This window comes from Pedobacter yulinensis, from assembly GCF_003029735.1.
GTDB lineage: Bacteria > Bacteroidota > Bacteroidia > Sphingobacteriales > Sphingobacteriaceae > Pedobacter > Pedobacter yulinensis.
This window is the reverse complement of record NZ_KZ686268.1, coordinates 1,317,140-1,374,810: the sequence shown is the minus strand read 5'-3', so window position 1 is coordinate 1,374,810 and position 57,671 is coordinate 1,317,140. Positions and strand designations below refer to the sequence as shown.

The window sequence follows — 57,671 nt, the reverse complement described above, 5'->3', positions numbered from 1 at the left end:
GATGGTCAGAAAGTCGGTTTCGGTGCCTTTACCCAACTGGTAGGCATCGATCGCTGCTTTCGCAAAATCGAGCGTGAGCGTATTGCCGAAAGGTGTCTGCCTGAAAGAACCCGGCGATGTCTTGTAAATATTTGCCATGTCGTGTGGGAAAGCGGAACGGCTCTCGCCTTTAAACTTCCCTTCCCAGGCTACATCGTCTGCTGTGCTTTGCTTGTAGGTCTGGATCGGATACAGGGTGTTCCACCCATTCGACAGTAGCTTCTCTATCGGTTTGGCATCATTAAAATTGTTTACCCAGGCCGGCAGTGCATTCATGTAATAATTGCTGGTAATGAATTTGCCCGACTCATCATCCAGCCAGAAGGCAGCCGTTGGGTTGTGTCCGGCGGGCAAAATCGATGCCCGGTCTTTCAATGACACACTCACAACTTTCGACCGGAAATTGGTGGCCAGCCGCAACTCGTCTGTAACGGTCGAGGCGAGCAGGTTACGCGGCGACATTTTCCCCGCATCAGTCTGCGCGCCGACAGGCTGCACAGTCGAGTCAGCTGTACAATAGACCGACTTGCCGGTAAACCGGTCAATCCAGTCATTGCCGGTAATGCCATGAATGGCCGGCACCGAGCCTGAATAAATGGTTGAGTGACCCACCGCCGTTGCCGAAGGCAGGTAATTGATAAAGGTGTTTTCGCAGGTAAAGCCTTCGCCCAGCATCCGCCTGAAGCCTTTAGCACTGTACCTGTCATAATACCGGTACAGGTAATCCCAGCGCATCTGGTCAACGACTATGCCTACGACCAGTTTTGGCCTCGGCACTTTACCAGAAGTTTTCGTTTGCGCCAGCGCATCGCCGCTGTTTAAAAATATCAGACCCGCGGCGAGCAGCCCCAGGCAGTAATGAATCGCGTATTTTTTCTTCATGAACTGAATTTCGGTTTACAATGTGGTTTGAAATAGTAAATATCAGAAGTCTGCACGATTTTCCCGGTAACTTTACTATTGCAATTCAGAGTTTCGAAAGCATCAGAAATAATCTGGAATAAATTATAAGCCGCACACACTGCAAGGCAGCGCACGCCGACCAAATTACTTTCATTTGCTTTCTATAAAACACCAACATGCTGCCCCTACCAGGTACCTCGGTACAGGTGGTCATTTTTCTTCTGCCGGATGGGTTTCAATGGAATATACAAGCCATTCGATTTTCCGAGCCAGGACCACAACTCGGCGTTTAGCTGCCGGGCAATTTCCTGGTGCCTGCCGCTTCTGATCAGGTTATTCAGTTCATCCGGATCCTCCTGCAGGTCATACAACTGGTCAATATCCCATACGCCCTGGCTGCGGATAAATTTATAACGATCAGTACGCACCGCGTATTGGGTGGGTGTTTGCGGAAAAGCGTTTTCCCAATAATATTCGTAGAAAAACCGGTCACGCCATTTCACGGTTTTGCCCTGAAGCAGCGGAACAAACGATTCGCCCTGCATTTGCCGGGGCTTCTCAATGCCGGCAAGAGCCAGCACAGTTGGCGCAATATCGATGTTCAGCACCATTTGTCTGATCCGGGTGCCGGGCCTGATCAGGGCCGGGCAGCGGGCAAGCAGGGGTACGCGCATTGATTCTTCGTAAGCATGCCGCTTATCGATCAGTCCATGCTCGCCAAAAGAAAAGCCGTTGTCGCCCATATACACAACCAGGGTTTCCTGGTCCAGCTGGTTCGCTTTCAGAAAATCGAGGACACGGCCTACACTGTTGTCTACACCCATCAGCGTTTCCAGGTAATCGACGTAAAATTGGTCAAAGTCGGTTTGCCCATGGTACATAAAATCAACACCATGCCAGCTGTATCGTTGCGCACGCACCCATTGTGGAATATCGGCATAATTGATCTTCCGGCCGCTGCTGTCTGCCTGGCGCCCTTTCACATACCGTTTGCTCCGGGCATTGGCTGTAGAAAACATGGATACGGGGTATTGCACCTCGAGGTTCCGGTATTTTTCCTTGTCGCGGCGCGCCGGACTGAACTCGGCATGCACTGCTTTATGCGACAGGTAGACAAAAAAAGGCTTTTTCCGGTCGCGTTTCTTCAGAAATTCCAGGGTCAGGTCTGTCAGCACGTCTGTAATGTAGGCGCTATCCCTGTAGGGAACCATCTTGCCGTCAATATTGAGTTCCGGATTGTAGTAAACACCCTGCCCTGCAAAACTTACCCAGCGGTTAAACCCCGGCCTAGGTTCCCCGCCGCCGCCGCCCATGTGCCATTTCCCGAAAAAGGCCGTTTCATAACCTGCCTGCTGCAGATACTGTGGAAAGTAAACCAGACCGGAGGGCGCAGGCGTTTCGTTGTCCACAACGGTATGCGTGTGCGCATACTGCCCTGTCAGGATCGACGCCCGGCTGGGCGAACACAAGGCAGTCGTAACAAAGGCTTGCTGAAGGTGTGCCCCTTCGCGGGCCATCCGGTCCAGGTTAGGCGTTTGTAAACCTGGAATCTTTCCGGTAGAACCCATCACGTCATGCCGGTGGTCATCGGAAAGAATAAAGATCACGTTCCGGGGCCTGGTGGCCGTACCTGCCCCTGCCGTTTTGCTTTTGAAAGCCTGCTGGCCAAAGCTTTGCAATGCCGGTAAAAGCAGGACCAGAATACTCAACGAAAATTTCTTCATAAACCAAGATTTCATGCCAAGTTAGTAATTTAATCAGCGGCTCTGACAAGGACAGTGTGAAGAGTTGCGCCCGCCAGGTGCTATCATTTTTTGGTAATCTGCCAGTCTTTGGGTGCTACAAACCCGTTTTTCGGCCCCTTAGACAAGATCTCTTTTTTTGAACGGATGGCCTCATAGGGCGCCACAGCGGCTTTCAGCCGTTTATAAACATCAGGGTGGGCAGCCCTCACATTTTCTGTCTCGGCATCGTCGGGCGGTATCCTGAACAGCACATCACCGTTAAGTTTCATATTGGGCCGGCCCTGGTCCAGGATCAGTTTCCAGTCGCCGCTCAGCAATGCCCCATGCCCAAGGTAAAACTCCCGGTCCAGCTTACCGGCCGAGCCATTGAGCACCGGCCAGAGGTTGAGGCCATCCAGCGTTTTTTTTGCAGCCTCTTGCTGACCTGCAATCGCTTTCAGCGTCGGGAAGATATCCACATAACCCATTACCTGGTCAATCCTGGTACCGCCTTTCAAACCGCCGCCTTTCCAGCGTACCAGGGCGGGCGCACGTACCCCGCCCTCCCACTCATCGAACTTATATCCGCGCAAAGAGCCGTGCGAACCTGAGTTCCCGCTGCCGGCAGCGCCGTTATCGCTATGAAAAAGCACGATGGTATGCTCATCGATGCCCTTGTCTTTCAAGGCCTTCATAATCTGACCTATCCCGTCATCCATGCAGCTGACCATTGCCGCATAGGTTTGCCTGATGGTGTTGCCGTGCCCCAGGCCATCGCCGGTTTCCTCGCCCGGGTCTGCAGGTTTCTTTTTGCCGTATTTCGGTTTCGCCGGATCGTACCCGTACTGTTTTAGCCAGGCCTCCGGTGCCTGGAAAGGGCCATGCGGTGCATTGTATGCCACATACATAAAAAATGGGGCATCACCCGCATACGCACCGATGCACTTGACCGCCTCGCGGGTAATAAGTTCGGTAGCGTAGCCTGTATCCGCCGAAGGCTTGAGGTCGTTGTGCCAGTCGCGCTCCCCTTCGCGCATCTGCGAAAAATAGTCGATCGCCCCGTTCAGGTGGCCATAAAAATGCGTGAATCCACGCTGCATGGGGTGGTATGACAGGGATGCATGGCCCAGGTGCCATTTGCCGATGATGGCGCGGTGTATATACCCTGAGCGGGCCAGCATCTGCGGCAGCAGTTCTTCTGTGGTATCAAGTCCGAAGTCGCTCCAGGGCGGTATAGTCGTTTCCCGGATACCCGAGCGGTTCGGGTAACGTCCGGTCAGTAATCCCACCCGGGTTGGCGAACAGATCGGTGCTGTATAATAACGTGTCAGTTCTACCCCCTCTCTGGCCAGCTGATCCAGGTTCGGCGTGCGGATCCCGCTGCCGTGAAAACCTACGTCGCCCCAGCCAAGGTCGTCAGCAAGTATGATAATGATGTTCGGCTTTTTCTGCTGTGCAGCCAGGAAGACCGGCAGTGCCAGGATCAGGCAGAGAAGTTTTATTCTTTTCATTTTGAAATACGTTCATGCAATGATAACACCACTGGATCGGGTTTCTTAGCAGTTCTGTCGTCACGGCTGAGAATATTGTCGTAAAGGCGCTTTTTGCCTTCCCGGGAGCACCCGGTGCCGTTATTCGCTTTAAAAGCCTAACTTTAGTGTTCAAAATACACTAATGAGAATTCTTTACACGACCTTCCTGATCTTATTTATTTCGGCCGCGGCGTTCGGACAACAAAAAATACGGTATGCCCTGGATAAAGACATTGCCTACGGAGATGCAAATGCCCAGCGCGAAAACGCCTACCTGAAAGAGCGCTGCCGACTGGATTTATACTACCCGGTCAATAAAAAGAACTTTGCAACGGTAGTTTGGTTTCATGGCGGCGGCCTGACCGGCGGCAACCCTGAACTGCCGGAAGCCCTTCTCAGAAAAGGAATCGCTGTGATCGGCGTCGGCTACAGGCTTTCTCCCCGGGCCACGGGAGAAGAAATTATCCGCGATGCAGCCGCAGCCGTAGCCTGGACCTTTCAGAACATTAAACGTTTTGGCGGCAGTGACAGCCTGATCTTTGTTTCGGGCCATTCGGCCGGTGCTTACCTGGGCATGATGCTTACGCTGGACCGAAGTTACCTGCGCCGCCATGACCTTGATGCGAACCGGATTGCCGGGCTGATCCCCTTAAGCGGACAAGCCATTACACATTTCACCATCCGGAAGGAACGAGGAATGAAAGATACCCAGGCCTTTGTTGACCAATTTTCACCCCTGTACCATGCCCGGGCCGATGCACCGCCCATGCTGTTAATTACCGGCAACCGGGAGCTTGAAATGCTGGGCCGGTATGAGGAAAACGCCTATCTGGAACGCATGATGAAACTAAACGGGCACAAGGAAACCCGTCTGATGGAGCTGGATGGCTATGGCCACAACATGACCTATCCGGCCTTTCCACTGCTGTTGGACGAGGTACGGCGGCTAACCACCCGCCTGGGCTATCCGGCACCCTGATCAAGCGGCAAGGCCAGGAAAAAGGTTGTACCCAGCCCGGGCTCGCTCTCAAACCAGATTCGGCCGCCATGTTTGTCTACAATGTTCTTCGAGATTGACAGGCCCAGCCCAAAGGGCTGCTCGCCCGAAGTACCGGCCCTTTTTGCTTCTGTAAACATATCAAACACCCTGTCCCTGAACTCGGCGGGGATACCAATCCCGTTGTCTTTCACGGCAACGATGGCTTCTTTGTGGTGCGTACTGACCGCCAGACGAATGATGCCCCCCGCATGACTGAACTTGATCGCATTGACAAGCAGGTTGTTTAACACGCGCCAGATCTTTTCCCGGTTTATCCGCACATTGATGGGCAGGGCGGGTGCATCGAACTCAAGGCGCTGTTCCTTTTCAGCAGCGCGGAAACGAATCAGTTCGAGTGTATTGTTCATCAATTCGACCATGTTAACTGGCGCGGTCTGCATGGGCTCACTGCTCTGCGAAAGGCCGGTACTGAGCAATTCGTTGATCATTTCTGTCGAGTTGCGGCTCGAACTCTCAATCAGGCCAACCATATGCCGGCTGTCTTTGTTCAGGCTATCATCCATAAGCAGGAGGTTGGCAAGCCCTGTAATCCCGGAGAGGGGGTTGCGCAGGTCGTGCGCCATAACCCTCATAATGCGGATGTAGTTCTGGTTGGCCCGTTCCAGCTCCGACAGGCTTTCCTGAAGCTCAGCATTGTGCCTGGCCGTGATGCGCTGGTTCTTCCGTATGGAACGCAGGTTTCCTGTAATCAGCAGGATCACCGCGCCCGAAAAACACACAACCACGATGATTCCGGCGAGGTAAAGTTTTTCCAGCTTATCCTGCTGTTTAAATTCTGCCAGCGCTTTCTGCTGCTGCACTGCCTGCAGTTCCCTGTTTACATCCAGCCTGAAAAGCGCTGCCGATGCATTGTCGATGGAATCTTTCAGCCGCAGGTGTGTCTGGAGGTGTTCGTAAGCCTTGACCGGCTGACCGGCAAGCAGGTAATATCTGGAGCGCAGCAAATGCCATTTCTGGGTTCCCCTCAGGCTGCCATCGGGAAACGTGACGAGGTGTTTGCTGCTCTTCGTAAAGGCGTCGTCGGCAGCTTGCAGATCCCTGTTGTGCATAGCCACTTCCGCCTGTTTCAACAGGGGTGGCGCAAGAATCCCGTCGTAAACGACCAGCGGCACGGCCAGGCACTGCCGCAGGTACGCGGCGGCCTGTTCAAAATTTCCCTTTGCAATGTACAGTCCCGCCAGGTTGTCGAATAACACGATGCGGGCAGCACGGGTAAAAGGTTCCCCAATTGCCGGATTTTTTACCGCACGCGCAATGCACTGGCTGTCGGCCTGGAAAAAATGCAAGGCGCTGTCCTGCCGCCCGGCGAGCATATAGGCGTATCCAGCATTGTTCAAAGCGCCCTGTAACTGATAAAACAGCTTTTTAGGCTCCATATCTCCGGCACACAGGTTGAGTTGCCGGGCACTTTCCGCCCAGCGTCTTGCGGCCATCAGGTAATTTTTTTGCCCGAAATAAATGCCGGCCAGCCGGGAAGAAACCAGGCCACTCTGGCAATTTTGGGTACCGGCAACTTTGCGCGCAGCAGCGAAATAATCAATAGCAAGGTGGTATTTCTGCGCTGCCAGGCTGGCGTCGCCCTTCAGCATTAAGGCCTGGCGATACTCCTGTGGAAATTTTTCCCTGGACTTATTACTGATAAACAGCGACATAGCACTATCAGCATAGGCCTCAAAAGCGGCTGGCGCCGGTTCTTTGACCAGGCAAACCTGCATGTAATACGAGGCCAGGCGCGGGTCGCTGGAATCGATCTCTTCGCGAAACCGCGAAAGCAGTTTCTCGGCAACATCACCCTTTCCCTGGGTATATAAACTGTCTGAAAGGCTCAATAAAGCCGAAAATTCATGATCTGAGGCCGATTTACGGTCACTGCAACCGGCCAGGAGCACAGCAACCACAGCAAAGCAAGCAGTCCTTAGGTTAAGGTTAAGCATAGGTAGATTGAATCAGGTAAAACTCAGGCACACTGGCTGCACCTACGCATTCTCCCCCCCACCTGTTTGAATTGTCTACATCACCCCGTTTGCACAGCCAAGCCTTTTTAGGCAATCGACATGCCAATAGCCCGGAATGGCCCGGAATACAACCAGCGCAGCTGGGAAGGATTGTAACATTTCACGATTCGCAGATAAAACCGTCCGCAGAAACGTGGCGAAATCTTAATTTGCGAACCAAAAGCCGACACCATGTTTTTCAGAAAAAGAATGCTTGCATTTCTGTGCTGTTTCTTGCAGCTGATCGCTGTTCCGGGCCGGGGGCAATCGCCCGCCGCAGCTGTAAATGTTTTCCTCGGAACCTCTGGCGACCATGGACAGCTCTCGCCGGCAGCCTCGGCTCCCTTTAGTTACCTGAGCATAGGCCCGCAGACCGACCCGCACATCCATGCCGGTTATGAGCACCTGGCCAGAAAGTTCACCGGTTTTACGCACAACCGTTTCGAGGGCGTTGGCTGTAAGGGAAGCGGGGGAATCCTCTTTGTAAAACCCTTTACCGGTAATGATGCCCGTGGTTTCGAACTTTTTAAGATCAGCGATACGGGAACCGCAGGTTACTATGCGGTCAACTTTCGCAATGGCATGCGCGCCGCCATGACCGTTGCGGCTTACGAAGGGATGGAAACCTATACCTATCCGAAGCAGACCACTGAAAAAAAATTGCTGATCGACTTTAGCCATGCGTTCAACGGCGCCTTTATAGCCGAGGAACACCGTGTAACCGGCAATAAGATCAGCGGCTGGATAAAAGCCCGGACAACCTGCGGCGCCGGGGCGTACAAGGTATTCTTTGTCATGGCCTTTCCCGATGCGACGACATTCAGACCCGGCGCCACGGCTCATGAACTGATTGCCACAGAAAAAGGCAATGGCACGCTGGCACTGCGCGTTGCTTTTTCCTCCAACAGCCAGGCAGAGGCCGGCAGCCGCCTGAGCAGGAGGCCGTTCGAAACCATCCGGTCTGCGGCAGCTGCGTCCTGGTCAGCGGAACTGGGACGCATTACCGTAACCGGCGAACCTGCCCGGCAAAAACTTTTTTATTCCATGCTTTACCGGGCGCTGCAGTCGCCTTACCTGGTGTCGGGAAAAGACGGCTCATACCAGGCTATTGACGGCACTGAGCAAAGCTCAGCCCAGGGGGCCTATCACGGCTGGAGCATCTGGGACAATTATAAAACCCAGCTGCCGCTGCTCTCCCTCGCTTTCTCGAACCGGTACCAGGCTATTGCGCAGTCTGTAGCCAACCTGTACAGGCATGGCAAAAAAGACTATGCAACGCAGACCGAACCTGCCAATTCCGTTCGCACGGAGCATGCCCTGGTCGTGTTGCTCGATGCTTTAAATAAAGGCTATAAACTTGAGCTTGACGGGCTGGCTGATTCCCTGCGGGCCGAGGTGGCGCGGATCGACACCAAAACGCCAGACAAACAGCTCGAAGCCGCTATCGATTACTGGGCATTGGCGGGTATATTCAGCCACCTGAAACAGGATGCTGAAGCTGCTAAATACCTGGAAATGGCGCGCAGCCAGTGGACGCAGACCTGGAACCAGGAATTTCGCGACCTGAGTAAAAAAGATGTAGACCGGCTGCCGGCGCGAAACATGTACCAGGGAACAGTCTGGCAATACCGCTGGCTTGTACCTTACGATCTCAAAGGGCTCATGGCCGCCGCCGGCGGCGAAAGCGCATTTATCAGTCAGCTCGACACCTTTTTCGGCGAGAATTATTACACGCATACCAACGAACCCGACATCCAGGTTCCCGTGTATTACAATGCCACACGGCAAACCTGGAAAAGCCAGAAACTCATGCGCACCATTGCCCTTGACACCATTATCGAGAACTATTTCAACAGCAATGAACGTGATATCGGTGCCTATATCGGCCGTGTGTTCAAAAACGAACCTCAGGCTTTACTTCGCACCATGGACGACGACGGCGGCGCCATGTCTTCCTGGTTTGTTCTTGCCGCGCTGGGTATCTACCCTGCAAATGTGGGGCAGCCGATCTATTATCTCAACGTACCCGCCTTTCCGGCAATAACATTAAGCCTCCAAGGCAAAAACAGCCTCAAGATTAAGGTCAGCAACTTTGCCGGGAACAACCACTACATTGCGCGGGTGCGGCTGAACGGCAAAGACATCGGGCGAACCTGGCTAAGCCACGCCGAAATCATGGCCGGCGGTACACTGGAAATTACCGCCCATGCGCAACCGCAGCAATATGGCACAGACCAGCTTTGGCTAAGCGACGCCGGCAAATAAACATTATTATTTTACCCCTTTGCTGCCGCGAAGCCTGACCATATCGGCAATGGCACGCTGCATAAACAGTTTCTCGCGCCCCCTGAGTACGGCTGCCGGCTGCTTGCCGTTGCAGGCATAAAGGATGTGCCCTTCCCGATCTGCCTTTGCCAGGAAGCTCGCTCCGTTCAGTTCGTAGTGAACGCTGGCCCCCGGCTGCATGCTCCTGATTGCAGATCCTGCTGCATTAAAGACAACATCGCCACGGTATTCAATGCGCAGTTTTTTTCCGGGAAATTCCTCGCGGATCACCATATGTTTATGACCGCTGCCGCATGCGGCAAGAAGCAGTGCGATCCCCGCTAAAAACTTTTTCATGATGAGATGCCAGGCAATGGGCCTGACCAATCAAATGTAAAAAAAGAAAAGCTAGTATGCAATACATAGTACTATGTTTAAATTCAACTTTTTTTTTAGTGTTTACGTTTTCATTACCTTCAAAAAAAATTCACCCATGAGAAAAGTCATTTTACAGGGTTCGTTTCACTCGACCAGTTTGCGGCAGACAAAATGGTGAGGCCGGCTTTATCCCTGCGGCCGGAGCGGTGCCGCTGTTAATGAACTCGAGCTCTGGCAGCTGGATTTCCTTAATCGGGTTGACACCATGCGCCCTGGGCCGGGAATGAAGCGGTCAACATTCTAAGCGGCACGGCGCAAGAGGCTTTGCAGAGACTAAAAGCGCAGCCAGGCAAGGATATGGTACTTGGGGAAGTATCGACCTTGCCCGAACATTGCTGCCTACAGGGCTGATTGATGAATTAAGCCTCTTTGTATGCCCAACCATGCTTGGCCGGGGCCGCCCGCTTTTCCCGGCAGGCCAGCCCTCGGGTCTCAGGCTGGAGTTTAGGAAAAGCTTCGGCACAGGCGTTGTCCTGCATCATTACAGCTTGTTGCCCGGGCCGGACAAGTAAAGGGCATTTAAACGAGCCGGGCGCATCGCTTTGCTGACGATCTTTAGCTTAACTTATTTACCAGGCCCTGACATAAATTTTCTGGCATGTTCTGAAAATCCCGATCAAGCTGTTACTTTTGCGTCGTCATGAAAGTTGTCATGTTCCTGTGTATCTCGTTGTGTTTCCTGCTCCTGCGGAGCGGCGAGTATACACATTATCGCAAGCACCATGACCACAGTGTCTATGCTCCCGCGCAAGACCAGAAACAGATTCTTAGGCAACTTGTTGCTTCCGGACCCGCTTCCGGATCGATCTTGCGGGGCAGCACTATTCCACCGGGCCATCACGAAGTGTTCAGTACCGAAGAAGACGAGGATTTTCTCTTTTCCCGTAAGTACGTGCTGCTGGCCAGCTTTTTCTTTACGCTGGCATGCGCCTTTCTTTTCAGCGATCCTGGCCGTTCGCTTCACCTATTTTTTTCACACCGCCGCTTCTTTGCTGCCGGCACCAGTATTTACCTGACCCAGCGTTCGCTGCGGATCTGATCTTTTTATTTCTGTAGTTTACTGCCGGCCTGAGTTCCTGCCCGTCGCGGTCGGGAGCTTCGTTCGCAGCGGTTTCCTGCAGGCGCCCCTTTCTTCGCGGTCGCCGCTGGCACTGCGCAACCACTTTGCTTACACTCATTATTTATTATGAAGAAAATCACCATGCTCTCAGGCCTGTGCCTGCTGCTGTATAGCGCGGCCTGCACAACCAAAAAAGAAGAAAAAGAATCGGCAAGCCGGTATGCCGTTACCAGCCCGCTGCAGCTTGATACCTCCCTGGTCCGTTCATACGTTTCCCAGATCCATTCCATTCGCAACATCGAGATCCGGGCCCAGGAAAAAGGATACCTGCAAAACATTTATGTAGATGAAGGACAATTCGTCAGGGCCGGGCAGATCCTGTTTCGCATCATGCCGAAGGTTTACGAAGCCGAGCACCGGAAAGCGCTGGCAGAGACGCGCGCTGCCGAGATCGAACTGGAAAACACGAAAATGTTGTCAGACAAAAATGTTGTCGCTAAGAACGAACTGGCCCTGGCCCGGGCCAGGCTGGAGCAGGCAAAAGCTTCAGCTTCGCTGGCAAAACTGCATCTTTCTTTTACCGAAATCCGCGCCCCTTTTAACGGTACCATTGACCGGATCCCGCTTAAACCGGGCAGCCTCATCGATGAGGGGGAACTGCTGACCAGCCTTTCTGACAACACGCAGATGTTTGCTTACTTCAACGTATCGGAGCCTGAATACCTCGACTACCAGACAAACGCCGGGGGCCGGGCAAACCGCAAAGTGCAGCTGCTGTTGGCCAACAACCAGCAACTGCCCTATCCGGGGATTGTAGAAACAATTGAAAGCGAGTTTGACAGCGAGACGGGTAACATTGCCTTTCGTGCACGTTTCCCCAACCCCGATCACCTGCTGCGCAATGGCGAAACCGGCAAGGTACAGATGACGGTTCCCGTACGGAACGCCTTGCTGATTCCGCAAAAAGCCACCTATGAAATCCAGGACAAAACTTATGTATTCCTGGTCGGAAAAGATCATAAGGTGCATGCGCGCAGCATTGCGATTGCGGGAGAAATACCCGACTTGTATATCGTGGGGAGTGGCCTTAAGCCCGGGGACCTCGTTCTGCTCGAGGGCGTGCAGAAAGTGCGCGACAATGACCGCATTGACTACCAGTTCCAGGCACCGGGCACTGTCATTTCACAACTGAGGCTCAAAACAGAATAACCCATTCCAAAAAGTATTATATGTTTAGCAAATTTATTCAGCGGCCAGTACTTTCTATCGTGATCTCGCTGATCATTGCCTTTCTCGGCGTGCTGGCCATGACCCACCTGCCGGTTACCCAGTTCCCATCGATCTCCCCGCCCAAGGTGAACATCACGGCAGCATACCCCGGCGCCAACGGCGAACTGATGATCAAATCTGTCATTATCCCGCTTGAAAGGGCCATTAATGGTGTTCCCGGCATGAAATATATGGCCTCAGACGCCGGAAACGATGGCGAGGCGACGATACAAGTCGTCTTCAACCTTGGTACAGACCCCAATCAGGCATCGCTCAATGTACAGAACCGTGTGGCCTCTGTAGTCAATAAACTGCCGCCCCTGGTGGTGCGCGAAGGCGTGAAGATTACACGTGAAGAATCAAACATGCTCATGTATGTGAACCTCTACTCGAAAGACCCGCACCTGGACCAGAAGTTTCTCTACAACTTTGCCGACATCAATGTGCTTTCAGAACTGAAACGCGTAGATGGTGTCGGCGTGGCAGACATCCTCGGCAACAGGGAATACGCCATGCGCATCTGGCTCAAACCTGACCGCATGCTGGCTTATAAGATCTCTGCCGAAGAGGTGCTGAAAGCACTGAACGAGCAAAGCCTGGAAGCCTCTCCAGGCAAAACGGGCGAAAGCTCGGGTAAACGTTCACAGGCCTTTGAGTATGTACTGAAGTACCCTGGCCGTTTCAATACCCAGGCCGGTTACGAAAATATCGTGGTGCGCTCAAGTTCAAAGGGCGAAATGCTGCGCCTAAAAGACGTGGCTGACGTTGAATTCGGCAGCGCCATGTACGACCTGTATTCAAACCTAAATGGCCGGCCTTCGGCAGCGATTGTACTGAAGCAATCTTACGGCAGCAATGCCAGCCAGGTAATCAAAGATGTCAAGACCAAACTGCAGGAAATAAAAAAGAGCTCGTTCCCGCAAGGTCTTGATTACGAGATCAGCTATGATGTATCCAGGTTTCTGGACGCTTCTATGGAGAAGGTCATTCACACCCTTGTTGAAGCCTTCATCCTGGTAGCGCTTGTCGTATTTTTATTCCTCGGCGACTGGCGCTCCACACTTATCCCGGCCATTGCCGTTCCCGTGTCGCTGATCGGCACCTTTGTGTTCATGCAGTTTTTCGGGATTACGCTGAACCTCATCACGCTTTTTGCCCTGGTGCTGGCCATCGGCGTTGTCGTAGACGACGCCATCGTGGTTATTGAGGCGGTGCATGCAAAAATGGAAACAAAACACCTCGCGCCGCGAAAGGCTACCAAACAGGCCATGAAAGAGATCAGCGGTGCAATTATTGCCATTACTTTTTTGATGGCGGCGGTTTTTATTCCTGTCGCATTTATGTCAGGGCCAGTAGGGATCTTTTACCGGCAATTCTCCATCACCATGGCCACAGCCATTATTTTGTCAGGGGTCGTGGCTTTGACACTTACGCCTGCCCTCTGCGCCATCATGCTCAAAAAACATGATGCAGCCCGCCCTCAGAACCGGATGGACCGCGTGCTGGCGGCTTTTAATCAGGGTTTCAACCGGCTAACGGGGCGGTACGAAAACCTGCTGCGAAAAATCATCAGCCGCAGGTCGGTTACTTTTATGGCCTTGCTGGCTTTCTGTACGGGCATCTGGTTTCTCAATGCCAGCCTTCCCTCGGGTTTCATTCCCAACGAAGACCAGGGGATGGTTTATGCCGTGATTCAAACACCTCCAGGCTCTTCCCTTGAGCGCACCAATCAGGTAGCCGAGCAGCTACAGAAAATCACCGAAGAGATTGACGGCGTGCAATCGGTTTCTTCCCTCGCGGGATACGAAATCCTGACTGAAGGCACCGGGGCCAACTCGGGCACCTGCCTGATCAACCTGAAAAGCTGGGAAGACCGTAAAGAATCGGCACAGGATATGATCAAAGAGCTGGAAGAAAGATCAAAAGACATTACCGGCGCCACGATCGAATTTTTTCAGCCACCTGCCGTGCCGGGTTACGGTGCCGCAGGCGGCTTCGAGCTGCGTCTGCTTGACAAAGCGGGATCCGGCGACTTCAAAAAAATGGAAACGGTAAGCCATGACTTTGTCAGGGAGCTGAGCCGCCGGCAGGAGCTGTCGTCTGTGTTTACATTTTACAGCGCAAGTTTCCCGCAATACATGATGCGCATCGATAACGACATTGCACAGCAGAAAGGCGTTACCATTGAAAATGCCATGAATACGCTCTCTACCCTGGTTGGCAGCAACTATGAAACAAGCTTTATCAAATTTGACCGCCAATACAAAGTGATGGTGCAGGCCCTGCCCCAGTACCGGGCGCTGCCTGAAGACATTTTTAAACTGTACGTAAAGAACGACCGTGACGAGATGGTGCCTTTTTCAGCATTTATGAAAATGGAAAAGGTGTACGGCTTGTCTGAAATTACCCGGCACAACATGTATAATGCTGCCGAGATCAGCGGATCGGCCGCTGCGGGGTATAGCAGCGGTGCCGCCATTGACGCCATCAGGGAAGTGGCAGAAAAAACGCTGCCAAGGGGTTTTGGCATTGACTGGGCTGGCATATCGAAAGATGAAGTGGCGCGGGGCAACGAGGCCGTGTACATTTTCCTCATTTGCCTGGGTTTTGTGTACCTGATCCTTTCTGCGCAGTATGAAAGCTTTGTTTTGCCACTGAGCGTGATCCTTTCCCTGCCGGCAGGTATATTTGGCGCCTTTCTCATTCTGAAGCTGCTTGGTCTTGAGAACAACATTTATGCACAGGTTGCCATGGTCATGCTGATCGGTTTGCTGGGCAAAAATGCCGTGCTGATCGTTGAGTTTGCGGTGCAGCGGCATAGCGAGGGCGCCACGGTGCTCCAGGCAGCCATGGAGGGTGCCGGTATCCGGTTCAGACCGATCCTGATGACTTCCTTCGCGTTTATAGCGGGCCTCATTCCGCTGGTGTTCGCATCCGGACCCGGTGCAATAGGCAACCGGACCATCGGTGCCGCCGCCGCTGGCGGCATGTTGTTCGGGACCGTTTTCGGCGTGCTTGTCGTACCGGGCCTGTATTACATTTTCGGCCGTATTGCTGAACGGCATCCCTTAATAAAAAATGAAGAAGACAGTCCCTTAACAGAAGATCTATAGTTATGTTAACATATAAAACACAGGCAAGCCTGCTCCTGGCGGCGCTCCTGCTTGCCGCGGCCGGGTGCAAAATACCCGTCATGACGCAGCGCAACGAAAACCGCAGCATACCTGACCGTTTTGCGCACCCTGCTGTACCTGACAGGACCAGTGCCGCCGCCCTGCCCTGGCAAACATTTTTTAACGACAGCAACCTGGTCGCGCTGATTGACACCGCGGTGAAGAACAACCAGGAATTAAACATAACGATGCAGGAGATTAGCCTGGCCCGCAACGATGTGCACCTGAGGCAGGCGCCGCTCCGGCCGGTTGTGGGTGCACGGATCGGAGCCGGCCTTGATAAACCGGGCCGTTACACCAGCCAGGGTGCCGGCGATGCATCGACAGAAATTGAGCCCGGAAAACCGGTGCCCGATCCGCTTGCCGATTTTGGTATCTCGCTGTACGCCAACTGGGAGATTGACATCTGGAAAAAACTCAGGAACGCAAAAAAAGCAGCTCTTGCCCGCTACCTGGCCACCGTAGAGGGCAAAAACTTCGTACTGACGAACCTGATTGCCGAGGTTGCCAGAACTTATTATGAACTGCTCGCATTAGATAACCAGCTGGCCGTGGTACAGCAAACCATCGCGCTGCAGCAGAACGCCCTGAAGATCGTACGAATTCAGAAAGAAGCAGCCCGCACAACAGAACTTGCCGTACAAAAGTTTCAGGCCGAGGTACAGCGTTCCCTGAGTTTGGAATTTGAGGTGCGGCAGAAAATTACTGAAGCCGAAAATACGCTCAATCTCCTGTTAGGCAGGTACCCTCAGGCCATAAAACGCAACAGCACCGGTTTTCTGCAAGAAACTCTTCCTGTAACCCATACGGGCCTGCCGGCGATGCTGCTTTCCAATCGCCCCGATATCAGGAAAGCCGAACTCGAACTTAGTGCAGCAAAACTCGACGTGAAGATAGCCCGGGCCGAATTTTACCCATCGCTGGGCATTACGGCCGCACTCGGCGTGCAGGCATTCAAACCGTCTTACCTGGTTAAGCTGCCGGAGTCTATGCTGTATTCCATGGCCGGCGATCTGGCCGCACCGCTCGTAAACCGCGCCGCCATTAAAGCCGAGTTTTACAATGCCAATGCCCGGCAGGTACAGGCCATGTACAACTACGAAAGAACCATCCTGGCAGCTTACCTGGAAGTGTCGACGCAACTCGCTAAAATTGCCAATTTGAAAGAAAGTTATGGTTTCAGATCAGAACAGGTTGCGGCGCTCGATCGCTCGACGGCCATTTCGAACGCCCTGTTCAGGTCAGCACGGGCCGACTACCTGGAGGTGCTCATGACCCAGCGCGATGCCCTCGAAGCAAAACTGGAGCTGATCGAGACAAAAAAGGACCAGCTGCTGGCTGTTACAAACGTATACCGCGACTTAGGCGGCGGTTGGAAGTAATACGGAGCCGGCCAGCATTGGCCGGCTTTTTTTAACTTATTCGAAGCTGGCTACAACCCGACACCCATGAGGATCCACGCAGATATGGTCAGCATGGTCAGGAAAAGGAGAACGATCAGTATTCTTGCCCCTGTCGACAGCGGAACAGCACCGGCAGACGGCCGGAAAAAGGACATAAAATAGGTTGAAAGAAACAGCCAGCCGGAAAACAGGGTGATTACGCCGAGCACCTTGCGCCAGATGCTGATTTCGAGAAACCAGGGATACACTATGCAGAAGATCAGGACCAGTCCGAAAACGGTAATGTACAGGTATCTGCCCCGCTCCCGTTCTTTCCTGACCTGGTAATTGTAGCGGATATTGAGGTTGTGAACAGTGGAATAGGGAATAATTAAAATGTCTCCCGGTATGGCTTTCACACCCTTTTGTGACTGGGAATACCGCGTGGCTCCGGTCAGGTAAAGTGCCTCCAGTTCATTTTGCCTGTTCAGCGTGTACTGCGTAAGCAGGCCGGAAAAAAGATTCGAATCATTTCCATCGCGCACAATGATGTCTACCTCGGTCGACAGCACCCGCCCTTTGCCCGAAGGCCTGAATTCGCGCGTGCGGAGAATCTCGCCCCTGAAATAATAATGCCATTGGTTCAGAAAACGGAAAGCGGGAAATTTAAGGTCAAGTCCCAGCAGCCGGATGGTTTTAAACAGGAAAAAGCCGAGGCAGGCAGCAAGGATCACGCAGTAAATCGCGTATACGAACATGTGCAGCAGTTCTGACGAGTCAAAGTCTGGCAGGTTATTTTTCTGAAGGTTGCTGTAAACCGTTTGTACATTGTTTTTGAGATCGTTATACCCCAGGTTCACAATACGGCTGTAAGACAGGATGCCAATGATCTGCACCAGGATTCCCCAAAAAAGACTTGTAATGATCCGGTCTGCAAACAAACCCGTATTGAACTGACCGGAGAATGCCCCCTGAAAAAAGAACCTTTTAAAAATGATACCGGGAACAATGAGCACCACCACATAGGCGATGCTGAAAATGGTCACCCCGGCTTCCATGAATATGACTTAAACGGTAAGCTCGAGACTTTCGTTGTTGCTTAACCTGACCACCTCAGTTCCATGTTGCCCCTGCTCTTCGAGTGCACGAAGTTTCTGGAGCGCATTCAGGTAGTTTCTGCGGTCTTGCGGATTGGCCATGATGTATTTCACCTGCTGGCTCATCACATCGGTGTCTGAGCCAAAAAATGTATCAAGGACATTTCTGATGCTGACGGAAAGTTCTGTAAGAATGGACATGGCAAAACGATGAATTACCTACTAATATACAGCAATTTTATCTTGTAAGAAAAATAAAATGCCCGGGTTATGTAAAAATTAACAAAAGTGAGCGCATTCTGTTTTTCGGTCATAGATCCCATCGTGTGTCTGTACACCCGTCTTGTCGCAATACAGACATCGACCCTGCTGCGCGCTCCCAAGCCACAGGCAAACCCCTGCACCAACGCCAGCGCTTAAAGCGCAAGGGTGTGAGCGGCTATTCAGAACCGTAACCGCATGTTTCAACAAAAAACAGCCCCCATAAGCTCACACTTATGGAGGCGATTCGTATTTGGTGTTCCCGCCTATTTCAGCGTCACTTCTGCCAGTACCGGGAAGTGGTCTGAGGGATACTTACCGAAATAGGTATCGGTTAGAATACCCCAACGGCTTGCTCCGAACTGTTTGGTCATAAAGATATGATCAATAACCGCCATGCTGCGCGGCGTTCTGAAGCCGTTCGACGAGGAGTTATTTGCATAAGGGTGTTTTACAGCGCTGTGCACATCTTTGAGCAGTCCTGAATTGGCAATGGTCAGGTACCACTCACTGTCGCGCCCGCCATTGAAATCGCCGGTGAGCAAGACAGGCGCATTGCCTGCAATGGCATTGATCCTGGTCAGGATCAGTTTCGCACTTTCCTTTCTGGCCACTTTGCCCTGGTGGTCAAAATGTACATTGAAGGTATAAAACCTTTTTTTGGTCTGCAGATCTTCAAGGTACACCCAGGAGCAAATGCGGTTGCAGCAGGTGGCGTCCCAACCGAGTCCTGGCTTATCTGGTGTTTCAGACAACCAGAAATCGCCGCTTTTAAGCAGTTTGAACCGGTCTTTCCTGAAATAGATGGCTGAATGTTCCCCACCTTCCTTCCCGTCATCACGGCCTTTGCCGTAACGGGTATACTCAGGCAGTGCCCGGCTGATATCGTCCAGCTGGTTTTTCAGGCCTTCCTGAACGCCAAGTACATCGAAACCATGAAAGCGGATCAGGCTTGACACGATGGGCGCGCGGTTAACCCAGAGGTTACCCGAATCTTTCGGGTTGTCGTACCGGATATTGAAGGTACCAATGGTCAGGCGTTGCGCATGGGCTTGCAGCAGCGTGCCGGCTAACAACACAATTGCTGCGGTGATCAGTTTAATTTTCATAAGCTTCTTATTGCCAGCCCGGGTTTTGCCCGAGCGCGGGGTTTCTAATCAGGTCATTCAGAGGTATCGGGTAAAAATACAGCTTATCGCTCCACCTGCGCTCGATCTCGTTCATCCAGACCAGCTCGCCCGAAGTTCCGTTTTTCAATTGCTGGGAATTGACGGCATTGCCGATGGTCGGCGAAACGTCTACATAGGTGACACCCGCAACAGCCGGACTGGGTTTCGTACCCCTGTAAAAGGCCACGTCCAGGATACCGTCTTCGTTGAGGTCCATCGGGGTATTTAAGGAAGGTACATAAAAGCCGTTCCATTCCTGCGTCATGAGTTCGCCCCGTTTCCAGCGCAGCAGGTCGGCAAGCCGGAATCCTTCCAGGCTCAGCTCTATACCCCGCTCCCGCCTGATCTCCAAAATGCGCGGATCATTGATTAACGGAAAGTAATTCGCCTTCAGGTAGGGGTCTGCAACGACCGGCATGGTGGTCAGGCCACCGGTAATGCCGGCACGGGCACGCAGCGCACCTACGGTCGTGGCCCAGTCTGCATCGGTCAGGGTGCCCAGTTCAGCTTTGGCCTCGGCATAATTCAGGAGTACCTCGGCGTATCTGAACAAGGACACCGCATTGATATTCAGGGCACCTGCATCGTAATACATGTCGTCGAGTGTCCATTTAATAGGCTGGTAACCTGTAAAGGTATAGGAGAATACGGGCGGCGCGGGTACTTGCTGCCCTGCGCTGATCCGTTTGTAGTCGCCTGAGCGGATCGTCTGTTTCAAACGCAGGTCCCGGTTTTTCACTTCATCTTTGAACAGCATGGTCCTGTAACTCGGATCGTTGGTGAAAGGCGTGCCATCAAGCTTCAGGTAGGTGTTGATAAACGTGCGGATGAAACTGGCTTTGGCACCATAGGTCCCGCTGGTCCACCACCAGTTTGCTTCGTTCAGTACACCCAGGTTCACGTCGGCTACAGCTGCCTGCAACACTTCAGCGGCAACGGGTGCGGTGCTGGTAAAGACCTGGCGGTAAGAAGCACCCGGCCCCCCGGTTGTATTCAGGCTGTAGCCGCCGCTTTTCATGATCTCACCGGCAGCCGCTGCAGCTTCCTGCAGCCACTTTTCGGCGGTTGCCTGCAGGTTCAGCTCGTCATGGTATTTGCGGAACGTGCCTTCGAACAGACACACCCGCGATTTATAGGCATAGGCCACCCATTTGGTTACGGTCGTCCTGCTGGGATCGTTTGTTGCCTTGATATTCGCACAGGCAAAATTAAGGTCGGCCAGTACAGAGTCCATAACCAGGGTGCGCTTGTCCCGGCCTGCATTCAATGTCGGGTCAGTAATATCAAGCGGTTTGCCGATCCAGGGCACATCGCCGAATCGCTTTACCTTTTCCATATAGAAGTAGGCGCGGAAATACCGCGCAATACCGAGGTAATTGTTCCTTACATCGGCAGGAACGGCCGGGTCGGTACAGTTTGCAATGAAATAATTGATGTTACGCAGCTCGTTCCAGGTCCAGCCCGAACTGGTGTTTGGTGCGTAGGCTCCGGGCCTGATGAATGCCTGCACCTCACGTACGGCCAGGTAGTCTGACATGGCGTCCTGGCTGGTCGAATTTCTCGGCAGGAAACCCATGTTGTAAAAAGAATTGGTGTATAACCGCAGCCCGCTCTCATTACCGAAAACGGCCTGCTTCGAGGCTGACGATTCGGGTTCCTGCTCCAGTTTTTTACAGGAAACCAAAGTAACAAGCCCCACAAGTATATATATCAGTTGTTTTTTCATGTCTTTAATTTTTATTCCCGTTAAAAACCAAGGCTTAAACCAAATGCGAATGATTTCATGAGCGGGTAGTTGTAACCATCTCCATTCGTGCTGTTCGGGTTGAGGTCCTGGTCAGACGGTACGGCATTTTCAACGTCAATGGTTTTGACGATCTTGTACATCGGCGAATAAGTGAACAGGTTCTCGCCCGAGAAAAACACCCTGGCTGTACGCGCGCCAATGCGCTGCACCAGTTTTACAGGGAGGTTGTAGCCTACCTGGATATTTTTCATGCGCAGGTAAGCCACATTCTGCAGGTACCGTGTCTGTGCTACGCCAAGCGTTCGGTTGGTGTTGCTCGACGCTGCACGCGACATTGTGCGCGGAAAATAGGCATCTGTATTTTCAGGCGTCCACATATTGCCCAGGTGGAAGGTCGGGATGTTGTTGTATGGCCGGTTGTACTGCCCCCAGAACATTTCCGTTTCGGTGCTCGGGTACCACTGCTGTTTGCCAATTCCCTGGAAAAATACCGAGAAAAATACGTTGTTCCAGTTGGCACCCAGGCTGATGCCGTAGTTGTACCGTGGTGCAGAGTTACCGATAATGCGGCGATCGCCGGGATCGTTGACCGAGTTCTTGCCAACATTGATAAAGCCGTCCCCGTTCAGATCGCGCAGTTTGATATCGCCGGGATACCAGAGGTTGGTTGGCGAGGCACGCATCTGGGGTGCTTGCTTTGCATGCGAGTTGATATCAGCCTGGTCAATAAAAAATCCTTCGGTTTCATAACCCCAGATCTCACCCAGCGTTTGCCCCTCGTAATAGTCGCTCAGCAATTTATCCGGATTGTTGTACTTGTCGATTTTCGTCTTGTTGTCTGCAAGTGTCAGCCTGACATTGTAAGCAAAAGGCCTATTGCTGCCAATCTTATCGTTCCAGGACAGAGAAACCTCCCAGCCACGGGTAGTCAGGTCTGCGTAATTGCCTTTGGGTACCGCAGCACCAAACACGGCGGGCGGTGTCAATCCGATGGTAAACATATCGGTGGTTTTACGGACATACGCATCACCCGCAAAGTTTAACCGCCCCGAGAGCATGGAAAGGTCCAGCCCCACATTTGTGGTCGTTGAGGTTTCCCAGGTTAAGCCGGCAGGAATCACGTTCGGGTTTTGGGTAACCTGCGGACGTGATCCGTTCAGGATGACCCCCGACTGTGAAATGTTAAAAATCTCCTGGAACGCATATGAATTGATATTCCCGTTACCAAGCGAGCCGTAAGAGGCACGTAACTTCAGGTCTGAGATGAGCTTGTCTGACACGGTCCAGAAAGATTCCTTATTGATGCGCCAGCCGGCAGAAACCGAGGGGAAAAACCCGAAGCGCTGCGAAGCCGGGAACTTTGAAGAGCCATCATACCGCGCATTGACCTCGAGCAGGTAGCGGTCCTTGAAGGCGTAGTTGAGCCGCGAAAACCCGCCAAGTATGGCCCATTGTTCGTAACCGCCGGTTGTGGTGATGGCCTGGCCGAGCGCGAGGTTCAGATCGCTTGCATCTTCAAAGATGATCCCGTTGCGCTGAACGGCAACACGGTTATAGGTAGACTGCTCATAATTGTAGCCTGCCATGGCCTTGAAATAATGATCGCCGAAACGGTTCTCATATTCACCGTATATATTTGTAGCCAGGTATTGGGTTTCCCTGCCATCGAACAACAAGTCGTTTGTTGTGGTACCGATGTACGATGTGATGCCGCGGGTATTGCTGTACGGTACCTGAACCCGGCGCTGTTTGATGTCTTCGTTGGTATTTCGGAAAGTAAAATCGACATTAACGCGAAACTTGTTGTCAAAAAATTTAGACCGTAAACCGGTAATGTTCCTGAATACCTGCCGGCGCGTGTCGCGCCCGTTTTTGCCGTAATAAAAATCGCCAACGGTGTAGGCTGATGAAAAGGTTAGCGAGCCGTCAGGATTAAGCAGGGGCAGGGTCGGGTGGCCTTCATCTGCAATATTGCGCCAGATTCCGCCCCCTTCACCTACGTTGATCGGGTTGTGGTAATTCATGACCGAGTAGTCCGCATTGTTTTCTACGCTCAGCCAGGGGAATACCTGAACCTGGCCGCTGGCACGGATGTTTTTCATGTCATAGTCGTCTGTATTGTACCTGAACAAGCCGTCCTGCTGCTGGAATCGGCCTGACACCAGGAACGAAGCCCTGTCGCTGCCCCCGCTTACCATCAGGTTGTTTTCTGTAGCCGGTGTATTTTTCTTATACAGCTCCCCATACCAGTCGGTACTGCCATAATAAATGTACTCGCCGGTTACCGGATCAACTTCGACCTGGCTGTAGGGCTGACCTGATTCAGACCGCTTTCTAAACTCTTCCAGGTAAGCCTGGGAAAACTTCTGCGTCTTGTTCGCATTTTGCGGAAAAGCCCCGTCTCCGTTCACAAAAGCTTCTGCAAACATTTTCGACCACAAATACCCGTCTGTAACAAAGTCGGGCACCTGCAGCGGGCTCTTAACGGCGTAATTGGAACTAAAGTCTACCCTTGTGCGGCCTTTTTCCGGCTTTTTGGTGGTGATCAGCACAACTCCGAACACACCGCGCGCGCCATAGATCGCAGCCGAGGCCGCATCTTTCAGAACCGTCACGCTCTCGATATCGTTCGGGTTCAGCAGGCTGGGGTCGCCTTCAAAGCCATCCACCAGCACCAGGGCGTTTCCTCCTTGTCCGATAGATGTCGTTCCCCTGACATTGTAGCTTGGCGATTGTGTTGGTTTGCCATCCATCATTTTCAGGTTCAGGTTAGGCAGCATGCCCTGCAAACCCTGTGTCAGGTTGGTAATTGGGCGATTCTCAAGAGATTTCGAGGTGATCTGGTCAACGGCACCGGTTGCGTTTTCCCGTTTTTGTGTACCGTAGCCGACCACCAGCACCTCTTTAAGGCTGTTCGTTTCGCCCTTCAAGGTCACATTGATGGTGGTAGGCTCGCCATCGCGCACCACGACTTTACCAATTGTGTTGCTCACATACGATATAAAACTGACCGTGATGGAGTAGGTGCCCGGCGCAACGTTCAGGCTGAAATTGCCGTTGGCGTTTGTCGTGGTTACAGCGTTCAGCTCATTGACTCTGATGGTTGCACCCGGCAGTGATTCGCCTTTTTCATCGACCACTTTTCCGGTGATCGTTCCGGGCGCTTTGCTCGCGAAGAGGTGACCGGTCTTCGGAAATTCTGAGGCATGTACAGGCATCGGGCCAGCCGTGGTTACAAGTGCAACCGAGGCCAGACAAAGTACCGCCTGCTGCCAGCGCAGTAAAGGTTTCTTCATTTCTTAGCTCATTTAATTTTTAAAAACAGTTCGTTATCCGGGAATGCTGCAAAACTAATTTCGGCAGGTAAAGCAGAAGTTAAAAAGAGGTTACGTGCTTGATACGAATGGTCAGGGCTGAATGCGTTAGTTGATGGGCATATGCGGTGAATGAATATACAAAGATTTACGAAGAGTTTTCAGTTTCGTTTCGATTTGTTTCATTACCGTTCATGAGCTTTTTCCAATCGGGTAAGTGCCACCAGGATCAATCTAAAGGTTCGGGCAGCCGGACGGCCGCATCAAGCGCAGCCGGCTTAACGGCCTCAGGAGAAGGAAGGCACAGTCAGGAGGGATGATCCGGGACCAGGAAGCAGTGGCCGTGCCGGCGTCGACAGCCCGTGTCGTCGCAGCGCGTCGCAAAACGGCCAGCTGAGGGAAATCAGGATGTGATGTCATTGAGCGGACGCCTGCACACGATAAAGAAAAAAGGCTGGTTCTCAGAAATTGGCGCAATGCTGAGCAGGCCCGCGCCGCTGAATTCGGCTACAATCGCATCCTCATCATAGAAAAACAGGTTTACGCCACCAAATTGTTCATACCGGTCGGGTCCGATAGGCCTTCCCTTGCCATAAGTGGCTGCTGTTTTTGAAATGACGGTAAAGATCATATGACCACCCGGAGCCATTTGCCGGTAACAGTCAGCGATCAGTTTGGCGCGCTCAGGTGCATCGAGCAAGTGGATCAGGGCATGACAAAAAATGCCATCATATAAGTCCGCATCGAAAGGCATGTCGGTTACCGAACCGTGGTAAATTTTCAGGGCTTCTCCGAAGTGTTTTTTGGCCATTGCGATGGCGGTCTCCGAGATTTCAATTCCGGTTACGTCCATGCCGCTTTCAACAAAAAGGCGGGCATTCCGGCCATAACCAATTCCCGGAACGAGCACCTTGCCGGGTCCCTGCTTTAAGAACAGGTCATTTGCCCTGACGGCAGAATTTGCCGGCGCAAAACCCCACATTTCACCTTTCTCGTTAAAAGCAGACTCCCAGAAGCCGGGCTTGTCGTTTTGGCTGTCCATACGTGTATTCAGTAAAGCCGGAACAGGCGATGTCGCCTCCGGCCGGGGCACAAAAACTTCACAACAGCTTAACAGGCATTGCTGCATCTGCCCATAGCTTTGCAGCTAAAATAAGCCAGCATGTGGCTGGAGCATGGAATATTTTTTTAAATTTACGTAAACCTAACCAACTATATCCAATTGAAAGCCCTTACCGACGCTGAACTGCTTCGCGAATGGAAAGCAGGGTCAGAGCGTGCATTCGAGACGCTGTTCAAGCGGCACCTGTCGCAGCTTCTGCTATTCGCGCGGCGGAAACTGGATGACAAGGCTCTTGCCGAAGACCTGGTCCAGGAGGCATTTATCGGTTTCTATTGGCAAAAGGCAAACCTCCCGGCCGACCTGAATGTACCTGCTTACCTTCACACATCGGTGCGAAACAAGATTTACAATGCCTACCGCACGCTGCTTGCCAGACAAAAACACCACGAACAGCACCGTTATACGGCGCCGGTTCATGACCATGATACCGTTCTTCAATTAGAGGCCCGGGAACTGGAAAGCCGTCTTGAGCAGGAGGCCGAACGCCTGCCTGCACAATGCAGAACCGTATTTTTCCTGAGCAGGAAAGAGTTCTTAACCAATAGGGAGATTGCCGAACGTTTGCAAATCTCGGTGAACACGGTTGAGCAGCACATGCGCCGGGCACTGCGGCAGATGCGGCAGGTCATTGAACTTGTCTTTTTGCCGGTCTCGCTGTGCATCGCTGCATACGCCGGCTGCGTATAGCAAAAAAAGGCCCGCATGGCTGCGGGCCTGAATGCCTGTCTTATTGATAGAGCGTATTGTAAACAAAACCCCGGTAATACGAGGCGCCCACCCGGTGGCCCGAGCGGATATACACCCCTGCAGCCGTATAATAGTCCACGTAACTCGTGTTATAGGCGGTACCTACTGTGGCCGGATCGGCGGGTACGGGCGTTTTGATCACATCTGGCCGGGTAAGAACCACGGTACCATCAGGCTGGTTCGAGATCGCTTTCACACCCACCCGGTTAATGTTGCCATTGGCCTCTGCAAAACCCGCTCCGATGCCCGACTTTGTAAAAACATACACTTTGCTGCCGCTGGAAACATACAGCTGATTGGTATTGCCATACTTGGCGCCAATGGCATGACCGCCACCGGTTGGCATGGTATAAACGGTTTCGGCACTCAATGTAGGTGCAGCGGCGGTGCCGCCCACGATCAGTTTGACAAGTTTGTTGCCGCCAAGCGCCCAGAGCCGGTTGAGGGCAGGATCCCAAAGCACCTGATGGGCATCTGGCAGGGCATAAGTACTTACCGAACTGCCCAGCGAAGATGAGCCCCAGATCTTTACCCAGCCGCCGGTAGACGCAGCTACCACGATATTGCCATTCGGCAGCAGCTCTACACCATGTATATTGTCTGTCGTGGTGCCGCCTACGGTTGCCGCCCATTTTTTATTCCCGGTTGCATAATTAATGAGCGTAACAAGGCCTTTGTTGCCGATTGCTGCCACATAAACCCCACCCCAGCCTGAGCCCGGGACTTCGCGCAGCTTGAAATCGTTTGGATTACCCCAGGCGTCAAGCTGTGTATCATTGTAGCCTCTTGCAGCCGTTGGTTTCCAGTTCCAGGTACGCGCGCCGGCATCATTCCAGTTGGTCGAGTACCAGCTGTACAGTTCCAGCTCTTTGTTGCTGTGGTTTACGGCACCAATCCAGCAGCCGGTTGTACAGGCCGAAAGCGTCTCTGAGGGATTTTTGACGGTAAATTCTGTCGCAGGCGCCTCAGCCACTTCCTTGACACAGCCGCTCAGGCCCATGGCCAGTGTAATGACCATTGCGGCCATTCTAAAAATCAAATTTTTCATGGTTTAAAAATTAAGGTTGGTTGATTGAATTTTCGACAACGCCGGTCTGGCCTACCGCGTGTACGGGTGGTTAATTGCCAACCAGACCAGAAGTCCGGTTGGCATAATGTTGTGTTGCCCGGCCCGGGCCGCAGGTAACCCCTGCGGCTGTTTCAGACTAATTCCCGTTCAAATTGCCCTAAGGCACATGTGACACATGCCTTTGCTTCATGATTATCAGTAACCGCCCGGGTTCTGGGTCAGGTTCGGGTTCCGCTCCAGTTCAATCTGCGGCACAGGCCACAAGTAATTGCGCGCCGGTTCGAATTTGCGCACAATGATCGGGGTGTTATCATACTTCCTGATGGTTGCGTTCAATACCGTTTCTGCAGTTTTCCACCGCCTGATGTCGTTGTAATAAAAACCTTCACCGGCAAACTCAATGCGCCGTTCGTATCGGATGATGTCTGTAAACTCTGCCTTGCCGGCCCCCGCGGGGTAAGTGAGGGCGGCCGCATCGGTAAAACCGGCACGCTGCCTGATGGCGCGGATCGTTGCGTTCCAGACATCAGGTGTGAGTTCGTTGAGCTCGTTTTTTGCCTCGGCGTACATTAGCAGAACATCCGCATACCTGAACAACATGTAGTTAATGCCTGACTGCCGTTCGCCCAGCGAAGTCTCGGCGGTACTTGCAGCGCCTGCATCGTATACACTGTATTTTTTGAAGGTATAACCCGTGTTGACAAACCTTGTATTGCTTACCGTGGCGCCCATGAATGTTGCCCCCGGATAAACAACCGTCTGATAAAACCGAGGGTCCATGTTGCTGTAAAAATTGCCCGGGTCTGTGACCGTTGAACTGCTGCGCGGCTGCCCGTCTTTCATCCGGTAAGCCTCGATTAGTTCCCTGACCGGTGCGCAGGTATTGTACTGGCGCAGGGTAACATCGAAACTGGAGCCTACGTTCGGTCCCTGGAACTGGATATCGAAAATGCTTTCCGCGTTATATTCATTGGCCAGGCTAAACAAAGCTCGATAGTTTGGAAACAGGCTGTAACGGTTCAGGTCCATAACGGCCTTCGCGGCATCGGCCGCCCGGCGCCAGCGGGCAGCATCGCCTGTTCCGGTAAACAGCGGACTGGCTTCGAAAAGAAGGATGCGGGCTTTCAGGGCCTGTGCAGCGCCTGATGTGGCGCGTCCTTTTTCAGTGGCTACTGTATATGCCGGCGGCAGAATAGCTGCAATTGCATCAAGTTCGCCCAAAATAAAATCAACAACCTGGGCGCGCGGCTTCCGGGGCGCGGTCACCTGGTCCAGGTCGGGGGTTGCTGTGATCAGCGGAACATCATTAAAATATATGGTCAGCACGTGGTAGCTAAGCGCACGCAGAAAGCGGGCCTCGGCCTTCATTTTAACAATGGCGTCAGGTGTAAGTTCCACATTCCCGTCTATCCCCTCGATCAGCGCATTGCAGCGACCGATCATGGTATAAGCCGCACGCCAGCGTGCTGCAATGGCGTTTGTATTGCTGGCATTGTGGGTACCCAGCGCAATGTTGCTCCAGCCGTCAACGTTGTTGTAATTGTAAGCGTTCGGTGAGGTGGCCTCTTCCAGCAACACCACATCTTCTCCATACAGGCCGCGCGATATCAGGGTACTGTAACAGCCTACCAGGCCGCCATAGGCTGCATTCGCCGACCGCCAGAAGGTTTCCTGCGCATACCGGTCTTCGGGCAAAGTTTCCAGGTTCTGGCAGGCTGAAACTGATAAAACTGCGGTTAAAATCAGTCCGTAAATGGTCTTATGTTTTGTCATCATTGTCGTCTTAAAAATTTGCATTGAGGCCCAGGGTAAATGATTTCATGGTCGGGTATTCGTAAAGATCATTGCGGGTAATGGTGAGCTCGGGATCCCATGATTTGAACCTGGAGAAGGTGAGCAGGTTTTGACCGCTCAGATAAAGCTCCACACGTTTGATGCGTGCGAAATCAATCAGGCGCTGCGGCAGTTTATAGCTCAACTGGATGTTTTTCAACCGCAGGTATGATGCATTCTGCAGCCAGAAGGTTGAATTCTGAAAATTCTCAGATGCATCTGTAAAGGTGGTCAGAAGCGGCAGGCCTGCGTTCCGGTTGCTTTCGGTCCAGGCGTCGGTAGCCCACTCTTTCGTTACGCCCGCGCCGTTGTTGAACGGAACCGCCAGGTTCGCAGTAGGGTAAACGTCCACACCAAGCACCCCCTGGAACTGTGTTTCCAGGCGGAAGCCTTTGTACTCGGTCATGGTGCCAAATGAATAATTGTATTTCGGAATAGAGCTCCCGGTAATGATCCGGTCGTCACCGTTAATGACCTTGTCGCCGTTCTGGTTTACATATTTGATATAACCGGGGCGCAGTTTACTCGTGGTACCGTAATTAACACCATTGTTGATCTCATCCTGCGACTGGTAGTAACCATCGTCCTGAAGCAGGTAGTACGACTGGATGGGATAACCTTCCTTTGTAATGAAGCGCCCGCTGATGATTTGCTCATCGCGCAGGTCGACGACCTTGTTACGCACGTAACTCGCCGAGGCATTAATGCCGACGGAGACGTTGCCGAATTGGTCCCGGTAGCCCGCACTTACTTCATAACCCGTGTTATCGACCACGCCGATATTGGTTACCGGCCCGTTCAACCCGCCCACTTGCGACGGAATACCGATAGGCCTCAGGATACCGCTGGTCCGTTTTTTAAAAACATCGGCCGAAAGGTCCAGCTTACCGGAAAAGGCAGCCATGTCCAGGCCGATATTATAGGAAGCTGTCGTTTCCCAGCGAATGTTGCGGTCAGACAGACTGGTAACGGCTGCACCGCCGGTTTCCACGCCGCCAAAGCTATACTGGAAACCGCTGGTCGATACGTTGTTCAGGTAACTGTAAAGCGCTACCGCCTGGTTACCCAGTTTTCCATAAGAGGCACGTAGTTTAAGCAGGCTGATCGCTTTCCCTTCGCCGAAAAAGTCTTCCTTATCAATTCTCCACCCCGCCAGGAAAGAGGGAAAGAAACTCCATTGGTTGCCCGGAGCGAACCGCGAGGAACCATCGTAGCGGAATGTAGCTTCCAACAGGTATTTGTCTTTGAAATCATAGGCCAGTCTGCTGTAGAATGAAGCCAGTTTTTCAATCGATGAGCTGCCCGTTACCTGCGCATTGAGCTGGCTGGTCGAGGCATTGAGATCGGTAAGTGTATTGTCGAAAAAACCTTGCTTGTACCCCTGGAAATTTTTCAGGTCATAATACCAGTAATCCTGACCAACCATGGCAGACAGGGAATGGTGCGCAGCAATTTTCGCTTGCCACGAAAGCCGGTGCGATAAGGTATAGTAAGCTTCGTTTCCATCCCATTCCTTGACGCGCGGAGGTGTGCCGAAATTGAAATTCCTGATCTCGCCCGTTTTGTTATTGATGGTGCGCATGAGCGGGATGTAGTCTTTGCTCCAGGTATCACGCTTGCGGTAGCCAAGGTTTGCGTCATAGGTAATATTAATAGGAAGTTTGTATTGGACCGTGACCCGGGTCAGGAAATCCTGGATGTTGCGGCGGGTCAGCCCCTGCTCTACTTCCATTCTGGGATTCTCATAATTGCCCCGACCGGGGGTTGCCAGCCAGGAGCTGCCGTAAAGCTCGCCTTGCTTATAATCAGACATGATGGGCAGTCCCCGCATCACGACACTCAGTACGGTTTGCGTACCATAACCCACTTCGTTAAAGTTGCGCACATTGCCCACCAGGCTTCCGCCCACTTTCAGCCTGGGGCTGAGCTGGGCATCAACCTTCAGGTCGAAAGAATAACGTTTGGCGTCGTCATTTGCAATGAAGAGGCCTTTCTGGTCCATGTACCCGCCTGCCATGGTGTAAGTCACCGCGTCGCCGCCACCCGAGGCGCGCAGGTTGTGCTGCTGGACGAAGCCATTCCTGAACACAATATCAAACCAGTCTGAGGCCGGGTACACATCGTTATCGGTACCCAGTCCGCTTCGGTATTCGGCAATTTGGGCTGGCGTGTAACTTACACCGGTTGGCAATTTTCCTGAATTGATCTCGGCCTGGTTGCGCATTTCCATATATTGAATGGGATCTGTAACCACATCAGGCAGGTAGGTCGCCTGCTGGATGGCAAAGTTTGACCGGTATTCGACCTGCGGCGTCCCCTTTTTACCGGTTTTTGATGTGATCAGGATAACACCATTGGATGATTTGGACCCATAAATGGCCGCTGAGGCATCTTTCAGCACAGTAATGGTTTCAATGTTGTTGGGATCAATTTCCGACAACGAATATTCCACCCCATCGAGCAGCACGAGCGGATTCGCATTGCTCAGGGTATTGACACCCCGGATGCGGATGGTTGTGCCATCGTTCCCCGGCTTGGCGCCGCTCTGGTTAACCCATAGGCCTGAGGCGCCGTACAGGGCCTGGGAGGCATTGGTTAACGTTTGCTGTTCCTTGCTTTTCATGTCGATCACTGCGACTGAACCGGTCAGTTCGGCTTTACGCTTGGTGCCATAACCTACAACGACGATGTCAGATAGACTGGCCGCATCCTGTTTCAGGGCGATGGTCAGCGCCTGCCCATTGCCAGCCGGCACTTCCAGCGCCAGATAGCCGGTATAACTGACAACCAGCACATCGGCCGGACTTACCGCGCTTAACTGGAAGGAACCATTGGCATCGGTAATGGCCACCCGCGTGCTGTTCTTTACTCTAACAGTGGCACCGATCAGCGGTGCGCCCTGGTCATCAACCACCTTGCCCCTGATATCGGTCTGTTTCGGCGCTGCCGGATGCCTGACCGCTGCCTCGGTAATGACAACTGTCTGGTCCACAATGCTGTAGGTAAGCGGCTGATTCTTCAGGCAGGCATCCATAATTTCAGAGATGGAGGCGTTCTTCAGTTTTACGGTTATTGGCGCCGCTTTTCTGAGCAACCCGCTCTCATACCAAAACAGGAACCCCGACTGCTTCTTTATTTTTGCTACGATCTTTTCTAGACTGGCGTTCTGCTCAGACAGGGTGATCTGTGCCACACTTTTTGCTGAAACGCCTGCGCATGCGAAGAAAATGCAGGCAATGATTACTTTCATGATGCGAAATATTTGGGCGTATCGCCTCCCGGCCGTTTGCAGGCGCAAACGACATGTGTAAAAATTCATACTTTTGTACTGGTTAATTAAATGATTTCGAACTCGTTTTATTGGCTGCACCCTTGTGGTGGTATTCGGCAATGTTGACGCATTGCCGTTTTTTTTGCCTGCTACTTTTTATTTCATACTGCGCTGTTTGTAAATTAAATTACCTGGACTTTATCTTACTGGGGCTTCACCACGATGGTGCGGCCCCTTGTTTCAAATGCTATTTTGCTCAGCTCCAAAACCCGCAGCACCTGTGCCAGGCTCGATCTTCTGGAAATCTCGCCGGTGAAAAGCCGGTTATTCACTTTGCCGTCATAGACCACATCCACGTTGTACCAGCGGGAAATTTGGCGCATGATGCTTTCAATCCGCGCTTCACGGAAGGCGGTGATCCCGTTTTTCCAGGCAATGGCCGTCTCGGTGTCGGCAGCAACAACGCGCATCTGCCGGTCAACGCTTGCGCGCTGCCCGGGTTTGATGGTTTCCAGCCCACCCGCGGCACGCACCCGCACCGAGCCCTCTATCAGCGTGGCATGGAAGGCGGATTCGTCATCATACGCCATGACATCGAAATGCGTTCCCAATACTTCGACTTCCATTTGTCGTTCGGCGTGCGTGGATGAAGAGACGGCTACCACGAAAGGCTGCGTCGCTGACCTGGCAACTTCGAAATACGCCTGGCCTGTCAACGTCACCTTCCGCGTCTTGTGGTTATGGAAACTAACCGGAAAACTGATCGAAGAAGCCGCGTTTAACCATACGTTTGTACCATCTGAAAGCGTAACGCGGTACTGCCCCCCACGCGGGGTGCGAATGGCATTGATCTCAGACGACGACGTATGCCCGGCCAGCGCATAAGACACGTGTCCGTTTCCCTGCCTGATGACCTGGCTGCCGTTTAGAAAGCGCAACTTGGAGCCTGCCGGTTTTCCATCGAGCGTAACCTCCCGGCCCCCGCCCATTTCGAGTATAGCCTGGTCGGAGCCGGGTAAAATTCTGGCGCTGGCAGCCTTGCCCGGCGCAACGAATCTCTGTGCCGCAGGTTCAGTTTTGTGCAAAAGCAGTGCGAGCGAAGCGAGAAGAACAACCGAAGCAGCGACAGCGAACACCCGCGGCCATTTGACCGGCTGGGCCAGGCGGCTTTTAAAACGGCGGTAGCGCTGGTCCTGCTGCTCTTCGGTCAATGCGTCGAGCCCGGGATCAAAATGCAGCGTACCAAACCAGGCGTTCAGTTCTTGTTCTTCTGCTGTGGTAAGCCGCTGGCAGTGTTGTTGATCAAGCAGATATTGAAGTCTTTTTTTATCCATATGCCGGGAGGCACCTCCCTTTTTATAGACATAACCCTTCAAACCTGGCCAGCCGTTAGCTGCCACGCAGTTTTTTTTTTTGGAAAAACACGCGGACCTGTTGAACAGCGCTGACAAACGAAGACTGATTGCAGCCGGGTTCGGATTTCCGGCTAGCCGGGGGCGCCTACCCCGGGCCGGAAGGAAAGCTTGAATTCTGTTTGACAGGTCAAGCCGCAAACAGCAGCTAGATGCGCTGTAGTGTCTGCTCGTCTTTCATACCACTGAAGAACTTGCTCAGAACAGCCTGGAACACCGCGTCGGCGCCCGGCACAGCCGAAAACAACGTCATGGAAGAGCGCAGTTTCATATCGTCGGGCGAACCCATAATGCGGGTGGCATTGTTTTCTTCCAGGCGCAACAAGGCTTCACAGATGGAAATCAGCCTAGGCCCCAATACAGGGTGTTGCAGGTAGGCGGCCGCTTCGTTCAGGCTGCCGATGCCATACCGCTGGGCCATGCTGCTGAAACCAAGTCCGCTGAGCTGCGGAAAAATGTACCACATCCAGTGCGTCACTTTTCGGCCAGCCTTGATCTCTGCGTATGCGCGGTCGAAATCCTGGCGCTGGGCATCTGTAAAACGGCTCAGGTGATATTTATCTTCCATTTCGCTATTGTCTGTTCTTAAAACACCCTACTGGCCGGATTGTTGCGGGTTTTACACGTCACCTGACCTGTTTACAAAATTATCTATTATGAAATGTCCTGCCTGTAATGAAACCCTGCTGATGAGCGAAAGAAACGGAATAGAAATCGACTATTGCCCGAGCTGCCGTGGTGTATGGTTAGACCGTGGCGAGCTGGACAAGATTATCGAACGATCTGCAGCATCAGCGCAGAGCAGTACCCCCGGCGCTGATTTTGGCCGGCAGGAACCTTACCACGGCCATGAGCGGGAACACCGCGACCACCATAAAAGACCGCATTACAAAAAAAAAGAATCTTTCCTGGGCGATCTGTTCGATTTTTAAGCAATTGTCATTTGTGCTGCGGGTGTGCCAGGCAATCGGCATAACCAGCGCTTTTGGCTGCATAAGTGTTCGGTTCTCACGTGCTACGGTCCCCAAGCTCATCCATAAACCAATGTCAAAGGCTACATGTATGATCGCCATAAGCCTGATTCTGGGCAGCATACTGGCTTGCACCTCAGGACCGGCCAGGCAGTCTGCCCCGGTTAGCCCGGAGCCCGGGGCCGCGCAGGCGTTCCATAAAAAAGTCTATACCAGTAAACCCCGGCACCTGACCGGGATGACCTTTATCAAATATCTCGATGGCAGTAATCAGGATCAGTTCATGGCGAGAAGAGGCAACAGTACGTACACGTTCATGATCGATAAAGCCGATAGCAGCCTGAACCGGGGCGACCTCGTCCGCGTTACCTGGAAAGACAGCACCATCACCGTGCCGGGCAATGCCGTCCGGGTGCCGGCCAGGAAACTTCTGGCGGTGCAAAAGACCGGCGATGGCCCCGTTTCGAGGTTTCGAAAGTACTACGGCAAGCAGCTCAACTATACCTGGCCAACTGACGAAAACTATACTTCTCGTCACCTAGATAAGATCTACCTGTCAACTGAATACTATCTGGCCGGGACCAGTAATCCACTCTTACGCCTCGCGATCAGGCAACAGCAAGCATTAACCTATTCGATTGAGACAAGAGAGCGGGAAAACCGGCTATACACCGTTGTCGGTATCGCAACGGCCGGAGCAAATGGAAGCCAAATTGTTCAATGGCTTTTTATTGGCGTAGAAGATGACTTGATCTACGAATATGATCTTCCGGAAGACCGGCTGGTGAAACTCCCTGGGCAGTAACGTGTGGTTTTGCAACACACTTTTGCAGGCTTAAGTTTATGGAGGGTCTGCAAATATAGACCCTGGCAGCCCCGCTTTAATGCAGGCGCCGCGCCACACATAAGCCAGGTAACAACGAGCTACTGATCGATCGATCTTCAGGAACAACTAGCAGTAACCGAAGCGAATTAATAGCGTTTATTGTCTGCCTGCAGGCTGATCAAGGATAAAAACCAATTTAAACCCGCTTGGCTAGCAGCACACCGGGCAAACATGACCCGGTTAGCACCCGGTTAACATGCTTAAACAAAAAAAACCTCAAAAAACGCTGTTTCAAAAGCAGAATGCGCATTTTTTACTACTTAAACCACACACTTGGCTAAAAATTTTGATTTTGCACATACGATTTGAGAAATGAGCCCGTTTTTAAAAGACGATAACGACATCATGACCTGCGCCCGGGAAAACCGGTTGCAGGCTGCGGGCCCTGACCAGGCCGGCATCTAAAGTTCTCCCTCAAAAACACGATTGAATTTTTACAAGCCGCTACCTGTGACTTGCAGCGGCGAAGCCATATCAGCTCATCACTCAACCCCTATTGTATGATACAGCAAAATTTCAACGGATGGCATGTTTTGCAGGTAAAAACGAAACATGAAGCAAAAGTCCAGCAGGAAATGAACCGGTTTTCGTTACAATCGTTTCTTCCCCTTAAACAAGTTAGCCGGCAATGGAGCGATCGAAAGAAAACCATTGTTTTACCGCTCTTCCCTTCTTACGTTTTTGTGTTCCTGCGTTCGCTTAAAGACTTCCACCTTGCACTGAAAGCCAGCGGCGCCTTCAATTTTATCCGCTTCGGGCAGGAATATGCCCGGGTAAGCGTAGAGGAAATTAACAAGATCAGGGATATTCTGCTGATTGAAGACGCCGAAGACCTTGAAGTTGGCAAGCGTCTGCCGCGCGTCGGCGATTCGCGCCAGATCCTGTTCGGTCCCCTGAAAGGTTTATTCTGCCAGATACTGACTGTCAGCAATCAGCATAAAATCAGGGTTTGGCTCAATCTTTCTTCGCTAAAACAAAACATCACCCTTACCCTTCCCGCATCGTATATCGGCGAAGCCGTCTGACAGCCTTGCCGGACATCAAGACACCAATAGTTGACGAAAGCGAAGCGTTAAATCTGCCGCTGCCTTATTCAGCCTGCACCCCAGTATGATCTTGCGAATTTTGTTTTTTTTCGTTCTGCTCGCCGGCAGTGCCCGGGCACAGCTGCAGGTTTGGTACCAGACCATGCATACCGATACGGCCTTCAGGCTGCCTGCCGGCGATACCAGGCAAACCGTTCCCTTTTATTTCCCGGCCTACCAGACCCAACAGGCCTATCCGGAGATAACCCGGGCGTTGCAGGTTACAGAAAATGCGCAAAGCTATTTGCTCCAGACGAACCACCCGAAGCAGCCCGATGTCTTTTTTACCCGGTTTTTTACCAGGAACATCAGAAGCCTCCGCTTTTCTTTAAAAACGAAAGAGAAAATCTACCCATTGGCGGCTGTTACGCTCAGGGAGAACGGTTATCAGCTTCCTGTAGAATCAAAACTGGAGAGCTTACCAGCATATGGTCCTGCAGACCGGCTGGAGTTGTATGTGAATTTTGAAGCGCTTGACCCCGGGAAACCGGCGCTGCTCGTACTTGCCGACGCATTTGCCGGCTCCGCACAGATCAGGAAGGCAAAATCGCCGGCGGCCTTTTTCCAGAGCCCCCCCTTTTCACCGGTCAACGCGGAAAAGCAGCCCCTTCACCCGTTTGACTCTTACGGCGTATTCGGGCATTTTCCTGCCGGGCAGCGTGAGGAAAATTACAAAGGCACGCTGCTGATCGAGGGTAAACCGGGCCCGCTGGGGCAAACTGCAATACCAGCGGTAGCGCTTGCGCTGATGGATGCCTACCCGTTTTATCGGGAACGCAGGCTCGATAAAAACAGGATCCTGGCTGCTGCGAGACAGCGTTTCGGCGCCTTCAGCGCAGCCCCAAAATCCGAAATGGTCGATTCCATCAGCGCCTTTATTGAAAACGCTTACGGTGATCCCCACTTCAGGCTCAATAGCCACCGAAAGCAAGCAAAGACCCAGACCCCGGTTTACATTTACCAGATCGGCGCGAAGTATGTGATAGCCGCCGTTCTCGACGATTCCCTGAAACGGCACATCCCAATGGGAAGCGAACTGCTGGCGATAGATGAGGTTGGGCTGACAGCCGCCTTAAAAAGAGCTGGCGGAAAAGCCGAACAGCTGTTGCGGCGGCAACCAGGCACCACCGTCAGGGTCGCTATACGCGATCCGCAAGGAAGGCAATCGCTGCACAGCTATGTCGTAAAGGCACAATACCGCATTCCGCCGAATTTCAAGCCAGCCAATTACACGTTCAGGTTTCTGAATGATTCGGTGGCCTACTATCGGCTAGGCAAAGTCAGCCACGAGCTTCAGATCGATTTCATTAACAAACTGGACAGTATAAACATGCGCAAAAAACTGGTTCTTGACCTTCGCGGCAACGGCGGCGGCGATGTCATTGGCGGCGCACGTTTCGTATCTTATTTCGTAACAGGTGATTTTACATACAGCGGCTTCCAGAACCGCAGCAACGGCGCCCGGGATTCTATCGTGGTGGACGCAAACCGCTCACCATTCCGTTTCCGGCCCGACGGCCGGGTTGTGATCCTGATCGACGAAAAGACATCCTGCGCAGCAGAGCTGATCGCAGCCAACCTTAAACAACACAACAGGAACGTTACCATTTTGGGCAAATCTGCTTCTGCCGGTGCGCTCGCTTTTGTCTATGAACTGTTGATGCCTGATGAAGGCGTGAGTTTTCTGACCAACTCGCCAAATGAGGGCAAACTGCTGCCCGGCAAACAGAGCATTGAGGGCCTGGGCATCAGGCCCGATGTGCTGGTACGCATCGACAACGTTCAGGACCTGCAACCTTATCGTGATAAGGTGCTTCAAACTGCTATTTCGAGATAGATATAATAAACAATTTTTTTCACCTAATTCATTTAAACAAAATGACTAAAGAAGAACTGAAAAACTCATTGCTAGGCAAAGAGTTGGTAAAACCAAACCTGTCAGAAACCAGGTTATCTGAAGAAGTAGACTCCCTGTGTTCAGGGTTTAGCTGCGGCACCAATACCGCCCGAGGTAGCGGCGACGTGCTGGAAGAGGATGATATCCTGTTCTAGGACCACCAGACGACGGCAATGGAGCTTTCCATTGCCGTCTTTTTCCCAAGCCAGATTATTCTTCAAACTTCAAATCAACCTTTATCATGACCAAAGAAGAATTGCAAATTTCCCTGCTCAACAAGGAATTGTTAAAACCGAACCGAATTGAAACCAGGCTGTCTGACGAGATTGAGCTTCTTTGTTCGGGCTATAGTTGCGGCACCAATACCCGCAGGCCGGGCAGCGATGCCATCGAAGAAGATGACATTCTTTTCTAGCGTAACCGCTGCGGCAAAGGGCAGACGGTGTTCGCCCGATTGCCCCGACCAAACCAATTTTCCAACCACAAAATCACCACCATGGAAAATCTATTCAAGACAAACCCCTACAACATCCTGATCCAGCCTGACGAATCAGACGAGTTTCTTTTATTCAATACATTGACGGGCGGGATCGAGATCCTGGATCAGGAAGAGGGCTTCCTGATGGCCGAATTGCAGACCCTGGCCTGCTTTGATGGCGCTACCCGGGCAGAAAACCCCGGGTTCTTTGAGCGTATGTTAGCCAAAGAATACCTGATACGTCAGGAAGTGGATATCGTCGCATTTTTTGAATCGCACACCGATAAAACCCAGTTCAAAAAAGCCGGCATCATTAACCTGACCATCGGCACGACCATTACCTGTAACATGGGCTGCGCCTACTGCTTTGAATTTGTTAAGCCCAACCATACGTTGAAAGACCTGCGTGTCAAAGAGCAAATTCCCAGATACATCGAGCAGATCATCCGGAATGATAAGATGAATCATATCCATACGTTATCGGTTACCTGGTACGGAGGCGAACCGCTTATCAACGTGGCGGCCATTACCGATCTGTCTGTAGGCCTGCTGGCACTCGCAGAAAAATACAAACTCGAATATGCGGCCAATATCATTACCAATGGCATTTACCTGACACCTGAAAATATCCAGAAACTGGTCGATTACCGGGTAAACAGTGTACAGGTTACCATAGATGGTGCTCGCGATGTTCACGACCGCAAACGGCCGCTTAAACAAAAGAACGCTGAAAATTATTTCCGCATCCTGCGAAACCTGGCCGGCATTCCGAAGTCGATCGATGTCAATGTACGGGTCAATGTAGACAAAGAGGTGGCTGCCTCAGTTGAGACCATGCTTGATGATTTCCATGTCTGGGGACTCTGGCCGCAAAAATATGAGCATTTCCATTTTGACCCGGCCTGGTTGCGATCCTATGAAGAGATCAGCCTTACCGAAGACGAGAAAGACACGCGCATGTTTGTGGATGAGTTTTTTGAGTTCAAACAAAAATTCAGGTTATCGCTCACCGAGCGGTTCAACGCATGGAGCCAGATAACCGGCAACAGAAAAGCCCGCCTGAAGTGGGACCTGCCATCGTACCAATCGACCTGCGCCACCTGGGCCTCGCCCATTAGCCTGGTTGTGGACCCAAACGGAAATATTCACAAATGCTGGGAAACCATTCACGATGATACGAAGGCGCCAAGTACGGTTTTTGATGCGTACGATCCGGAAATTTACGCCAGCTACAGTTCGTTTAACCGGTACAACCACAACGTAGTTTGCCGCAATTGCAAGTACCTGCCTGTCTGCGATAAAATCTCCTGTTCATATGATGCACTGAAAAATTCAGTACCGCAATGCACCGAGTGGAAGTATAAAGCCGAGCATTACATTGGCCAGCAATATGTCATGATGCGCGACACGCCAGAAAAGATCGGAGTGCCGCAAGCCGCCGATGCCGTCAATACCGGCCATTCCAACAAGTAAACGATGATCAGGATTGGCATGATCGACAGCGGTGCAGACGCCACACACAGGCTATTCCGGCATGCACAGGTATCCGGCCTGACCCGGTTTTGGACCGCCCGGGGCCCAAACGTGCTGGATGATGTTTTCACTGACGCAAAAGGGCATGGAACCGGCGTACTCTCGGTGCTGAGGCAGTATGCCCCCGATGCCGCGTTTGTTGTTGTTAAACCAGACAGCGCCACCGGCATTGTCACTGAACACATGCTGCTCGAAGCCATGCAGTACCTGGTTGACCGCGGCGACATTGACCTGATCAACATCAGTATGGGCGTAAAAAAAACTGTCCCGTCTAAAGAAATGCTCGCTATATGTCGACAGGCAAAGGCGCAGAATATAACCATTGTCGCCGCAGACCACCATGCCCGGGAAGCGGAAAGGCTTTGTTTTCCTGCCCATGTGCCCGGTGTTTACGGCGTCAGGGTGGGCTTGACGACTGACGGCGACCGTTTCAACTACCTTGGCCCGGGGCTAAATATGGCCCTGGCAAAAGGGGATTATAAAAAAGTAGCCGCGCCAGGAGACAAATATTTTATGGCCTATGGCACCAGTTTCGCCGCTGCAAGTTTTACGGGGATCATTACACGCGCCCGGCTGCAGGAACACTGGCAGAACGACGAGTCGCTGAAAGCCTGGTTGCAGCGCACCAGCGATCCTGCCGTACTTGAGCAAGAACCGGAGCAAAGCCTTCAACCATAAACCACTTTTTCATACAGCTATGTTAGAACACGAACTGACCCGGTCGCTCAGGCCGATTACCACCGATGAAACCAGCGTTTTGTCGCAGGAGTATTTCAACACGCAATATGGTTACACAGAGAAGCCCGTGTTGTTCAGCAAGGCATTCAGCGAATGGCTGGAGCAGCCGGAATGGCGGCTGGAAGCGTTGAGCCGGTGCCTTACGCAGCCACAACTGTTGGAATGCCGCGAGCCGGCGGCCAGTGGTCGTGCCATGACGCTGGGAGAATACCTTCAGGATGGAGAACAGGGCTTTTATTACTACAAGACACAACTCCATTTGCAGGAGCCGGCTCTTTACACAGATCTTCCTCCCAGACATGTATTCGATTGCTGGTACGCCGGAAATCCTGTTGCCAGACCAAAAAAACAGCTATCGTGGTTGTACGTGGGTGCCAGGAACAGTTTCTCTGATACGCACCGCGATATCTGGGGCACAAGTGCATGGAATTTCCTTTTTGAAGGACGCAAACTCTGGCTCATTTACCCGAAAGCCTATGCAGAACGGATCAGGAAAAGTCCCGCAGAGTTTTCCATACTCAGGTTGCTGCAAGACGAAACGGCAGCTGGTTACCGCCCGATGTTCTGCATCCAACAGCCGGGCGAGCTGGTTTTCGTTCCGAACAACTGTTACCATGCCGCTTTTAATCTGGAATTGTCTGTTTCGGTAACCGAAAACTTCATTAATGAGACGAATTACGACCAGGTAAGATCCTTTTTCAGGGCAGGCACCAATCGTAAGAACATGGCAGACATCGAATCGATTATCAGGCATGGGTTTGAAAAAATCAAGCTAAAAAAAACCGTCGGATATGAAAATCAGAACTGAGAAAATTGACAACAAGAGCATTTATGTCATTGATAATGTGGTATCTGAAGATGAGATCGAGGTGTTTTACGACTACGCTACGCAGCTACCATATAAAAGGTCAGAAAAAAGCACATCGTACGATCAGTTTCCCATCTTCAGCACCGATTTTGACCCCGCTGCATTTGAGCAGGAAACCTTTATCGGCCAAAAAGCGAGGACGCTGCTTGACAAGTTCGCAGACGACGCGGCCGGTTACGTGCTGATGCGCGCTTACATTAACCTGTCTAACTATGGGGATGTCGAATTTCCGCACGACGACTGCCCCGCAGAGAAAGACGACATGACGGTGCTCTATTACGTGAACAAAACCTGGAACTATAAATTCGGCGGCGAAACGATGTTTTATGAAGGCAACGACTCTAGAATAGCGGTCCTGCCCGCCCCCGGCCGCTTCCTGATTTTCCCTGGAAATATCAGGCACATGGGTACCATATCTACACGCATTTGCAAGGAAAGCAGATTCAGCCTGGCCTTGAAATATGCGCGATCTTAGGTCAGAAAATTGGCAGACTTCGAGGATTTCTTGACAAAAAATGTTATTTTTCCTTCCCGCCTTCAAAGCGTTCAAACAGGAAATGCAGAGAAGGCGGCACATCTACCATCCTATGAATCAACCTATTAAACCTAAACGCATGCGTGTCGTTTGGCTAGCTGCGTCTTTCCTGATTTTTTTTCAAACGTGGGCCCTGGCTCAGCAAGGGCGTGAAATACGCGGACAAATTACAGCCGGTGCGGGCCAGGACGTAAGTTATGCAACAGTAACGCTGCGAACCGCACGTGATACACAGTTGGTGCGGGGTACTGCAACCGACTCTACCGGCAGGTTCGTGCTCATTAACGTCGATACCGGAACCTATGTATTGAACATCCAGTTTCTTGGCATGCTGCCGCATACCCAGCGTGTAACAGTTGGCGACAGCAGCCTGGTGCTGCCCACCATTGTGCTTCGTGCAGACAGCAGCAGGAACACGCTGGCACAAGTAAAAATTGTGGGCAGACGCCCGTTTCTGCGCCAGGAAGTCGACAAAATGGTGGTCGACATCGCGGGCAGCGTGTACAGCAAAGGCGAAAATGCCATGCGGCTGTTCAATGTGGTGCCCGGCGCCCAGGTCGATGCCTTTGGCAATATCCTTTACCGCGGAACAGAAGCCGTAACGGTTTACGTAGACAATGTGAAAGTTCAGCTTAGCGGCCAGCAGCTGGTCAATTACCTTCGCGGCATTCCTTCAGAATCCATAGCATCTTACGAGGTGAGGTCTGTCGGCGGCGCCCAGTTCGACGCCAACAACACGGGCACCATCATCAATATCAACCTGAAAAACGAATATAAGTACGGGCTTTCCGGATCGGTGGGTGCAGACTACCAGTTTACCCGCTACAACAATTTTTCGGGCAACCTCAACCTCAATTATTCCGTCCGAAAGTTTACTTTCCAGGCTGCCGGCAGCCTTTATAAAGGCAAACAATTTGAGGACCAGCGCGAAACCCAGTTTTATAAACAGCAGCAAATTTTCTCCTACCAGGACAACAATACTGTCACCAGGGCCTTTTTTGGCAATTATAAACTGGGATTCGATTACCGGATTACCCCCCGGCAGCTGTTATCTGCCAATTATGAGTTTACCAGTTTTCCCTATGAGCCGGGTACGCTTTCCACAAACCGGTTTGCACGCGGCACAGCGATCGACTCCTCGGTCGTCACCAGAAACGACAAAGATATCCGCCAGGCCACCTCTCAGGTCAATGTTCTTTACAGGAATAAACTCGACACCCTCGGCAGCCGCCTGGACATTGGTTACAGTTACATTGGTTATGATAACCGTTACGACTCCAGGATCTCGACCAGCTATAATTATGCCGCCAGCCCGGCAGACAATTATGCTGAATCGCTTGTCATCAACAATCCGCTCGAAATCGAGTTGCATACCTTTAACGCTGACCTGGAACAAAAACTGGACAAGGCCTGGACATTCAATGCCGGCGCTAAATACAACCGTTCATCGACCGATAATGATATCGTTTACCTGTTGCCCGGTAACGTAACCGATGTAAACCGCTCCAACCGGTACAGGTATGAGGAGAATATCCTTGGTTTTTATGGCAGTTTTACGAAAGACTGGGAAAAATGGGGACTGAAAGTAGGCTTGCGCACCGAGAACACGAAATACGAAGGCAAATCTGTTACGCTGGGCAACAGTGTAACCTTTAACCGATGGAGCTTGTTTCCTTCCCTTTTTCTGCAGCACAAGATCGATAAAAACAATTCGCTGACCTTGTCTTACTCCAGGACGATCAATCGCCCGGCTTACCAGCTCCTGAACCCGTTCGAAAACATTCAGAACCCTTTTTACATTGAGACCGGGAACCCTTTCCTGCTGCCGTTTTTTACGCACAAGGCGGAACTCTCCTATCTGCTGATGTCAAAATACAATTTTACGCTCGGCTACAACAGGACCACCAACAGCATCAACAACGTGTACAGGAACAACGGCCCCGTGGTGATCTCCACGTTCGAAAACATCAATAACGATAACAATGCTTTTTTTGCTGTTTCAGCACCCTTCAAACCAACAAAATGGTGGGATATCAATGCATCTGCCACCTTGCGGTATACCAGGCTGGATATCGGCGGCACCATTTTTCCACGCTTGAAAGAGAAATTCTCGCAGGAGGGATCGATCAGCAACCGCTTCCAGCTTGACAAGACATTTTTTGCCGAAGTCATTGCCCGATACGGCCGCAACCAGTTTTTGGGCATTTACGACTGGAAGCCGCAAGGCAATATTGACATCAATTTCAAAAAGAACCTACTGAACGAAAAATTATCACTTTCACTGAATTTCTCTGACCCTTTCAATCTGCGCAGGATCGGTTGGACCGTCGATGAGCGCGACTTTAGCCGGGATGTGAATTTCAGATTGCCCACGCAATTCGTATCATTTGGTGTGTCCTATAATTTCTCAAGCGGTAAAACGAAGACTGAGCGCGAAAATGTTGACCGCCGCGACGAAGAGGAACGGGGCCGCCTGAACAAATAACACGCAGCTATGCAGGATGTTAAAAATATTGTCATCTTGCTCTCACCCTACATCAGTCACATTATCAGCACACTGCGGTTAATGCGGTTGCTCGCTGCCCGCGGTTACCGGATTACCTACGTCAATGATCCTTCCCTGCAAAAAGCGGTAGAACGTTATGGCTTCGGTTTTTACGGATCGGCGCTGGCAAAAACGGCACAGGGTGAACATAATGCCAAGGGATTGCACAGCCTGATCGATACGCTCATTGATCAGTATAACCCCGAACTTTTCATTGCTGAAGTCGGCTTCTGGGATACTGCCATGCTGGTAAGGGGCCGGCATAAAAAAGTAGTGATGATCCAGCCATGGGCCTGCGGCGACCGGACACGGTTTGGCAAACTCAGTCCCCTGTACAGCTATTCTGATACCCGGCGCTGGGCTGACTATTTTAAATTTGAGTGGCACTGGGCAAAAAACAACCTGCGCAACTGGTACAAAACGCTTACACGCAGCCACACATTCGACCGGTATTTTGATGTCATTGCACAACGGGCCGGCTTGCCGGCAGGAAAGCGGCTGTCCCTGCACAACCGCATCTCTTATCCCAGGGTACCAGGCGTTTGGGAACTGATTCTGTATCCGATCGAGCTTGATTTTCCCAGACAACTGGCACCACATGTGCGGTTTGCCGGCGCGCTCATCGATACAGCCAGAAAGGAGCAAGCCTTTAACTGGGGGCTTTTGCCTGCAGGCCGCAAGCTGGTGTTGTGCTCGCTCGGTTCTCTGAGCCACTGGCTGCAGCAAGAGCAGCGCCTCAGTTTTTACCGGGAAGTGATCAGTGCATTCAGCAGTTTAGCTGGTTATGTACTCGTACTCAACGCGGGTGATCTGCACGAAAGTCTTTTAAGCATGCGGCTTCCAGACCATATACGGGTTTTTCGCTCTGTACCCCAGTTGGCTTTGCTGGAAAAAGCCCACCTGTTCATTACCCATGGCGGGGCGAACTCCATTAAAGAAGCCGCCTATTTTGGCGTACCCATGGTTGTTTATCCCTGGAGCACAGACAGCGATATGTTCGGCAACGCCTCGCGCGTCAAATACCATCAGCTCGGCGTTGTAGGCAATGTCCAGACCGACCGGGCCGCAGACATCCTGTTGCACATTAACCGTTTGGAAACAGGCAGGTACAAAGAGAATTTGGTCCGGATCAAACAACTTTTTGCCGCCTACCAGGACCGGGAAGAAGAGGAAGCAGACTTCGTTCTTCGTGCAGGTTAACCGTCACCTTCAACACCTTCATTATGAAAACAGCATTGGTTGTGGTCGAAGAACACCACGAAGCCTTTATTGCCTGGGCAGGGGCCCTTCAGCAGGAGCGAATACAAAAAGGCGGTGTCCTGCTGCATTTTGACGACCATGCAGATTTCAGAACGCCTGTATTTGAACAGTCGATTGCTCGTTTACTGGAGCAACCGCTGGCCCAGATAGAGGAGCTCGTTTACAAGGAATTTAAGATCGACACCTTTATTGCACCTGCAATGTATCTGGGGCTTTTCAATACTTACGCCTGGATCAGACAGGATATGCGGCAGTCGGCAGACATGCCGCTGTTTATCCGCTCTTACAATGGAGCCGGCAAAAGATTGCTCATGGGAAAAAACACAGTAGACGACACAGCAGACACCCGCGGTTTCCGGTCGGCAAAGTGGTCGGCTGCAGACTTTGCAACACAGACGCTCCGAATTGACGGCAGCCTTGTGCTCGACATCGACCTGGATTATTTCTCCTGTTGTGTAAATCCTTCGGCAGAGAACAGCGTGGTCATTGAAATTACTGAAAACGAATACCTCGACTTTACCGGCAACCGGTATCACTACCTGAATTTTATTACGGGCTTTATCAAGGCCCAGGCCCAGGGTGGCCGCTACTTTTACATTCTGAACGGTTATACACAAAAATATGAAAGTGAGCGTGAAGTCACATCGGATGTGATCCTCGACCGCATCGAGGCCTTTGCTGCTGCGCTGCGGCAAAAACAACTCGAACCTGATCTCATTACCATCTGCCGCTCGCGCATCAGTGGTTTCACCCCCCCTGGTCAATGGCGGTTTATTGAGAAAAATGTGCTCGATGCGCTCGGAGATCTTTATTCGCTGCAAATGGAAGAATACTGCACACTTGCAGTTTAGCCAAAAAACGTGCTATTATGGAGTTGATCAGACAGTTCTACAAATACCTGCAACCACACAGATCCGGCTTGCTGCTGGTGTTCCTGTTACTTGGTGTATCATCGGCAGGTTCACTGGTAAGCCCCTACGTACTGAAGATCATCATCGATGACATCTTACCCCATGGCAGCTTTTCAGACCTGATCGTTGTACTCGGCGTTCTTGTGGGGGTTTATCTTATCCGCATTGCGTGTACTTTCGTAACCGATGTCTGGTACACCAAAATGGGGCAGCAGATCATTGCCGCCATCCAGGCTGATATTAACCGGCAGGTCTTGCATAAACCGCTCAGCTTTTTTAAGAAGACGAAGGCTGGCGACATGACCTTTCTGCTTATGAATGATGTCGGCGTAATTCAGTCCTCCCTGTTTTCGGTCCTGCTGAAATGTGCCAGCGACCTGCTGACGCTGGCCGGCATTGTTGCCATGCTGCTGATCCTTGATTTCCGGCTGGCCAGCATCAGCCTGGTCATCGTTCCCCTGCTGCTGGTCATTTCAAAAAGGTTTACACCCGTTTTGCAAAACAGTTTCAGAAGAATACAGGAAGTGCAGGAACGTCTTAACACCTACTTTCTGGAAGTATTCAGGAACCACCGTGTGGTAAAGAGTTACAACAGTTATGTATTTGAAGCCGGCCGCCTGCAATCACTACACGGCGAGATTCTAGATAAAACCGTAAAAAATGCTATGCTTACTGCCGCCAACAGTAATGTCATCACTTTCCTGGTGGCTGTTGGCCCCGTGATCGTCCTCATGTTTGGCGGGTACCGGATTTTTTATGGCGCCATGACCGTGGGAAGCCTGGTCGCTTTTGTACAGTACCTGAACCGGCTTTATGCACCGGCCATGAGCCTGGCGAACACCTACAACGGCGTCAACAAGGCATTGGTTTCAATGCAGCGTATTGCCGATTTTATGGAGTATGATGTGACCCATGATGCCGCTGGTCATACCCTGGCCTGCAAATCTGTCATTACGCATTTTAACCGCATCAGCTTCAGAGATGTTTCGCTGAAATACGGCGACAGGAGCGTGCTTCAGCACGTTGATCTGCAGTTCAACCGCGGCGAAATGGTTGGACTGTCAGGGCCCAGCGGTTCGGGAAAAAGCAGCATTGTCAATTTGCTCTGCGGTTTTCTCCAGCCAGATGACGGTCTGATTTTACTGGATGACCGCCTGCCCTTGCATCAGGTAAGCAATTGGGCCGACCACCTGGGCCTTGTCGAGAAATGTGACCAGCTTTTTCATGTTTCCCTTGCAGAGAACATCCGTTACGGGCAGCGGGAGTCTGGCAGCGCAGCAAGGCTCATGAAAGCGACCCGTGATGCAGAATTTTTTGAAGTGATGAACCAGATGCCCGAGGGGCTGAATACACTGGTCAGCGAAACCGGGTCGGGGCTTTCTGACGGGCAACGCCAGCGCATTTCTATTGCCAGGGCATTGCACAAGGACACAGCTGTGATGATTATCGACGAATCGACCTCTTCTCTCGACCTGGCGCTGGAGAGGCGCATCATTTTGAACATCAGGCAGAGTCAGCCCGATGCCATCCTGATCATGATCTCTCACCGTCCGGCTTCGCTTGCGCTCTGTGACCGCGTTTATTTTATAGAAGACGGATATATAGTCCGCGAAAAAACACCCGATAACCAGCATGAGTTTTCCTTTATCTCCTGAGCGGAAACACCTGAACGTACTGGTGCTCTGCGATTTTCCGAACCTGATCCGCTACAAACGTTCAGACCGGCTGATGGTCAGGCACCTGTACAACCTGTTATTCATTTTTAGCCAGAACGGAGCAACCGTAACATTAAATGACCGTTCGGGGCTGCCGCACGATGTGCTTTGGGTAGCAGGCAGCGAGCTGACCGCCTATGCAAACCCGTTTCTTTCCCGAAAAGCCTGGGCAGAACTGGAGTTTGAACAGTATGATGTCGTGGTCTGCCACTTTGATCTGGAGCGAGAACTGGCTTCTTTTTTAGCCACGGGTAAGCCGGCTGCCGGCGACAGCGTGATCTGGAGCATGCTCAACCCCTGGGACAGCGACTACCAGTACCGCTTTACCCGTGTGGACCAGTTGTTTGAACCCGGGGCCGCGTTCTGCATGGATGAAACGTTCCTGGAACAGCAACTTAAACCATTTCGCAAACGCATGCAGGCGGCCTGTAGAACTTATACGTATACAGCGTACCTGAAAACATTCGGCAAACTGGTAACCGCTTTACAGGCAAATAACCTGAGGTTAGCCAAAAAGCCCTGCAAACGCATCCTCATTGCTGACGACTACCGCAGGCGCCTCTACCTGGGCGATTCGGTTGTCTGGATGAATTATGTGAAAAAACTGCTGCGCCATTGCGGCGATTTTGACCAGGTCACCATTAACATAGACAACGACAACGCATTTGACCGCCTTCAATCCTGGTATGGCCCGGCCTTTGGTGCAAAAGTGGTCATCTCCAAACAACCGTTTGCATCCCTGGATTTTGCCACCTATGATCTGGTCGTGCTGGAAACCGATCTCGTGCTGAAATTTCTACTGCAGGTGCAGGATCGGCCGACATCCTTTTCGGCTACATCTGTTTATACGATCAATCCGCTGACAGACCAGCCCGACGGAAGACAGGACGGCTGGGACTTTCTGGCCGGCAAGGAGCCCGCTGCCGCATTCGCAAAAAAGCCCGAGCCGGTGTGCCGGCCAGAGCGCGCACTGGCAGTATCGACAACGGAAAGGGCGGCAGCAGATTCCTGGCTTGAAACACAGGGTGTAAACAGCGACCATGGCCTGATCGTGCTGCTCAGCGGGTCTTCGCGGGCGAAAAAGGTACTGCCAAAAGAGGAATTTTATGATCTGGTCGGTCAGTTTTTGCAGCATACACCGGCCCGCCTGCTTATCTTTCTTGCCGAAGACCTTTGCGAAACCGATTTTGCCGCCGCTGGCCTGCTGTCTGACCGGCTTATTTTTCGTCCCGCTGGCGGTGTTCGCGAGGACCTTGGGTTCCTGATCAGCCGCTATACCCGGCTGGTTATCGGGCCATGTACCGGTATGCTGCATTTTGCAAATGCCGCCTGGATCTACCTGCTGCTGGAAAATAAGGTCAACGCCAAAGACCTGCCCCAAATGGTCGTTTATACCGGCAAGCAGGAGCACGACAAAGATTACCTGCCGCATAACTGGTGGGGCGATTCTCTGGTTCGTTGTTTGGTGCTTATCATTGAAAACGGCCTCGACAACCTGGTCGATATGCGTCAATTGCCGGCAGAGGTCGAGTTTCTTCAGACCTGCTCCGACCAAGCCTGCAACATTACGGCAAAACTCTTGTTTAATAAATTAACCAATATTCCAGAAATGAAGGGCCTGCTCCGCGCTGCCCCTCCATGCGGCAAAGCCGAGCCTCTTTGTTCGTAAATTCTAAATATGCAATGTCATGAAAATTAAAAATCAACTGTTGGCCTTTCTGTTTATCGTGTCGGTAACATGGGGCTGTTCAGTAACCCGTGATTGGGCAGGAACCAGCAATGAAAACGAGTCTTATGCCAGTTTTTCAAGTTTTAATGGCACGCAAAAATTCAGGCTGGTCTTACCAGCGAACAAACAAACCAGCCAGGTGGCCTATAAAGCAGATGTACAATCCGGTCAGCTGCAGCTGCAAATTACACAAGGCCGGACGGTGCTGCTCGACAAGGCCGTGTCTGGATCAGCCAGCGGTCAACTGCCTGTGCGTGTGGCGGCCGGCAAAGAGGTCGAACTCACGCTAACCGGTCAGGCTGCCAAAGGGGCCTACCGGGTAGAAGTCCTCAAATAACCAGCGGCTGCCAGAAATCCGTTAAGGCGACAAACCTGATCTCCCTATATGAAAATCGTACAAACCTTCTGGACAAAACCAGGTCTGCATGGGCATTGGCCTGACCCGGTATTTCATTACATGAGCTGGGCGCTGAGCTGCCTCCAACTGCGCCAATTTTATAACCAGGTCGAATTGTATACTGACCATTCGGGTGCAGAACTGCTGCACGACCGCTTCCGGTTACCTTATACCGGCTTTCATCTGACTCTGAACAACTTTCCCTTCGCCGATTACCTGTGGTCGGCACCCAAGCTGCACACCTATTCACTCCAGCAGGAATCTTTTTTGCATGTAGACGGTGATGTGTTTTTATTCAGGAAAATTCCTGAAAGCTTTATAGAAAAGCACGATGTAGTTTGCCAGAACCTGGAGATCGACCGCAGCGGGAACAAAGGTTTTTATGCTGAAATACTCAAAACGCTGTTTGCCGTTCGTCCGCAGCACACTTTTCCTGGCTGGCTGGCATCGGCCCGGCTCAATGATCTTTGCGCCATGAACGCTGGCATCATGGGCGGGAGCAACATCAGTTTCTTTCAGCGCTATACAAGGAAGGCCTTTACTTTTCTCACCGGTCATGATGCGGTATTCAGTCAGCTTGAAGACCCCCAGTATATGACACACCTTGCAGAACAGGTCCTGCCCGGAGCCATGATGAGAAACGAAAACATCAGCCTGGGCACCTTGCTCTCGCCAGACCTCTATCCGGGATTGATCATGCCCGATACGAACGAGGCGATCAACGAAGACCATTTCGCAAAGCAACCGTTGCCCTTTAAATACCTTAAACTTGATGAACATGGGTTATCGCCGTCCGGCAGGAAATATGCACACGTCATGGGAAGCCGCAAATGGTCGCTGGCCACCTGCAAACAACTGGCGCGCCGCCTGAAAAAAGATTACCCCGATGTGTACGAGCGAGTTTTACGTCATGCATCGACAAAACAATATGCGGTCACAGGCAAAAAGATGCCCGCTACTTTTGTGGAAAAGATAGGCCAGATACCTCCTGAAAAGGCTTTCAGGCGCAGCGTCAGGATGGCTGCCGTTTGTGGTGCTGCTGTGCCTTCCTCGGGCAGTGTGGATGCTTTCGAGCAGGCCATGCTCAGTGAAACCAACAAACTTGGCAGCCTTGCCAGGCAGAAGATGGAAGATGTGCTGCGCTTTGAGGCCGAACGGATCAGGACCGCTCGCTCGTGGACTGCTGAGCTGCTGCGGCAACACGACTCGGATTGTCTTGCTTCGCAGGATCTGATCACCGATGAGACCGCATTGAAAGCCGCCGGGATCTGGCTGGAGATGAACCCACAGGGCAAACGGGTTGTTACCCAATGGAACTGGCTCAACAGCCGGGAACTCGGGCCGCCCAATCCGTTGCGCATCAGGCACCAGGTGGTGCTTTTACCCGAATCCATTACACACAGCCTGATCGAAATCGGCCTCAGCCCGGTGCAGCTCCGGCTGATCAACATTCTAGAAACAGCAGGCGCCCCCTGCGAGGCCAGCGCACTTTGCCGTGCGGCAGCTGATGCCGGAGAAACGCCTGAAACAGCAATCTTTAAAGCCCTGGTCTTTCTCGTAGCAAACGGGGTCTTACTCGCCTCGAAATTTCCCAACCGGCCGACCCCGCTCAGTCAAAGCGCCCTGCTTCAACCCGGCAAATCCATTCATGCAACCCGTTACGAACCGGTCGAATAAAATTGTTCCAGCTGTCTCTAATACGATGCTTGCTTTTTATCTGGCATGTTGGCGATTGATGATACCATTTGATCACCTTCAAAAGCCACGAGTTACCGCTTAGAGAAGCACCACGTTTCCGGCATGACTTTTAGTTTCTTTTTGCGTTTACTCCAACATATTAAAAACCTGTTATGGTAGCGATGCGCAAATAAGGCTTGCGGAAAAACGCCAGCAATTGTGTAACCAGGCCATACATGCGATCATTGTGCAACATTTGGTCAAACCGCCTGCCGTTGTGCATGTCGATAAATAACCCATTGGTGTAGGTTCGTCTTTTTCAGGCGGGTAAGCCCGACGGTGAGGTAATTATTGTGAACCTCTTTTTGTATCCGGGCTGAAATGTTCCGGCCAGTTTACAAAAGGTTGAGTGTACACGACCCGAGCTGTTCAATCTGTCGATAAGCGCTTTTTGACCTAATTAGCTTGCCGCGCCTTTTGGTACTAATTCGAATTGTGATTGCAGCCCGCGGATGCCGGTCCGCTTTTTATCTTAGTCAACTATTGTTCGGCAATCTTTTTAGGGGAACTTATGGCCTGGAGCAGATGCCTGTCATTTAACCACTTTGGCAGGTGGCCTAATTTTAAAAAAGGATCCGGCGAAATTATCTAAGGGAATATATACTGAAGAACGTTCTTTCAAGAACCCCTGACTACCCTTAAGGTGCTGGCCGCCAGAAAATTAAAATACAAAAAAAATGGGAAAAGTTCATTGAATTTGAACCTTTCCCATCAAGTAGCCCGTAGGGGAATCGAACCCCTGTTTCAAGAATGAAAATCTTGCGTCCTCACCCCTAGACGAACGGGCCATTTGAGTTTCGGTAACCGAAATTACTTTCAACTCTTCAGGTAGCGGGGGCCAGACTCGAACTGACGACCTTCGGGTTATGAGCCCGACGAGCTACCAACTGCTCCACCCCGCACTATTTTTGCTAAAGTATTCGCCTCTTACAACATCCTTCATCTCGGATTCAAAGGCCCGGAACCTCATTTCCGGCATTCATTCAACTCTTCCAGTTTCGGCTAAATCCTTAGCCCTTTGTTCCGAATTGGAATGCAAAGATATAATTCGTTTCTTTGTACTCCAAATTATTTTTTTAATTTTTTTTCATGGCACACAAAGCAGGATTTGTCAGTATAATCGGAAAACCAAATGCAGGAAAATCAACCCTGATGAATGTCCTTGTGGGCGAGCGGCTTAGCATCATCACCCCTAAAGCGCAAACCACAAGACACCGCATTTTAGGTATTCTCAACGAACCCGATTACCAGATCGTTTTTTCTGACACCCCCGGAATAATCAAACCCAAATACTCGCTGCAGGAGTCGATGATGAGTTTTGTAAACGGCTCCCTGACCGATGCAGACCTGCTGCTGCTCGTTAGCGACATCAACGAAAAACATGATGAAACCGATGTGCTTGAAAAGCTGGGCAGCCGCGACATTCCAACAATCGTACTCATCAACAAAATTGACCAGGCCAGCCAGGAACAGGTCGAAGAAAAGATCGCCTTCTGGCAGGACAAGCTGAAACCGCTTGCCATTTACGCCATTTCAGCACTGCACAAAGCCAATATTGACGGTCTGCTTGAAAAAATACTCGAACAGCTGCCGGAGCACCCGCCCTACTACGATAAAGAAGAGCTTAGCGACCGCAGCGAGCGTTTTTTCATTTCAGAGATTATCCGCGAAAAGATCTTTAACAACTACCAGAAAGAGATTCCTTACAGCACAGAGGTAGTCATTACCGCTTTCAGCGAAGAAGAAAAAATTAATCGCATCAGCGCCGAGATCATCGTTGAACGCGATTCACAAAAAAACATCCTGATCGGTAAGGCCGGCAGCATGCTGAAAAAAGTAGGAACAGAGGCCCGGCTCGAAGCAGAAAAGTTCCTTGGCAAGAAAGTTTTTCTTGAGCTTTTCGTTAAAGTCGTTCCCGATTGGCGCAGCAAAAAGGCGCAGCTTCGCCGCTTCGGTTACGAGAATTAAAATATTTTTAAAAATTTCCGCCCCAGGTTTACGACCTTTGCAGTTGGAACCACCGGCACCGGCATGCTCGCGCATGCTCCATAAACACAAATCAGTATGAGTAACATCATCGCCATCGTAGGCAGGCCCAACGTGGGCAAATCCACCCTTTTTAACCGTCTTACAGAAAGCCGCCAGGCTATCGTAGACGATTTCAGCGGCGTTACCCGCGACCGCCACTACGGTGCAGGCGAGTGGACAGATAAACAGTTCACCGTGATCGATACAGGCGGATACGTAGCCAATTCAGAAGATGTGTTCGAGGCTGCCATTCGTGAGCAGGTCATGATTGCCATTGAAGAAGCCAGCGTGCTGCTTTTCCTGGTCGATGTAACCACCGGCATTACCGATCTGGACGACGAAATTGCCAAAATACTTCGCCGCAGTAAAAAGCCGGTTTTTACTGTCGCCAATAAGGTAGACAACAATGCCCTGCTCAACGAGACAAGCATTTTTTACAGTTTTGGCCTTGGCGAGATCTACCCGATTTCCAGCATGACAGGTTCAGGCACCGGCGACCTGCTCGATGCGGTCATTACCCATTTCGAGGACGAGCCTGAAGAGGAAAACCAATTGCCGAAAATCACCATTGCCGGTCGTCCAAACGTAGGCAAGTCATCACTCATTAACGCACTCATCGGGAAAGAACGCAACATCGTTACCCCGGTTGCCGGAACCACACGCGACTCGATTCGCATTCATTACAACCAATATGGCAATGAATTTATGCTCATCGACACCGCCGGCCTGCGCAAAAAAACCAAAGTGAGGGAAAACATCGAGTTTTATTCGGTCATGCGCACCATCAAAGCGCTTGAAGAAGCCGACGTTGTGGTGCTGATGCTCGACGCCGCAGAAGGTATCGAATCGCAGGATATTAACATTTTTCACCTCGCGGAAAAAAACAAAAAAGGTGTTGTGATCCTGGTAAACAAGTGGGACCTGATTGAAAAGAACAACAAAACAGTCAAAGAGTTCGAAGAACAGATCCGCGAAAAGATTGCTCCTTTTACCGATGTGCCCATCATCTTTACCTCCGTTCTGAACAAACAGCGTATTCACAAAGCTGTAGAGGCGGCACTCGAGGTTTACAAGAACCGCAGTAAAAAGATCCCGACCTCAAAACTAAACGATGTCATGCTGCCGCTCATTGAGAGTTATCCGCCCCCATCAAACAAAGGCAAGTACATCAAGATCAAATACATTACGCAAATCAATGGCATTTCGCCGATGTTCGCGTTTTTCTGCAACCTGCCGCAGTACATCAAAGAGCCCTACAAACGGTTCATAGAGAATAAACTGCGCGAAAATTTCGAATTTTCAGGGGTACCGATTCAAATCTATTTCAGGCAAAAATAATGGCAATGCACATCATCCCCTCTGAACTGCAGGACCTGCAACTCATCTTCGACTTTTATGCGCTCGCGGTGGCGCATCAGAAGCGCGTGTTTAACCGGCATTGGCAGGACTTTGATCCCGACATGGTGCAGGCCGAAATCAGGGAGCAGCGCCAGTGGAAGGTCCTGATCGACAACCGGCCTGCAGCGGTCTTTGCGACCGCGTTCAGCGATCCGCTTATCTGGACCGAAGCGGAACCAGTCAGCGCCATTTACCTGCACCGTATTGTTACGCACCCTGACTTCAGGGGGCGCAATCTGGTACAATCCATCACGGACTGGGCGGTAGCCTATGCCAGGCAAAAAGGGCTCAGCTTTGTGCGCATGGATACCTGGGCAGACAATGACAAACTACTGAAGCATTATACCGCCTGCGGTTTCAGGCACGCGGGCACGGTAACGCCCAAGAGCAAGGGGCTGCCACCCCACTATGCAGGCATTACTTTAAATCTGTTTGAAATAGACGTCAGAGAAGCAGCGGGATAAATGCGCTGAGCCTTATTGCAAATTAGCCATGGCCTGCTTAATGACATTATCATTCGCGTTCATCGCGCGGTAATAGCCCGAATCGCCCAGGTGATAACGGAACAACAGAGCTTTCAGGTCATTACAAATAAGTGATTTTGCGTTGTAGAGTTGTGTTATATCCAACTTTAGCTTGTTTTTCTGCAGGTACCTGACGAAGTCTTTAAACTCCGCATCATTCAGGCTAAAAGTATCGAGGTTCTGCTCCACGTAGGCTTTATTGTACCGGTTTGCCAGCACCTCAAGAACATAATCTGTAATGATCTTTTTATTCAGCAGCGCCACATAAGCCTGGTTGTAACCGGAAGTATCCAGTTTCACAAAGACATCAGGCAAAATGCCGCCAGGCATAAACCGTTTTGGTATGGGCACCTGCATGGTGGCTTTGGGCAATGAGTCATTTGCAGATACGTCGTCTGTCAGTTCGCCGCTGTTCAGCCGGTCTTCGACTTCGTGCCGGTAGGCGTTAAAACCCTTCCGGTAAGATTTCTGAATGCTTCGCCCGGAGGGTGTATAATACCGTGCAATGGTCAGGTTCAGCGCCGAGCCGTCATTGAACGGAAACTGCTCCTGTA

The 57,671-nt window shown here is 51.7% G+C and carries 45 protein-coding genes and 2 tRNA genes (2 of these 47 running past the window's edge); 28 read left to right on the top strand and 19 right to left on the bottom strand.

What is annotated here, in order from left to right; translation table 11 throughout:
• The 3 genes from pafA to C7T94_RS06080 all read right to left on the bottom strand — a co-directional run.
• On the bottom strand, window positions 1–921 hold the 5' portion of the coding sequence (pafA, locus tag C7T94_RS06090; protein ID WP_107214386.1) for an alkaline phosphatase PafA. Its footprint begins 744 nt before the window's first position; 921 of the gene's 1,665 nt are visible here — the first part of the coding sequence; it begins with the start codon at window positions 919–921; the stop codon falls past the left edge of the window.
• Window positions 922–1,127: 206 nt separating this feature from the next.
• A complete protein-coding gene (locus C7T94_RS06085) occupies window positions 1,128–2,666 on the bottom strand; it encodes a sulfatase family protein (RefSeq protein WP_107214703.1) in 1,539 nt (512 codons plus the stop codon).
• 83 nt (window positions 2,667–2,749) lie between these two features.
• Window positions 2,750–4,177, bottom strand: coding sequence for an arylsulfatase B (locus C7T94_RS06080; RefSeq protein WP_107214385.1), 1,428 nt, complete (start codon window positions 4,175–4,177; stop codon window positions 2,750–2,752).
• A gap of 163 nt (window positions 4,178–4,340) precedes the next feature.
• Between C7T94_RS06080 and C7T94_RS06075 the strand changes: the two genes are divergently transcribed.
• Window positions 4,341–5,177: an alpha/beta hydrolase gene (locus C7T94_RS06075; protein WP_107214384.1), complete on the top strand. Its 837-nt coding sequence runs from the start codon at window positions 4,341–4,343 to the stop codon at window positions 5,175–5,177.
• Here C7T94_RS06075 and C7T94_RS06070 read toward each other — a convergent pair.
• On the bottom strand, window positions 5,162–7,087 hold the full coding sequence (locus tag C7T94_RS06070) for a sensor histidine kinase (protein WP_162618573.1): 1,926 nt from the start codon (window positions 7,085–7,087) through the stop codon (window positions 5,162–5,164). The two genes, C7T94_RS06075 and C7T94_RS06070, sit on opposite strands and share 16 nt — an antisense overlap.
• A gap of 357 nt (window positions 7,088–7,444) precedes the next feature.
• Between C7T94_RS06070 and C7T94_RS06065 the strand changes: the two genes are divergently transcribed.
• Entirely contained in the window at window positions 7,445–9,517 is a 2,073-nt protein-coding gene (locus C7T94_RS06065; protein ID WP_107214382.1) for a glycoside hydrolase domain-containing protein, read from the top strand.
• Window positions 9,518–9,523: 6 nt separating this feature from the next.
• On the opposite strand, the gene C7T94_RS06060 is transcribed toward C7T94_RS06065, so the two are convergent.
• Window positions 9,524–9,874, bottom strand: coding sequence for a hypothetical protein (locus tag C7T94_RS06060; protein WP_162618572.1), 351 nt, complete (start codon window positions 9,872–9,874; stop codon window positions 9,524–9,526).
• Between the two features lie 395 nt (window positions 9,875–10,269).
• Between C7T94_RS06060 and C7T94_RS19740 the strand changes: the two genes are divergently transcribed.
• From C7T94_RS19740 to C7T94_RS06035, 5 genes are all read left to right on the top strand, one after another.
• Window positions 10,270–10,467: a dihydrofolate reductase family protein gene (locus tag C7T94_RS19740; RefSeq protein ID WP_107214380.1), complete on the top strand. Its 198-nt coding sequence runs from the start codon at window positions 10,270–10,272 to the stop codon at window positions 10,465–10,467.
• A gap of 128 nt (window positions 10,468–10,595) precedes the next feature.
• Window positions 10,596–10,994: a hypothetical protein gene (locus C7T94_RS06050; RefSeq protein ID WP_107214379.1), complete on the top strand. Its 399-nt coding sequence runs from the start codon at window positions 10,596–10,598 to the stop codon at window positions 10,992–10,994.
• Window positions 10,995–11,141: 147 nt separating this feature from the next.
• On the top strand, window positions 11,142–12,224 hold the full coding sequence (locus C7T94_RS06045) for an efflux RND transporter periplasmic adaptor subunit (RefSeq protein WP_107214378.1): 1,083 nt from the start codon (window positions 11,142–11,144) through the stop codon (window positions 12,222–12,224).
• Window positions 12,225–12,244: 20 nt separating this feature from the next.
• On the top strand, window positions 12,245–15,397 hold the full coding sequence (locus tag C7T94_RS06040) for an efflux RND transporter permease subunit (protein WP_107214377.1): 3,153 nt from the start codon (window positions 12,245–12,247) through the stop codon (window positions 15,395–15,397).
• A gap of 2 nt (window positions 15,398–15,399) precedes the next feature.
• Window positions 15,400–16,839, top strand: coding sequence for a TolC family protein (locus C7T94_RS06035; protein WP_107214376.1), 1,440 nt, complete (start codon window positions 15,400–15,402; stop codon window positions 16,837–16,839).
• 50 nt (window positions 16,840–16,889) lie between these two features.
• On the opposite strand, the gene C7T94_RS06030 is transcribed toward C7T94_RS06035, so the two are convergent.
• The 6 genes from C7T94_RS06030 to C7T94_RS06005 all read right to left on the bottom strand — a co-directional run bounded on the left by C7T94_RS06030 (window position 16,890) and on the right by C7T94_RS06005 (window position 25,469).
• Entirely contained in the window at window positions 16,890–17,897 is a 1,008-nt protein-coding gene (locus C7T94_RS06030; protein ID WP_107214375.1) for a hypothetical protein, read from the bottom strand.
• A 9-nt stretch (window positions 17,898–17,906) separates the two neighbouring features.
• Window positions 17,907–18,137, bottom strand: coding sequence for a hypothetical protein (locus tag C7T94_RS06025; RefSeq protein WP_107214374.1), 231 nt, complete (start codon window positions 18,135–18,137; stop codon window positions 17,907–17,909).
• 326 nt (window positions 18,138–18,463) lie between these two features.
• Complete coding sequence (locus C7T94_RS06020) at window positions 18,464–19,306, bottom strand: endonuclease/exonuclease/phosphatase family protein (protein ID WP_107214373.1); 843 nt, start codon at window positions 19,304–19,306, stop codon at window positions 18,464–18,466.
• 7 nt (window positions 19,307–19,313) lie between these two features.
• Complete coding sequence (locus C7T94_RS06015) at window positions 19,314–21,092, bottom strand: RagB/SusD family nutrient uptake outer membrane protein (RefSeq protein WP_107214372.1); 1,779 nt, start codon at window positions 21,090–21,092, stop codon at window positions 19,314–19,316.
• 20 nt (window positions 21,093–21,112) lie between these two features.
• The gene (locus tag C7T94_RS06010) at window positions 21,113–24,409 is read right to left on the bottom strand and encodes a SusC/RagA family TonB-linked outer membrane protein (RefSeq protein WP_239494937.1); all 3,297 of its coding nucleotides are present in this window, start codon (window positions 24,407–24,409) and stop codon (window positions 21,113–21,115) included.
• 421 nt (window positions 24,410–24,830) lie between these two features.
• Window positions 24,831–25,469 carry a class I SAM-dependent methyltransferase gene (locus C7T94_RS06005; RefSeq protein WP_107214371.1) on the bottom strand — a complete coding sequence of 213 codons (639 nt, stop codon included), beginning with the start codon at window positions 25,467–25,469 and terminating at the stop codon, window positions 24,831–24,833.
• 180 nt (window positions 25,470–25,649) lie between these two features.
• On the opposite strand from C7T94_RS06005, the gene C7T94_RS06000 reads away from it, so the two are divergent.
• Window positions 25,650–26,237, top strand: a complete 588-nt coding sequence (locus C7T94_RS06000; RefSeq protein WP_162618570.1) for an RNA polymerase sigma-70 factor — start codon at window positions 25,650–25,652, stop codon at window positions 26,235–26,237.
• A gap of 40 nt (window positions 26,238–26,277) precedes the next feature.
• Here C7T94_RS06000 and C7T94_RS05995 read toward each other — a convergent pair whose 3' ends face one another.
• The 5 genes from C7T94_RS05995 to C7T94_RS05975 all read right to left on the bottom strand — a co-directional run bounded on the left by C7T94_RS05995 (window position 26,278) and on the right by C7T94_RS05975 (window position 34,450).
• Window positions 26,278–27,345, bottom strand: a complete 1,068-nt coding sequence (locus C7T94_RS05995; RefSeq protein ID WP_107214369.1) for a DUF6528 family protein — start codon at window positions 27,343–27,345, stop codon at window positions 26,278–26,280.
• Window positions 27,346–27,561: 216 nt separating this feature from the next.
• The gene (locus C7T94_RS05990; protein WP_204353215.1) at window positions 27,562–29,142 is read right to left on the bottom strand and encodes a RagB/SusD family nutrient uptake outer membrane protein; all 1,581 of its coding nucleotides are present in this window, start codon (window positions 29,140–29,142) and stop codon (window positions 27,562–27,564) included.
• A gap of 7 nt (window positions 29,143–29,149) precedes the next feature.
• Window positions 29,150–32,449 (bottom strand): TonB-dependent receptor, encoded by a 3,300-nt coding sequence (locus C7T94_RS05985; RefSeq protein ID WP_162618569.1) that lies wholly within the window; start codon window positions 32,447–32,449, stop codon window positions 29,150–29,152.
• A gap of 224 nt (window positions 32,450–32,673) precedes the next feature.
• Window positions 32,674–33,870, bottom strand: coding sequence for a FecR family protein (locus C7T94_RS05980; RefSeq protein ID WP_162618568.1), 1,197 nt, complete (start codon window positions 33,868–33,870; stop codon window positions 32,674–32,676).
• 160 nt (window positions 33,871–34,030) lie between these two features.
• A complete protein-coding gene (locus C7T94_RS05975; RefSeq protein ID WP_107214365.1) occupies window positions 34,031–34,450 on the bottom strand; it encodes a DUF1810 domain-containing protein in 420 nt (139 codons plus the stop codon).
• 121 nt (window positions 34,451–34,571) lie between these two features.
• On the opposite strand from C7T94_RS05975, the gene C7T94_RS05970 reads away from it, so the two are divergent.
• From C7T94_RS05970 to C7T94_RS05900, 17 genes are all read left to right on the top strand, one after another.
• Entirely contained in the window at window positions 34,572–34,814 is a 243-nt protein-coding gene (locus C7T94_RS05970; RefSeq protein ID WP_239494936.1) for a TFIIB-type zinc ribbon-containing protein, read from the top strand.
• Window positions 34,815–34,926: 112 nt separating this feature from the next.
• Window positions 34,927–35,658: a hypothetical protein gene (locus tag C7T94_RS05965; protein ID WP_162618567.1), complete on the top strand. Its 732-nt coding sequence runs from the start codon at window positions 34,927–34,929 to the stop codon at window positions 35,656–35,658.
• 581 nt (window positions 35,659–36,239) lie between these two features.
• Window positions 36,240–36,764 (top strand): transcription termination/antitermination protein NusG, encoded by a 525-nt coding sequence (gene nusG / locus C7T94_RS05960; protein ID WP_162618566.1) that lies wholly within the window; start codon window positions 36,240–36,242, stop codon window positions 36,762–36,764.
• 85 nt (window positions 36,765–36,849) lie between these two features.
• Complete coding sequence (locus tag C7T94_RS05955; RefSeq protein WP_107214361.1) at window positions 36,850–38,661, top strand: S41 family peptidase; 1,812 nt, start codon at window positions 36,850–36,852, stop codon at window positions 38,659–38,661.
• A gap of 41 nt (window positions 38,662–38,702) precedes the next feature.
• Window positions 38,703–38,876, top strand: coding sequence for a FlmA family RiPP peptide (flmA, locus tag C7T94_RS19310; protein WP_162618565.1), 174 nt, complete (start codon window positions 38,703–38,705; stop codon window positions 38,874–38,876).
• Window positions 38,877–38,962: 86 nt separating this feature from the next.
• Window positions 38,963–39,136 carry a FlmA family RiPP peptide gene (gene flmA, locus C7T94_RS19305; RefSeq protein ID WP_162618564.1) on the top strand — a complete coding sequence of 58 codons (174 nt, stop codon included), beginning with the start codon at window positions 38,963–38,965 and terminating at the stop codon, window positions 39,134–39,136.
• Between the two features lie 81 nt (window positions 39,137–39,217).
• Window positions 39,218–40,672, top strand: coding sequence for a FlmE/OhkG family radical SAM/SPASM peptide maturase (locus tag C7T94_RS05950; RefSeq protein ID WP_107214360.1), 1,455 nt, complete (start codon window positions 39,218–39,220; stop codon window positions 40,670–40,672).
• 3 nt (window positions 40,673–40,675) lie between these two features.
• A complete protein-coding gene (locus tag C7T94_RS05945) occupies window positions 40,676–41,410 on the top strand; it encodes a S8 family serine peptidase (protein ID WP_162618563.1) in 735 nt (244 codons plus the stop codon).
• A gap of 19 nt (window positions 41,411–41,429) precedes the next feature.
• Window positions 41,430–42,278, top strand: a complete 849-nt coding sequence (locus C7T94_RS05940) for a cupin domain-containing protein (RefSeq protein ID WP_107214358.1) — start codon at window positions 41,430–41,432, stop codon at window positions 42,276–42,278.
• Window positions 42,262–42,813: a FlmC family 2OG-Fe(II) oxygenase gene (flmC, locus tag C7T94_RS05935; RefSeq protein WP_107214357.1), complete on the top strand. Its 552-nt coding sequence runs from the start codon at window positions 42,262–42,264 to the stop codon at window positions 42,811–42,813. Before C7T94_RS05940 ends, flmC begins: the two co-directional genes overlap by 17 nt.
• Window positions 42,814–42,925: 112 nt before the next feature.
• Window positions 42,926–45,358 (top strand): TonB-dependent receptor domain-containing protein, encoded by a 2,433-nt coding sequence (locus C7T94_RS05930; protein ID WP_162618562.1) that lies wholly within the window; start codon window positions 42,926–42,928, stop codon window positions 45,356–45,358.
• Between the two features lie 9 nt (window positions 45,359–45,367).
• Window positions 45,368–46,618 (top strand): glycosyltransferase, encoded by a 1,251-nt coding sequence (locus tag C7T94_RS05925; RefSeq protein WP_107214355.1) that lies wholly within the window; start codon window positions 45,368–45,370, stop codon window positions 46,616–46,618.
• Window positions 46,619–46,641: 23 nt separating this feature from the next.
• A complete protein-coding gene (locus C7T94_RS05920) occupies window positions 46,642–47,529 on the top strand; it encodes a peptide arginase, FlmR/OhkR family (protein ID WP_107214354.1) in 888 nt (295 codons plus the stop codon).
• A 17-nt stretch (window positions 47,530–47,546) separates the two neighbouring features.
• A complete protein-coding gene (locus C7T94_RS05915; protein ID WP_107214353.1) occupies window positions 47,547–49,244 on the top strand; it encodes an ABC transporter ATP-binding protein in 1,698 nt (565 codons plus the stop codon).
• Entirely contained in the window at window positions 49,222–50,973 is a 1,752-nt protein-coding gene (locus C7T94_RS05910) for a glycosyltransferase family 9 protein (RefSeq protein ID WP_107214352.1), read from the top strand. Before C7T94_RS05915 ends, C7T94_RS05910 begins: the two co-directional genes overlap by 23 nt.
• Window positions 50,974–50,992: 19 nt before the next feature.
• The gene (locus C7T94_RS05905) at window positions 50,993–51,370 is read left to right on the top strand and encodes a hypothetical protein (RefSeq protein WP_107214351.1); all 378 of its coding nucleotides are present in this window, start codon (window positions 50,993–50,995) and stop codon (window positions 51,368–51,370) included.
• 48 nt (window positions 51,371–51,418) lie between these two features.
• The gene (locus C7T94_RS05900; protein ID WP_162618561.1) at window positions 51,419–53,107 is read left to right on the top strand and encodes a DUF6734 family protein; all 1,689 of its coding nucleotides are present in this window, start codon (window positions 51,419–51,421) and stop codon (window positions 53,105–53,107) included.
• Window positions 53,108–53,883: 776 nt separating this feature from the next.
• Here the strand turns inward: C7T94_RS05900 and C7T94_RS05895 are convergent.
• Window positions 53,884–53,955: transfer RNA gene (locus tag C7T94_RS05895), tRNA-Glu, on the bottom strand.
• Window positions 53,956–53,996: 41 nt separating this feature from the next.
• Window positions 53,997–54,069: transfer RNA gene (locus C7T94_RS05890), tRNA-Met, on the bottom strand.
• 187 nt (window positions 54,070–54,256) lie between these two features.
• Here C7T94_RS05890 and era point away from each other — a divergent pair.
• The 3 genes from era to C7T94_RS05875 all read left to right on the top strand — a co-directional run bounded on the left by era (window position 54,257) and on the right by C7T94_RS05875 (window position 57,057).
• Window positions 54,257–55,135: a GTPase Era gene (gene era, locus C7T94_RS05885; RefSeq protein WP_107214349.1), complete on the top strand. Its 879-nt coding sequence runs from the start codon at window positions 54,257–54,259 to the stop codon at window positions 55,133–55,135.
• 96 nt (window positions 55,136–55,231) lie between these two features.
• Window positions 55,232–56,533 carry a ribosome biogenesis GTPase Der gene (der, locus tag C7T94_RS05880; protein WP_107214348.1) on the top strand — a complete coding sequence of 434 codons (1,302 nt, stop codon included), beginning with the start codon at window positions 55,232–55,234 and terminating at the stop codon, window positions 56,531–56,533.
• Between the two features lie 5 nt (window positions 56,534–56,538).
• Window positions 56,539–57,057, top strand: coding sequence for a GNAT family N-acetyltransferase (locus tag C7T94_RS05875; protein ID WP_162618560.1), 519 nt, complete (start codon window positions 56,539–56,541; stop codon window positions 57,055–57,057).
• A 12-nt stretch (window positions 57,058–57,069) separates the two neighbouring features.
• On the opposite strand, the gene C7T94_RS05870 is transcribed toward C7T94_RS05875, so the two are convergent.
• Window positions 57,070–57,671, bottom strand: partial view of a S41 family peptidase gene (locus tag C7T94_RS05870; protein WP_107214346.1) — the 3' end only. It continues 997 nt past the right edge of the window; 602 of the gene's 1,599 nt are visible here — the last part of the coding sequence; its start codon lies off the right edge, out of view; its stop codon occupies window positions 57,070–57,072.

Excerpts from the sequence above, each read along its gene's own strand:
- C7T94_RS05875 (WP_162618560.1), top strand. The coding sequence starts at position 56,539 with ATGCACATCATCCCCTCTGAACTGCAGGACCTGCAACTCATCTTCGAC.
- C7T94_RS05990 (WP_204353215.1), bottom strand. The coding sequence starts at position 29,142 with ATGATGACAAAACATAAGACCATTTACGGACTGATTTTAACCGCAGTT.
- C7T94_RS06030 (WP_107214375.1), bottom strand. The coding sequence starts at position 17,897 with ATGGAAGCCGGGGTGACCATTTTCAGCATCGCCTATGTGGTGGTGCTC.
- C7T94_RS05975 (WP_107214365.1), bottom strand. The coding sequence starts at position 34,450 with ATGGAAGATAAATATCACCTGAGCCGTTTTACAGATGCCCAGCGCCAG.
- C7T94_RS06080 (WP_107214385.1), bottom strand. The coding sequence starts at position 4,177 with ATGAAAAGAATAAAACTTCTCTGCCTGATCCTGGCACTGCCGGTCTTC.
- C7T94_RS06075 (WP_107214384.1), top strand. The coding sequence starts at position 4,341 with ATGAGAATTCTTTACACGACCTTCCTGATCTTATTTATTTCGGCCGCG.
- C7T94_RS05905 (WP_107214351.1), top strand. The coding sequence starts at position 50,993 with ATGAAAATTAAAAATCAACTGTTGGCCTTTCTGTTTATCGTGTCGGTA.
- C7T94_RS06040 (WP_107214377.1), top strand. The coding sequence starts at position 12,245 with ATGTTTAGCAAATTTATTCAGCGGCCAGTACTTTCTATCGTGATCTCG.
- era (WP_107214349.1), top strand. The coding sequence starts at position 54,257 with ATGGCACACAAAGCAGGATTTGTCAGTATAATCGGAAAACCAAATGCA.
- C7T94_RS06035 (WP_107214376.1), top strand. The coding sequence starts at position 15,400 with ATGTTAACATATAAAACACAGGCAAGCCTGCTCCTGGCGGCGCTCCTG.
- C7T94_RS05920 (WP_107214354.1), top strand. The coding sequence starts at position 46,642 with ATGAAAACAGCATTGGTTGTGGTCGAAGAACACCACGAAGCCTTTATT.
- C7T94_RS06015 (WP_107214372.1), bottom strand. The coding sequence starts at position 21,092 with ATGAAAAAACAACTGATATATATACTTGTGGGGCTTGTTACTTTGGTT.
- C7T94_RS05945 (WP_162618563.1), top strand. The coding sequence starts at position 40,676 with ATGATCAGGATTGGCATGATCGACAGCGGTGCAGACGCCACACACAGG.
- C7T94_RS05910 (WP_107214352.1), top strand. The coding sequence starts at position 49,222 with ATGAGTTTTCCTTTATCTCCTGAGCGGAAACACCTGAACGTACTGGTG.
- C7T94_RS06085 (WP_107214703.1), bottom strand. The coding sequence starts at position 2,666 with ATGAAGAAATTTTCGTTGAGTATTCTGGTCCTGCTTTTACCGGCATTG.
- C7T94_RS06020 (WP_107214373.1), bottom strand. The coding sequence starts at position 19,306 with ATGAAAATTAAACTGATCACCGCAGCAATTGTGTTGTTAGCCGGCACG.
- C7T94_RS06025 (WP_107214374.1), bottom strand. The coding sequence starts at position 18,137 with ATGTCCATTCTTACAGAACTTTCCGTCAGCATCAGAAATGTCCTTGAT.
- C7T94_RS05950 (WP_107214360.1), top strand. The coding sequence starts at position 39,218 with ATGGAAAATCTATTCAAGACAAACCCCTACAACATCCTGATCCAGCCT.
- C7T94_RS05925 (WP_107214355.1), top strand. The coding sequence starts at position 45,368 with ATGCAGGATGTTAAAAATATTGTCATCTTGCTCTCACCCTACATCAGT.
- C7T94_RS05930 (WP_162618562.1), top strand. The coding sequence starts at position 42,926 with ATGAATCAACCTATTAAACCTAAACGCATGCGTGTCGTTTGGCTAGCT.
- flmC (WP_107214357.1), top strand. The coding sequence starts at position 42,262 with ATGAAAATCAGAACTGAGAAAATTGACAACAAGAGCATTTATGTCATT.
- C7T94_RS05955 (WP_107214361.1), top strand. The coding sequence starts at position 36,850 with ATGATCTTGCGAATTTTGTTTTTTTTCGTTCTGCTCGCCGGCAGTGCC.
- C7T94_RS06005 (WP_107214371.1), bottom strand. The coding sequence starts at position 25,469 with ATGGACAGCCAAAACGACAAGCCCGGCTTCTGGGAGTCTGCTTTTAAC.
- C7T94_RS06050 (WP_107214379.1), top strand. The coding sequence starts at position 10,596 with ATGAAAGTTGTCATGTTCCTGTGTATCTCGTTGTGTTTCCTGCTCCTG.
- C7T94_RS05900 (WP_162618561.1), top strand. The coding sequence starts at position 51,419 with ATGAAAATCGTACAAACCTTCTGGACAAAACCAGGTCTGCATGGGCAT.
- C7T94_RS06060 (WP_162618572.1), bottom strand. The coding sequence starts at position 9,874 with ATGAAAAAGTTTTTAGCGGGGATCGCACTGCTTCTTGCCGCATGCGGC.
- C7T94_RS06065 (WP_107214382.1), top strand. The coding sequence starts at position 7,445 with ATGTTTTTCAGAAAAAGAATGCTTGCATTTCTGTGCTGTTTCTTGCAG.
- flmA (WP_162618565.1), top strand. The coding sequence starts at position 38,703 with ATGACTAAAGAAGAACTGAAAAACTCATTGCTAGGCAAAGAGTTGGTA.
- C7T94_RS05970 (WP_239494936.1), top strand. The coding sequence starts at position 34,572 with ATGAGCGAAAGAAACGGAATAGAAATCGACTATTGCCCGAGCTGCCGT.
- C7T94_RS05985 (WP_162618569.1), bottom strand. The coding sequence starts at position 32,449 with ATGAAAGTAATCATTGCCTGCATTTTCTTCGCATGCGCAGGCGTTTCA.
- C7T94_RS05995 (WP_107214369.1), bottom strand. The coding sequence starts at position 27,345 with ATGAAAAATTTGATTTTTAGAATGGCCGCAATGGTCATTACACTGGCC.
- der (WP_107214348.1), top strand. The coding sequence starts at position 55,232 with ATGAGTAACATCATCGCCATCGTAGGCAGGCCCAACGTGGGCAAATCC.
- C7T94_RS06010 (WP_239494937.1), bottom strand. The coding sequence starts at position 24,409 with ATGAAGAAACCTTTACTGCGCTGGCAGCAGGCGGTACTTTGTCTGGCC.
- C7T94_RS06045 (WP_107214378.1), top strand. The coding sequence starts at position 11,142 with ATGAAGAAAATCACCATGCTCTCAGGCCTGTGCCTGCTGCTGTATAGC.
- C7T94_RS05915 (WP_107214353.1), top strand. The coding sequence starts at position 47,547 with ATGGAGTTGATCAGACAGTTCTACAAATACCTGCAACCACACAGATCC.
- nusG (WP_162618566.1), top strand. The coding sequence starts at position 36,240 with ATGATACAGCAAAATTTCAACGGATGGCATGTTTTGCAGGTAAAAACG.
- flmA (WP_162618564.1), top strand. The coding sequence starts at position 38,963 with ATGACCAAAGAAGAATTGCAAATTTCCCTGCTCAACAAGGAATTGTTA.
- C7T94_RS05965 (WP_162618567.1), top strand. The coding sequence starts at position 34,927 with ATGTCAAAGGCTACATGTATGATCGCCATAAGCCTGATTCTGGGCAGC.
- C7T94_RS05940 (WP_107214358.1), top strand. The coding sequence starts at position 41,430 with ATGTTAGAACACGAACTGACCCGGTCGCTCAGGCCGATTACCACCGAT.